General features: G+C 33.9%; 48 protein-coding genes, 9 pseudogenes and 1 riboswitch (2 of these 58 only partly in view). Of the genes and pseudogenes, 13 read left to right on the top strand and 44 right to left on the bottom strand.

Features of this window, described 5'->3' with window-relative positions:
• The 7 genes and pseudogenes from IGI63_RS15195 to IGI63_RS15225 all read right to left on the bottom strand — a co-directional run.
• A protein-coding gene (locus tag IGI63_RS15195) for an HTH domain-containing protein (protein WP_429976170.1) crosses the window boundary here: on the bottom strand, nt 1-61 show its 5' end (the start). 134 nt of this gene lie to the left of the window's left edge; only the first 61 of its 195 coding nucleotides appear in the window; its start codon is at nt 59-61; its stop codon lies off the left edge, out of view.
• Nucleotides 62-145: 84 nt separating this feature from the next.
• A complete protein-coding gene (locus IGI63_RS15200; RefSeq protein ID WP_429976171.1) occupies nt 146-1,450 on the bottom strand; it encodes a PTS sugar transporter subunit IIC in 1,305 nt (434 codons plus the stop codon).
• Nucleotides 1,451-1,456: 6 nt separating this feature from the next.
• Complete coding sequence (locus IGI63_RS15205) at nt 1,457-1,747, bottom strand: PTS sugar transporter subunit IIB (protein WP_429976172.1); 291 nt, start codon at nt 1,745-1,747, stop codon at nt 1,457-1,459.
• A gap of 44 nt (nt 1,748-1,791) precedes the next feature.
• Nucleotides 1,792-3,186: a glycoside hydrolase family 1 protein gene (locus IGI63_RS15210; protein ID WP_429976173.1), complete on the bottom strand. Its 1,395-nt coding sequence runs from the start codon at nt 3,184-3,186 to the stop codon at nt 1,792-1,794.
• Nucleotides 3,186-3,488: a PTS lactose/cellobiose transporter subunit IIA gene (locus IGI63_RS15215; protein ID WP_429976308.1), complete on the bottom strand. Its 303-nt coding sequence runs from the start codon at nt 3,486-3,488 to the stop codon at nt 3,186-3,188. Before IGI63_RS15215 ends, IGI63_RS15210 begins: the two co-directional genes overlap by 1 nt.
• Before the next feature lie 878 nt (nt 3,489-4,366).
• Nucleotides 4,367-4,523, bottom strand: a pseudogene (locus IGI63_RS15220) (IS6 family transposase); the annotation flags it as partial.
• Nucleotides 4,524-4,554: 31 nt separating this feature from the next.
• Nucleotides 4,555-6,459 carry a heavy metal translocating P-type ATPase gene (locus IGI63_RS15225; RefSeq protein ID WP_429976174.1) on the bottom strand — a complete coding sequence of 635 codons (1,905 nt, stop codon included), beginning with the start codon at nt 6,457-6,459 and terminating at the stop codon, nt 4,555-4,557.
• 185 nt (nt 6,460-6,644) lie between these two features.
• On the opposite strand from IGI63_RS15225, the gene IGI63_RS15230 reads away from it, so the two are divergent.
• Both IGI63_RS15230 and IGI63_RS15235 read left to right on the top strand, forming a co-directional pair.
• Nucleotides 6,645-7,208, top strand: coding sequence for a TetR/AcrR family transcriptional regulator (locus IGI63_RS15230; RefSeq protein ID WP_429976175.1), 564 nt, complete (start codon nt 6,645-6,647; stop codon nt 7,206-7,208).
• Between the two features lie 384 nt (nt 7,209-7,592).
• Nucleotides 7,593-7,853, top strand: a complete 261-nt coding sequence (locus IGI63_RS15235; protein ID WP_429976176.1) for a hypothetical protein — start codon at nt 7,593-7,595, stop codon at nt 7,851-7,853.
• Between the two features lie 100 nt (nt 7,854-7,953).
• On the opposite strand, the gene IGI63_RS15240 is transcribed toward IGI63_RS15235, so the two are convergent.
• Entirely contained in the window at nt 7,954-8,241 is a 288-nt protein-coding gene (locus tag IGI63_RS15240) for a DUF1648 domain-containing protein (RefSeq protein ID WP_429976177.1), read from the bottom strand.
• An 883-nt stretch (nt 8,242-9,124) separates the two neighbouring features.
• Here IGI63_RS15240 and IGI63_RS15245 point away from each other — a divergent pair.
• Entirely contained in the window at nt 9,125-9,406 is a 282-nt protein-coding gene (locus IGI63_RS15245; RefSeq protein WP_429976178.1) for a helix-turn-helix domain-containing protein, read from the top strand.
• A gap of 1,017 nt (nt 9,407-10,423) precedes the next feature.
• On the opposite strand, the pseudogene IGI63_RS15250 reads toward IGI63_RS15245, so the two are convergent.
• The 7 genes and pseudogenes from IGI63_RS15250 to IGI63_RS15280 form a co-directional block, all read right to left on the bottom strand.
• A pseudogene (locus IGI63_RS15250) lies at nt 10,424-11,052 on the bottom strand (DDE-type integrase/transposase/recombinase).
• Nucleotides 11,004-11,429 (bottom strand): hypothetical protein, encoded by a 426-nt coding sequence (locus tag IGI63_RS15255; protein WP_429976179.1) that lies wholly within the window; start codon nt 11,427-11,429, stop codon nt 11,004-11,006. Before IGI63_RS15255 ends, IGI63_RS15250 begins: the two are co-directional and overlap by 49 nt.
• A gap of 205 nt (nt 11,430-11,634) precedes the next feature.
• Entirely contained in the window at nt 11,635-11,931 is a 297-nt protein-coding gene (locus IGI63_RS15260; protein WP_429976180.1) for a metallophosphoesterase family protein, read from the bottom strand.
• A gap of 20 nt (nt 11,932-11,951) precedes the next feature.
• Nucleotides 11,952-12,554, bottom strand: coding sequence for a YitT family protein (locus IGI63_RS15265; RefSeq protein ID WP_429976181.1), 603 nt, complete (start codon nt 12,552-12,554; stop codon nt 11,952-11,954).
• Between the two features lie 38 nt (nt 12,555-12,592).
• Nucleotides 12,593-13,408, bottom strand: a complete 816-nt coding sequence (locus IGI63_RS15270; RefSeq protein WP_429976182.1) for a PTS system mannose/fructose/sorbose family transporter subunit IID — start codon at nt 13,406-13,408, stop codon at nt 12,593-12,595.
• Entirely contained in the window at nt 13,392-14,183 is a 792-nt protein-coding gene (locus IGI63_RS15275) for a PTS mannose/fructose/sorbose/N-acetylgalactosamine transporter subunit IIC (protein ID WP_429976183.1), read from the bottom strand. The genes IGI63_RS15270 and IGI63_RS15275 overlap by 17 nt, the downstream gene beginning before the upstream one ends.
• Before the next feature lie 32 nt (nt 14,184-14,215).
• Complete coding sequence (locus IGI63_RS15280; RefSeq protein ID WP_429976309.1) at nt 14,216-15,085, bottom strand: PTS mannose/fructose/sorbose transporter subunit IIAB; 870 nt, start codon at nt 15,083-15,085, stop codon at nt 14,216-14,218.
• A gap of 249 nt (nt 15,086-15,334) precedes the next feature.
• Here IGI63_RS15280 and IGI63_RS15285 point away from each other — a divergent pair, with 249 nt between their 5' ends.
• Nucleotides 15,335-16,042 (top strand): GntR family transcriptional regulator, encoded by a 708-nt coding sequence (locus IGI63_RS15285; RefSeq protein WP_429976184.1) that lies wholly within the window; start codon nt 15,335-15,337, stop codon nt 16,040-16,042.
• Nucleotides 16,043-16,382: 340 nt separating this feature from the next.
• On the opposite strand, the gene IGI63_RS15290 is transcribed toward IGI63_RS15285, so the two are convergent.
• The 5 genes and pseudogenes from IGI63_RS15290 to IGI63_RS15310 form a co-directional block, all read right to left on the bottom strand.
• Complete coding sequence (locus IGI63_RS15290) at nt 16,383-17,501, bottom strand: SPASM domain-containing protein (RefSeq protein ID WP_429976185.1); 1,119 nt, start codon at nt 17,499-17,501, stop codon at nt 16,383-16,385.
• A gap of 251 nt (nt 17,502-17,752) precedes the next feature.
• Nucleotides 17,753-19,237, bottom strand: a complete 1,485-nt coding sequence (locus IGI63_RS15295; protein ID WP_429976186.1) for a sulfatase-like hydrolase/transferase — start codon at nt 19,235-19,237, stop codon at nt 17,753-17,755.
• A gap of 602 nt (nt 19,238-19,839) precedes the next feature.
• A complete protein-coding gene (locus IGI63_RS15300; protein ID WP_429976187.1) occupies nt 19,840-20,247 on the bottom strand; it encodes a DUF5110 domain-containing protein in 408 nt (135 codons plus the stop codon).
• Between the two features lie 74 nt (nt 20,248-20,321).
• Nucleotides 20,322-21,449: a TIM-barrel domain-containing protein gene (locus IGI63_RS15305; protein ID WP_429976310.1), complete on the bottom strand. Its 1,128-nt coding sequence runs from the start codon at nt 21,447-21,449 to the stop codon at nt 20,322-20,324.
• 251 nt (nt 21,450-21,700) lie between these two features.
• A pseudogene (locus IGI63_RS15310) lies at nt 21,701-22,216 on the bottom strand (IS6 family transposase); the annotation flags it as partial.
• 125 nt (nt 22,217-22,341) lie between these two features.
• Here IGI63_RS15310 and IGI63_RS15315 point away from each other — a divergent pair.
• A complete protein-coding gene (locus IGI63_RS15315) occupies nt 22,342-23,022 on the top strand; it encodes an IS6 family transposase (RefSeq protein ID WP_429976188.1) in 681 nt (226 codons plus the stop codon).
• A gap of 57 nt (nt 23,023-23,079) precedes the next feature.
• Here IGI63_RS15315 and IGI63_RS15320 read toward each other — a convergent pair whose 3' ends face one another.
• The 11 genes from IGI63_RS15320 to ftcD form a co-directional block, all read right to left on the bottom strand.
• Nucleotides 23,080-23,628 carry a folate family ECF transporter S component gene (locus tag IGI63_RS15320; protein WP_429976189.1) on the bottom strand — a complete coding sequence of 183 codons (549 nt, stop codon included), beginning with the start codon at nt 23,626-23,628 and terminating at the stop codon, nt 23,080-23,082.
• Nucleotides 23,629-23,657: 29 nt separating this feature from the next.
• Nucleotides 23,658-23,756: riboswitch (THF riboswitch) on the bottom strand.
• A gap of 8 nt (nt 23,757-23,764) precedes the next feature.
• Complete coding sequence (locus IGI63_RS15325; protein WP_429976190.1) at nt 23,765-24,514, bottom strand: formate/nitrite transporter family protein; 750 nt, start codon at nt 24,512-24,514, stop codon at nt 23,765-23,767.
• 52 nt (nt 24,515-24,566) lie between these two features.
• Nucleotides 24,567-25,445 carry a YitT family protein gene (locus IGI63_RS15330; protein WP_429976191.1) on the bottom strand — a complete coding sequence of 293 codons (879 nt, stop codon included), beginning with the start codon at nt 25,443-25,445 and terminating at the stop codon, nt 24,567-24,569.
• A gap of 55 nt (nt 25,446-25,500) precedes the next feature.
• The gene (gene hisS, locus IGI63_RS15335) at nt 25,501-26,457 is read right to left on the bottom strand and encodes a histidine--tRNA ligase (RefSeq protein ID WP_429976192.1); all 957 of its coding nucleotides are present in this window, start codon (nt 26,455-26,457) and stop codon (nt 25,501-25,503) included.
• Nucleotides 26,423-26,725: an ATP phosphoribosyltransferase regulatory subunit gene (locus IGI63_RS15340; RefSeq protein ID WP_429976193.1), complete on the bottom strand. Its 303-nt coding sequence runs from the start codon at nt 26,723-26,725 to the stop codon at nt 26,423-26,425. Before IGI63_RS15340 ends, hisS begins: the two co-directional genes overlap by 35 nt.
• A 115-nt stretch (nt 26,726-26,840) precedes the next feature.
• Nucleotides 26,841-28,394, bottom strand: a complete 1,554-nt coding sequence (gene hutH, locus IGI63_RS15345) for a histidine ammonia-lyase (protein ID WP_429976194.1) — start codon at nt 28,392-28,394, stop codon at nt 26,841-26,843.
• A 43-nt stretch (nt 28,395-28,437) separates the two neighbouring features.
• On the bottom strand, nt 28,438-29,808 hold the full coding sequence (locus IGI63_RS15350; RefSeq protein WP_429976195.1) for an APC family permease: 1,371 nt from the start codon (nt 29,806-29,808) through the stop codon (nt 28,438-28,440).
• Between the two features lie 44 nt (nt 29,809-29,852).
• The gene (locus IGI63_RS15355) at nt 29,853-30,413 is read right to left on the bottom strand and encodes a HutD/Ves family protein (protein WP_429976196.1); all 561 of its coding nucleotides are present in this window, start codon (nt 30,411-30,413) and stop codon (nt 29,853-29,855) included.
• 1 nt (nt 30,414) lies between these two features.
• A complete protein-coding gene (locus IGI63_RS15360; RefSeq protein WP_429976197.1) occupies nt 30,415-32,091 on the bottom strand; it encodes a formate--tetrahydrofolate ligase in 1,677 nt (558 codons plus the stop codon).
• Between the two features lie 14 nt (nt 32,092-32,105).
• Nucleotides 32,106-32,732 (bottom strand): cyclodeaminase/cyclohydrolase family protein, encoded by a 627-nt coding sequence (locus IGI63_RS15365; protein WP_429976198.1) that lies wholly within the window; start codon nt 32,730-32,732, stop codon nt 32,106-32,108.
• A gap of 11 nt (nt 32,733-32,743) precedes the next feature.
• Nucleotides 32,744-33,643, bottom strand: a complete 900-nt coding sequence (gene ftcD / locus IGI63_RS15370) for a glutamate formimidoyltransferase (RefSeq protein WP_429976199.1) — start codon at nt 33,641-33,643, stop codon at nt 32,744-32,746.
• Nucleotides 33,644-34,341: 698 nt separating this feature from the next.
• Between ftcD and glmL the strand changes: the two genes are divergently transcribed.
• The gene (gene glmL, locus IGI63_RS15375) at nt 34,342-35,721 is read left to right on the top strand and encodes a methylaspartate mutase accessory protein GlmL (protein WP_429976200.1); all 1,380 of its coding nucleotides are present in this window, start codon (nt 34,342-34,344) and stop codon (nt 35,719-35,721) included.
• A 404-nt stretch (nt 35,722-36,125) separates the two neighbouring features.
• Here the strand turns inward: glmL and IGI63_RS15380 are convergent, their stop codons facing one another.
• The gene (locus tag IGI63_RS15380; RefSeq protein WP_429976201.1) at nt 36,126-39,176 is read right to left on the bottom strand and encodes an AAA family ATPase; all 3,051 of its coding nucleotides are present in this window, start codon (nt 39,174-39,176) and stop codon (nt 36,126-36,128) included.
• Between the two features lie 197 nt (nt 39,177-39,373).
• Nucleotides 39,374-40,639 (bottom strand): imidazolonepropionase, encoded by a 1,266-nt coding sequence (gene hutI / locus IGI63_RS15385; RefSeq protein WP_429976202.1) that lies wholly within the window; start codon nt 40,637-40,639, stop codon nt 39,374-39,376.
• Nucleotides 40,640-40,852: 213 nt separating this feature from the next.
• Between hutI and IGI63_RS15390 the strand changes: the two genes are divergently transcribed.
• Nucleotides 40,853-42,877, top strand: a complete 2,025-nt coding sequence (locus IGI63_RS15390; protein WP_429976203.1) for a urocanate hydratase — start codon at nt 40,853-40,855, stop codon at nt 42,875-42,877.
• 169 nt (nt 42,878-43,046) lie between these two features.
• Here IGI63_RS15390 and IGI63_RS15395 read toward each other — a convergent pair.
• Nucleotides 43,047-43,390: pseudogene (locus tag IGI63_RS15395) on the bottom strand (transposase); the annotation flags it as partial.
• A 351-nt stretch (nt 43,391-43,741) separates the two neighbouring features.
• Between IGI63_RS15395 and IGI63_RS15400 the strand changes: the two are divergent.
• The 3 genes and pseudogenes from IGI63_RS15400 to IGI63_RS15410 all read left to right on the top strand — a co-directional run bounded on the left by IGI63_RS15400 (nt 43,742) and on the right by IGI63_RS15410 (nt 45,554).
• Nucleotides 43,742-43,873, top strand: a complete 132-nt coding sequence (locus tag IGI63_RS15400; protein ID WP_429976204.1) for a hypothetical protein — start codon at nt 43,742-43,744, stop codon at nt 43,871-43,873.
• A gap of 58 nt (nt 43,874-43,931) precedes the next feature.
• A pseudogene (locus IGI63_RS15405) lies at nt 43,932-44,180 on the top strand (type II toxin-antitoxin system prevent-host-death family antitoxin).
• A 274-nt stretch (nt 44,181-44,454) separates the two neighbouring features.
• A pseudogene (locus tag IGI63_RS15410) lies at nt 44,455-45,554 on the top strand (IS3 family transposase).
• Between the two features lie 66 nt (nt 45,555-45,620).
• Here IGI63_RS15410 and IGI63_RS15415 read toward each other — a convergent pair.
• Together IGI63_RS15415 and IGI63_RS15420 are read right to left on the bottom strand one after the other, a co-directional pair.
• Nucleotides 45,621-46,169, bottom strand: a complete 549-nt coding sequence (locus tag IGI63_RS15415; protein WP_429976205.1) for a folate family ECF transporter S component — start codon at nt 46,167-46,169, stop codon at nt 45,621-45,623.
• Nucleotides 46,170-46,532: 363 nt separating this feature from the next.
• Nucleotides 46,533-47,745: pseudogene (locus tag IGI63_RS15420) on the bottom strand (IS3 family transposase); the annotation flags it as partial.
• A gap of 907 nt (nt 47,746-48,652) precedes the next feature.
• On the opposite strand from IGI63_RS15420, the pseudogene IGI63_RS15425 reads away from it, so the two are divergent.
• Nucleotides 48,653-49,281: pseudogene (locus tag IGI63_RS15425) on the top strand (transposase); the annotation flags it as partial.
• Nucleotides 49,282-49,476: 195 nt separating this feature from the next.
• Here the strand turns inward: IGI63_RS15425 and IGI63_RS15430 are convergent.
• The 8 genes and pseudogenes from IGI63_RS15430 to IGI63_RS15465 form a co-directional block, all read right to left on the bottom strand.
• A complete protein-coding gene (locus tag IGI63_RS15430; RefSeq protein ID WP_429976206.1) occupies nt 49,477-49,902 on the bottom strand; it encodes a sensor histidine kinase in 426 nt (141 codons plus the stop codon).
• Between the two features lie 11 nt (nt 49,903-49,913).
• Nucleotides 49,914-50,261, bottom strand: a complete 348-nt coding sequence (locus IGI63_RS15435) for a sensor histidine kinase (protein ID WP_429976207.1) — start codon at nt 50,259-50,261, stop codon at nt 49,914-49,916.
• Nucleotides 50,262-50,546: 285 nt separating this feature from the next.
• A complete protein-coding gene (locus IGI63_RS15440) occupies nt 50,547-51,239 on the bottom strand; it encodes a response regulator transcription factor (protein WP_429976208.1) in 693 nt (230 codons plus the stop codon).
• Between the two features lie 527 nt (nt 51,240-51,766).
• Nucleotides 51,767-52,489 (bottom strand): hypothetical protein, encoded by a 723-nt coding sequence (locus IGI63_RS15445; RefSeq protein ID WP_429976209.1) that lies wholly within the window; start codon nt 52,487-52,489, stop codon nt 51,767-51,769.
• 229 nt (nt 52,490-52,718) lie between these two features.
• Complete coding sequence (locus IGI63_RS15450) at nt 52,719-52,934, bottom strand: hypothetical protein (protein ID WP_429976210.1); 216 nt, start codon at nt 52,932-52,934, stop codon at nt 52,719-52,721.
• A 4-nt stretch (nt 52,935-52,938) separates the two neighbouring features.
• Entirely contained in the window at nt 52,939-53,706 is a 768-nt protein-coding gene (locus IGI63_RS15455; protein ID WP_429976211.1) for an ATP-binding cassette domain-containing protein, read from the bottom strand.
• A 254-nt stretch (nt 53,707-53,960) separates the two neighbouring features.
• Nucleotides 53,961-54,734 (bottom strand): annotated as a pseudogene (locus IGI63_RS15460) (lysozyme family protein).
• 88 nt (nt 54,735-54,822) lie between these two features.
• Nucleotides 54,823-55,281 (bottom strand): toprim domain-containing protein, encoded by a 459-nt coding sequence (locus tag IGI63_RS15465; RefSeq protein WP_429976212.1) that lies wholly within the window; start codon nt 55,279-55,281, stop codon nt 54,823-54,825.
• A 535-nt stretch (nt 55,282-55,816) separates the two neighbouring features.
• On the opposite strand from IGI63_RS15465, the gene IGI63_RS15470 reads away from it, so the two are divergent.
• Both IGI63_RS15470 and IGI63_RS15475 read left to right on the top strand, forming a co-directional pair.
• Nucleotides 55,817-56,206: a hypothetical protein gene (locus tag IGI63_RS15470; RefSeq protein ID WP_429976213.1), complete on the top strand. Its 390-nt coding sequence runs from the start codon at nt 55,817-55,819 to the stop codon at nt 56,204-56,206.
• Between the two features lie 196 nt (nt 56,207-56,402).
• On the top strand, nt 56,403-57,671 hold the 5' portion of the coding sequence (locus IGI63_RS15475; protein WP_429976214.1) for an IS4 family transposase. 51 nt of this gene lie beyond the right edge of the window; only the first 1,269 of its 1,320 coding nucleotides appear in the window; its start codon is at nt 56,403-56,405; the stop codon falls past the right edge of the window.

Raw genomic sequence — 57,671 nt, forward strand, 5'->3', positions numbered from 1 at the left:
AAGTCTGTTGATTTAGATACAATTTCTCTAGAATTTTTTCTTGTCTTTGAGAAATATTCACTATGATTCCTCCTATGACAAATAACTAATTTTTATTTCCAAAAAAGCATAGAAACTATTAAACTTCTACTATTTATTATAACAATTATTCTGATATTGTATTGCTCTCATTTTCCAACTGAACAAGATTTTTCTCATAAACTTTTAAGAATGGATAATACATCAGTCCATCGAGAATGATCAGAATTAACACTAGGATAACTGCACGCCAATCCATTGTGGATAGAAAAGCACCTATTAGTGACGGCATCTGCCAAGAAAAGACAGCAAAGGTTTTTCCTACAACTCCCCACGACATACAGAGATAAGTAACAACTGCGTTAAAAACTGAAGTAAAGATGAAAGGAAAGAAGAAAATCGGATTTAGCATTAATGGCGTTCCAAAAATCATTGGTTCAGAAATACCAAAGAAAGAAGGAATCAAACCAATTTTCCCAACTGTACTTAACTGTTTGGATTTTGAACGCATCATTAAGAAGGCTAAGGCTAACACTGAACCAGATCCGCCGATAATGACGAAATAAGTCCAAAATGGTGTCGTAAAAATATTGCTTAAATCGTTTCCTGCCACCTTTTCTGCAGCATTAATAGATAGATTTCCATCACGAATTGGTCCAAGAATTCCTGCTAGAGCAGCATCGTGAATTCCAAAGAACCAGAACAAATGGATCAAGAAGACACTGATAATTGTAAAGGGTAGGCTGTCAGCTGCTTTAAAACTTGGCGCCATAGTATTGTATAGAAATTGAACAGCTGTTGTATCAAACGCATGGAAAAGAATAAAAATTATTGAAAAGAACGTCATCAAAATCAAGCCTGGCACTAAAGCAGCAAAGGTCTCTGAAAGAGAAGCCGGAACGCTGTCGGGCATCTTAATTCGACCAATATTATTTTTACGCATACAATGGTATCCTTCCACTGTAACGATTGCGACAAAAAGTGACAGTAAGATTCCCCGTCCATCTAAAAAGCTGATTTCGACTTCTTTTCCATCCCAACCCATTTTTAGCGGTGTTAAGACAAGCATTAGGAAACCGACAAGTGCAAACATCATTGGACGCAAAACATCTTCTTTATAGTGACGGCACAAGAAGTAAGTTATCCCTACACAAATGAATAAGGCCATCGCATTCAGGGTTACGCCGCTGATCCAATTTAAAACCAGACTGTTCTTTTCCGCAAAGCTTGCCCAGGCTAACAAAAAAATATTTTTTGTATCTTTCGTCACAGGTGGTGCATTCAAAATAATTGGAATCGAACCAAACAAAGTTATCGGTAGCATAGACATAAAGGCATCCCGCGTAGCTTTTAAATGACGCTGCTGACTCAGTTTATTTGCCAAAGGTGAGATGTATTTGTCCATCGTATCACTGAATTTACTAAATCCCATGACTTTTTATCCTCCAATCAATGTTTTTATATCCTCATAAACACCCTCACCATCCATAATGCCATATTTCATTGGTGAAATTGTTTCTACTGGCACGTCAACGGCCGCTTCGATTTGAGGTTTTAAGAACCGAATTTGCGGGCCAATCAAGACTAAATCCACTCCTTGTAAATAATCTTGATATTCTGATTCGCTATAAGCTTTTACTTCTAGTGTGTAATCAGAAGCTGCTTCGATTTTCTTTGCTAACATCCCTGTTGACATTCCAGCATTGCATACTAGCATGATTTTTTTCATTTTTATTCTCTCCTCTTCTTATTAGAAAAAATAATAGTTACTTTTTAATCAAAGGATCTTCTTTGAATTTTTTTCCCTTGACTTTCTATGATTTCTTTAAACCAATAATAAGATGCTTTTGGTTTTCTGATTTGGTCCTTTTCAAAATCAACAGCTACTAAACCATAACGCTTTTCCACGCCGTTTTTCCATGAATATAAATCAAATGATGCCCAAGCATAGTAGCCACGAATATCCACTCCATGATCCATCGCATTCATAATGGCATTGATATGATCATTCATAAAGTAAATGCGATAGTCATCATTCACCTGAGCTACCGTCACATCTTCCCTCACACCCACACCATTTTCCGTTACATAAATTGGAAGATGATAGCGATCCCAAGCTTCAATCAATCCATCTCGTAATCCTTTCGGATAGATTTCGGTATCCCATGCGGTAAATTCGCTGTTTGGATCTTTTACTTGTTCAAACCAGTCTTTGATCACTACTTTACTTTGATCTTTTTTCCCTGAGTGGTTGAAGACTAGCTGTGTTTTGCCCCCAGTATATGGTTTCACCAAGGTTCGAGCATAATAATTTAATCCAATAAAATCAACGGTATTTTCTTTTATGATTTTCAACTCTTCTGTTTTCATAAAGCTGATATCATAGTCCTGAGCTAATTTTGCTACTAAATCAATTGGAAATTCACCTAAAGCTGCAGTATCTAAAATCCAATTATTACAATAATTATCGGCATAGCGCATAGCTATCCGAGTTTCAATTGTATCATCTACACCATTAACTGGGGTATAGCTGTGAACAATGCCTATCTGTCCCTGATAACTTCCAGCTCTGAAAGCTCGTACAGCTAGAGCACTTGCTAACATTACATTGTAAGCACCAATTATCGTCTTCTGAACATCCTGTAAACACGGTGGATAATTGCCAATGAAGTAGCCATTGACAATAAACCATTTAGGTTCATTAAACGTTGTCCAGTTTCGAACTTTCTCACCAAAATGCTCAAAGCAAACCTTTGCTAAATGTTCAAAAGCATAGATAACTTGAGGGTTCAGCCATCCGCCTTCTTCTTCCCAATATTGCGGCAGGTCCCAATGATAAATCGTTACAAAAGGCTCAATATCATATTTATGACAAGTATCTAGCAAGCTTTGATAAAATTTAATCCCTTTTTCATTAATATCGCCTTCTTTATTTTTAATGATCCGCGGCCAAGAAAGAGAAAAACGATAAGAATTTTGTCCGCCTTCCTTCATCATTTGAATATCTTCTTCGAAACGATGATAATGGTCACTAGCGACATCACCATTTTCCAGATTGTTCTCATGTAAATAGCGATCCCACATTGATTCTACTTTATCGTCGATATTCCAAGCACCTTCGCATTGATACGAAGCTGTTGCACCACCCCATAAAAAGTTATTTTCCATTAAATTGTCTCCTTCCATTTATATAGCTCACCAAACTCACCAATCATATCAACCGCGATTGCGGTCGATGTTAAATGTCCTTCGGCATGAACAAGCAGTAAGTCAATTTCATTCATAAGCCCTTCCGCAGAGAGCTTGCGCAGCATTTCTGCATGAGCTTTATGTGCCAATTTAATTTCACCCTTTGCTGATTGATATTTTTCTTCAAAAATCCTAAAGTCGCCTTTTTTTACTGCTTGTAGCGCTTCATATGAATCACTTTTTGCATTACCAGCGTGTAAAATTATCGTCATTGATTCCATTTCAGTTCCAATTTTTACTTTCCCCAAATAAACTTCCTCCTTTTTTTCTATACCTCAACTATAAAGCGTTTTCTATTTAAATTAAATTTTTTATTTTCCACATTAAAGTGGAAATTTTATTTCCGTGATTTTGCTATTCGAACGCACACTCTTAGAAATGAGATTTCGAAGACAAAATAAATTAATTGCTGAAAGCTTTTTATTACTGTTTAAGCAGGCTTTAAGCTTTTGATATAATAGATTCGGTTTTTCCACAAAAGTTAGTTTACAACCTGAAAATTATTTATATAATTGTAATAAGAGCTACCACCTCCACTTAAGGTATCCTTACCAGTACATGCGTTAAAAAGTAATTTTCAGGTGTGAAAGCTACTGGGATAATGTGGTAAAATAGTGGTTACAAATGGCAATATTGATAGAGAAAGTATACCGATCTAACACTAGTAGACCGATGCTGCATCGTGGGGTGAAAAGTATGTATTATACCCTAGCCAAAATGACATTAGCCATAGGTTACACGGGAGTCTCTACCTGCTAGAGTTTTGTTGTAAAATTTAAAAATAAATCAAAGGCCTACTTGTGTTAGTATAAATTAATCTGGAGGTCCCAGTAATATCTTGATTTCAGCACAGGCAGAAAGCCGAAAAGAGTACCTTCTTTTCGGCTTTTCTTGTAGATTTCACAGGTTGAGATAACACACAAACTTTGATAAAATTCATTCCACCGTTTCACAAGACAATTGTCTTGTTCACTCAAATCATTCATGTATAACGGTTCAATGTATAAGTCAATTTTTCATAGCTTTTTAAACACACTTTTAATAAAAGCACTGTAAAGTTTTCTTTTTCTAAATTTGATAGAGAATAGTACCGCAGTATCTTGTATCCAGTGATAAATAATGGTGTGCCAAATATGAATACTACGGTCATAAAGGGTTTCTTATACTTCTCGGTAGCTGAGGCTATGATAAAGATATTAGCCAACAGTTACGATAATCACATCTTTTTGAAATTGCTCTCCTTTAAAGTGATTCATATTCATTCCTCCAAGCGATTCTTTTTCTATTTCATCCTAAAACGGACTTGTTAAAAAACTTTGTAACAGAACCTTGATTTGTAATTAATAGAGCGGAACTAATTACTACAAACACAGACCCCACGTTATGAACTAGTGCTGCTGTAACTGGATTTAAAATACCCATTGTTGATAATCCAACAGCAAATATATTCCAAATCATAGCTATCATAATATTAAAGTTTATACGTTTCATAACTTTCTTTGACATTGCTACTAAATACGGAATTCGTTCAATATTATCACTTACTAATACTGCATCTGCTGCTTCAACCGCAATATCACTACCTATGCCACCCATAGCAATTCCTGCATATGATGTTTTTAGCGCTAATGCATCATTAACACCGTCTCCGATCATACCAATTTTTTTATCATTTTGAATAAGTTCTTGAATCAAGGACATTTTTTCTTCTGGCATAAGATTTGCTTTTACTTCATCAATTCCTATTTTTGAAGCGATAAATTTTGCTGTATCTATATTATCACCAGTTAATAATATTGGATGAATATTCATTTGCTTCAATTGATTGACTGTTAATTTTGCTGTGGGTCGTAAAACATCTGCTAAAGCAATAAATCCTGCAAACGATCCATCCAAGCATACGTAAATAACCGTGGCTCCTTTTTTTAAATAAGTATGTGCCTTACGTTCAGCAGCAGCAGAAATGATAGCATTAGTACGCTTAATGTACTCAGCTTTACCAGCAAGAACTATTCGTCCACCTATTTTTGCACTAACTCCCATTCCGCTTTCTAGTTTAAAATCTTTGATCTTTTCAATTGTTCCACCATTATTCAAATAATGAGTTACAATCGCTTTACCTAACGGATGCTCAGAACGTTGTTCTGCTAAAGCTGCTAATCGTAAAAGTTCACTTACATGAAGACCATAATAATAATTTTCAACACCAATAACTTCCATCTTCCCTTGAGTAAGCGTTCCTGTTTTATCAAAAGCTATAGAATCAATTTGAGCGATGCGTTGTAGCGCATCACCAGAACGAATTAAAATACCAAATCTCGTAGCATTACCAATACCCGCCATGACAGCCGTGGGCGTAGCTAAAATAAACGCACATGGACAAAAAACAACTAAAATTGTAACCGCTCTAATAACTTCACCAGTAAGTACCCACGTTAAAAGTGCAATGCCAAGCGCAATTACTACTAACCATGTTGCCCAACGATCTGCTAATTTTACCACAGGTGCTTTATTAGCATCTGCTTTTTCTGCTAATTGAATCATACGTTGCAATGAGCTATTCTTTTCTACCTTGGTCGCACGCATTTCAAAAGTAGAAAATTGATTCAACGTACCACTGGTGACATTATCCCCAACTGTTTTGTCAACAGGAATTGATTCACCAGTCATTATTGATTGATCGATTGCAGTAGTCCCAGCTATAATAATGCCATCAACCGCTATTGTTTCTCCAGCTAGAACTACCAAAATATCTCCAGTTTGAACATCAGATATGGGAATTACTTCTTCCGCCTCTTCTCTTTTAATCCTAGCAGTTTTAGGTGTAAGATCTATTAATTTTTCAATACCTTGTCGAGCTTTTCGAGCAGTCATGTCTTCTAACAAAGTTCCAATTGCCATTATCCATGCTACTTCCCCAGCTGCAAAATATTCACCAATAGAAATAGAAGCCACCAAAGCAATTGATACTAACATATCAGCTTTAATATCGCGTTCTTTAATTAATGACGTTACTGATTCAACCAAAATGGGAATTCCACAGAGAATTATAGCAATCCACGCAATATCAAAAGGAAATTTATTTTTCATAACTCCTGTAAGGCTGAAAATTAAAGCAGCGGCTGAAATAACAACAAACAATATATTGCGACTTTCTTCATTTAGAATTATTTTTTTTATTTTTAATAGCATTTAATAAGTCCTCCTTTAAGTTCTACTTGATTTTATCTTAATCAAGATGTACGATTTATTCATTAATGTACATCCTGTTCATTAATATTGTACGAACTGTTTTTATTTATAGCAAGGAACAATTATTTTAATTTGGATTATACTGAACGTTTTGGCTAAATTGTTTATATGGAGGAATCGCATTGATGGATAGACGACAAAAAAAAACAAGAGAAGCAATTTTTATTGCCTTCAATCATTTATTAACGATTAAAGATTATAATAAAATTACAATTCAAGAAATTATTGATTTAGCAAATATTGGTCGGAGCACTTTCTATTCGCATTTTGAAACTAAAGACGCATTACTTAATGAATTATGCTTGGATCTTTTTACTCATATTTTCTCCGATAATTTAGTAAAAGAAAAAAGCCATGACTTTTCCTTTTCCGATGATAATTCTGAAATATTAATAACTCATATTTTATATCATTTAAAGGACAACAAAAAAAATATCAGCGGTTTACTACTATCTGAAAGTAGTGAACTATTCCTACACTTTTTCAAACAGTACCTTAATGACTTATTTTTTGATCAACTTTTTTCAAACGTCGACAGAAAAAACAAAGCAGTACCAGATGCTTTTCTCTTAAATCACATAACTGGCAGTTTTATTGAAATGATTCGGTGGTGGTTAAAAAACAATTTAAAACAAAGTCCAGAAGAATTGACTTCTTATTTTATATCAGTTATTTTTCCAATCATTTAAGGCATGTTGCAAAGTTTTCAAAAACAATAGGCTGATCCAATTCGTTAAGCAACCATGAATAGACTTTCAATTTAATTCCAGAGGATCTATCTTTTCGATGTATAGATATGAGTATTTTTGAAGAATAGGTCTGGGGATTTTACTAACTGTTTGTGCATAAAATATATAGAATTCTCAAGTTGTATTTTAAACGATATAGAAGTATCATTTAAATTCATAATAAAACTAAAATGTTCGTGTTTTAAATCCTACCGCTATTTTTTGTACGAATGTTCCAGAAGAATATTTTTGATGAGGAAAAGGAAAAAACAAGAAACGTTGATTTAACAACATTCCTTGTTTTTTTCATGACTCACTATCGCTATTTTCTATATGGATGTTCCAGTGACCCCGATTTATACAGAAACAAATTATCGATTAGGTGCTGCTAAAATACAAATTTTTTTACAACGTGAAAATGGTGTTTCAATTAGTATCGGCCGAGTGTACCGTCTAATAAAATCCATGAGCTTACCAAAAATGGTGACCGCAAACTCAAAATTCCGCTATCGAGAGGTCCAAAAATTCTGTATGATCACGGCATTAACAAGTGCCATACATCCATTGCATAGCCTCCTATTTCGATTTATTTACAATTCAAAATAAAGTTGTTAAATTGGTATTTTATATTAACAAGTATGGCTCATTAATGAGCCAAAGAAAAATAATAAAAATAAGCAGAAAGAATAGACATCCATAAAATCAACTAAAAAATTGCTGCTAAGTTTTTATTTAAGACAGAGTTAACAACAGAAAAAAATTTAAAAAGTGATTTTTCGCTAAATAAAATACTTAAAGCAATAAAAATCAATGGCAGAACCCAAATAATAAAACGCCCACCAGGATTATCGGGAGTTCCATCCCATTGAAAATGGTTTGGAATAATTGTGGGTAATTTTGGAAATAGATATAAATTGAAAAGGAAGGCAAGAACCGCCCACATAAAATTAAGCTGAACAATTTTATGATATTTCTTAGAAATGTAGTTAAACATAAATTATATGCCCCCATTTTTGCTTATTTTTATTATTTTGCACATAGTAACAAACTATGAATTAAATTTAAAGGATTTAGTATAAATTCATTGAAAATTAATTTAATGGGTGTAAAGTATGAAAATGTAATTCATGTGAAAAAACAAATTTTCCGATATATTCTTAATAGTGAAAGGAGAATTCAAATAGAAATAATTCCTCCAAAGCTCTATTACAATAATGATAGCATTTAAATATACAGAGATTCATGAAGAATGTGGCCATCAATGCTTGCCAAACTTAAATTTACGCATCAGAGATATTGAAGAAAATCGCTCAATTAGATATTTCATTATTTTGTTAATCGATTATATTAAAATGAAGAAACATATATTAAATTACAAAAAATAGAAATTGATGAGCCAAAAGTAAAATCATCAGTAGTAGTAAACATTATTCTAGCTGATAATGTGCTTGTAGTAGTTGAATACGCAGCACTATTTGCGGTAGCTTATGCGTTAGGATCACCCGAAAAAATCTTCAATGTTAAGTCACTATGCTATAACACATAATACTTTAAAGTGATACAACTTGCACAAATTTTATATGGTGAAGCTTTTACAATAGAAATAGATAGTTTTATCTATCAGAAACATTTAGAATTTCCAAAAAGTACTATGCAAGCTCTATTTAACACTAAAAAGAAATTTGACGAATTATCTATGGAATGATTTTAGAGCTTTAATGCCAACGGATGATAGTTAATATTCTAGTGAGAAAACTACGGGCAATTGGCAAGATAAAATATCAAAAAGCAAGAGTTTCTTGCGCGTTGTCAAATCAAGCTTTCTTGAACAAAAAATTTTTTTGTACTACTCTACTATTGGAAGGAGATAAGAAAAAATGTTTGCACAAATTTTAAAAGATAGGAGAGCTGAACTAGGAATTACACAACAAGATATGGCAGAGAAATTATTCGTTACAAGACAGACCATTTCCAATTGGGAAAATGGAAAAAATTTTCCAGACATCCCCACGCTGATATCTATTAGTGAAAACTATTCCTTATCCCTTGACTATATGTTAAAAGGAGATTCCGCCTACATGAAAAAAGTTGAAAAAGATTATAAAATAATAAAAAAGAAAGAATTGCTAGTTATATTACTGCCATTTCTCTCTTGTTAATTGTGTTACTTAGTTTATCTAATATTTTTTTTAAAAAACAATTATATGAAAATATTCTAGCTACAATTGTTATCCTTATTAGTATACCCCTTGTTGCGTCGAGTTATATTTTATATAAATCATTTTATAAAAATGAAAGTAATGTGCCTCAGCCTCTTTTCATCCCTAAAGCCTATGGATTAGGTTTAACAATTAATCCTAATCACCCAATCGGAAAAATAGTTTGGTTATTAATTGGAATAGGAATACTAGGATTACTTTTTTATTCGATACTAAATATTTGATTTCAAACATAAAACCGCGACTATATTTAGTGACGGTTTTTTCTATCTAGAATTGCTTGTCAAATTGTCGGATCACTCATAAATCTTATGTGGTGTTTTATCACAATAAAGTTTGATTAACGTTGATCATTGCATTAACTGAACGATTTCTACCAATTCCTTTCCAACAAGTTTTGTTGAGAAGTATTTGTTTATAGATTCTCTTTAAACATTTCTTTATAGACAGTTTTTTCCCGCATATCCATAATCTAATTATCTAGTTGCTTTATAGTAGCTCGTAATTTCTGAATTGAGAAAAATAACTGCTGCTTCTCTCAGCTACTTCTAGATCACAATTGTTTGTTAATTAGTTTAATGTCAGTTTTTGAATATCTTCTTACAACAGCTTAGAATAAATTTTTCCATAACAATCATCAATGAAGCCTTCCACCGGATAATCAAATCATGTTTTCTACTCACTCCTTTGTAAAATTAATTTCATTAAAATTATTTGTAAAGATTTCATGCTCGTGTGGTCGTTCAATAAAATTAGGAGAAGAATAAAATAGTTTTATGTTTTTAGAAAAACAAAATTAATGATATAAAAATATTAATTATGGTTTCGAATAGATATATTATTTAACATTTTTCCTGATAATTCTCTTGTTGTTCAATAAATTCATTTTTATCCCCGGCGGCGGGTTCTGTTACAAAAACTAAAAGTCAATCGTACTTGTATATTCCTGATGAGCGATTAAGCTGTAATTCCCAATAATGAATTTATTTCCATACAAACTGAAAAGCCAAAAAGAGTGCACTCTTCTTAGCTTTTTTTGTAGATTTCTCGAAAGGCTTCCATGTCCTTAATCATGGCTGAAGCAATTCGAAAACTTTGATAAAATTTATTCTAACGTTTCCATCAGAAATAATCTTGCTCAATTAAATTATTGTGATACTTCACTTTTCTATGCTCTGTATTTGTGTATAAACCAGATTGTTGTATCTCCTTGAATATACTATGAATAGGAGATGCTTTGTCAGTAACAAGAACTTTTGATTCACCAAACAACTGATTGCGTATCACGCTTTTTCACAGTCAGATATCTAGAGTCAGTTCTCCAGCATCAATCACACGATATAAATAACATCATTTCCCATAAGTAGAAAGAATGTCTCTTTTTCTTTTTCCAAATTTGATAGAGGACATTCTCACATTCTTTTACTCAATGATAAATTAATGTATGACAAATATGAATATCATTATCATAAAGGACTTCTTGAACTTCTCGATAACTGCGATTATAATGAAGATAGTAGCCAATGGCTACTTATCTTCACATCTTTTTGAAATTGTTTTCTTTTAAAGTGATATTTGCTGTATATTTTTCTAGCTTTTTGTAAGTTTCGTTTACAACATTTCCAAAAAAATAAGTTTCTATTTTGATATTATTTTCTTCTAGAGTAATATAGTACCCTACTCCTTTCTCCATTAAGCCACTCTCTGGATAACAGAAAGACGGTGTATCTACTAAAAATCCAAAATTTTTCTTAATAATTTGATTTTTCCCTATTCCATTGTGTATATGACCACTAAAAAAAACAATGTTTTTACCTTTGTTTAATATTGCTTCTACTTGATCATTCTGTGGACCAAAACCATGAAAATCATTACTTCCAATATGAGTATTATTTAGTGCCTGATGTGACAGAATAAACACTATTTTCTTTTCTTTTTTTGATTTTTCAATTGTTTTTTCCAATGAGTCCAATTGATTTTTTGTTAAATAACAGCTATCCTTTATAGGCCTTTCCGTACACAAAGAAAAAATTAAACAATTATCATATTCATATTCTCCAAAAGTTTTTTTATTACATGAAAAAAAATACTTTTTACTTGATTAAATGAATTGAACCGTGGATCATTTAAAGTATCTTTTTTCGAATCCCAAAATACTTTCCAAAAATCTATCCAACCATCATTATCAACTTTCTCAGCAAGACCATTTTTCTTCCTCTGACATCATGGTTTCCTAAAGTAATTATTGCTTCAGGGAAAAAATATGAAATTTCAGTTAAACAGTTTGCCATATAAATTGAGTCCCCATAATTTGTTAAGTCCCCTAAATGAAAAAGATTTGTCTCTTTATTTATTTTTTTCATGTTTCTCAAAGCAATAACAAAATCTTCCATTCCCACTGCAGAATTGCCTACATGACTATCAGAGATTAAAAAGAAACTTTCTAAATTACCTAAACCTAGCATTACTATCGCCTCTTTCTTTTTTATTCAAACTTTTTTTCTTTCTTCTCTAATAAATAATGTAATAATAGTGATTGAACATAGCTAAAAATAACACCTATTGCAACAGAAGTTAAACCATAAGTAAGTAAACCAAAGGCCAATACAGTATAATTTAAAAGTCGAATAGCTTTAGCTACAGCTATTTTAGGATTTTTTTTATGGATAACTAGCGCAAGTACATCCACTCCAACGGTTGATGAATTTTCTGAAAGACAGCAATAGTATCCTACTGCAACAAAAATAGTTGCAAGTACAAAATCAACTGGTAAATTCACTTCTAGTCTAATTGGTAACGTATAAAAAATACTAAAAAAAAGATTATAGCATGCACTACTTACAATGGAGCGCAATAGGTTTTGCTTTCCTAAAAAGAAAAATGAAGCAAAAAGTAGAAGTATCGTTATTCCAGACGTTAAATATAAAATATTAATATCTGTTGCCTTATTTACAATCATCGCCAAGCTTGTCACTCCACCATTAATTATTCCTCTCGGTTTCATCCATTTTGAATAAGCGATTCCTAACAAGACATTTCCACCTATAATTTTTAATAAAGACTTGCTATGCTCCATAAAATTTTCCATTCCTACACTGCCTTCGCTTCATTTAATTAAGTTTATGATTATCCTAATATTTTCAAATTATATAGAACAATTGATAGGATTAAAAAGAATACAATCACACGCGTAGAATTCATTTTTTTTCGTCCTAATAACCAATAAGCAAGCCCTACTAACACAACTGGAACTAAGTTAGGCAAAATCGTATCTAAAGTATCTTGAATAACCAGTTTTACACCATTATGTTTATAAACAAATGGAACAGTTGTCCGGACTATCGTGGGAGCTAATGCACCAATAACAGTTATCCCCAAAATTAGTGCTGCATCTGTGAAAGCATTTAGCTTATCTTTCATAACAGTAACTAATTTTACTCCTTGCTTATAACCTAATTGAAGTAAACGCGATTGGAAGAACACTAATACTAAATTAGCAATCGCCCAAATAAATATACCTATTGGACTACCATCCATTGCTAATGTTGCAGCTAACGATCCAAACACCGTTCCCCAAATAACATGAAATAGGGAATCCCCAATTCCTGCGAATGACCCCATTAAAGCCGTTTTTAACGCAACTATTGTTTCTTTTGCTTTGTAGCCATCAGCTTCTTCAATAGCAAGATCAATCCCCATAATTAAGTTTCCAAAGATAGCATTTGTATTAAAAAATTGGTTATGAGTGTGTAACATATCTTTATATTCTTCTGGATTGCCTTTGTATAGCTTCTTTAGTCCTGGTAGTATCCCAAACAGGTAACCCGAACTCATCATTCGTTCATAATTCCAATTTAACTGACTTCCTAAGATAAATCGCCAGCTCATTTTATTTAAATCTTTTTCTGTTAATATTTTTTTACTTTCACTCATCACCATCATATCCCCCTTCTAAAAGTACATGTTCTTTTGTAGTGGTTTCTTCTTTTTTTGTAGAATTCATTTTATAAAATAGCATGGCAATGACTAATCCTAATAAAAAAACTCCTAATATTGGTAATTTTAAATAAGAAGATAAAACGAAGCCTAAAATTAAAAATGGAACAAACTTTTTCACAGGTAAATATCGTAATAACACACCTATACCAACTACAGGAAGTACTCCTCCTGCTGTTTTTAATCCACCCATAAGCCAGTCTGGCATGCTAGTAGTGATAGATTGGATTGTTGCGGATCCGGCAAGTAGCATAATTAAAACGGGAATTGCTCTACTTACCCCCCATAGCATAGAACCAGATAAAACAAGAGGACTTATTTTTTGATCTTCTAAATTATCAATTGCTTTATCGATTCTATGCAATAGAAATACATTGCAAAAACGAGCTACAACATCCAGCTGTAACATTAATAATGATACTGGAACAGCTAATCCTACTCCAAATTTTGCTCCTTGACCTGATAATACTGCAAAAACAGTTCCTAGCAACGCACCAGAAAAGTAATCCGGAATGCTTGCTCCACCGAAAGCTGCAATCCCTAAGCGCATTAGCTGTAATGTAGCGCCGACTGTTAGACCCACTTTCATATCTCCCATAATCAAACCGGCTACAAAACCTGATACTACTGGCTGAGTTAAAGTATTAGTGATAAGTGAATCATTGATTGCAATAAATGAATATATCGTAAGTAATATTATTTGATAAATAGTTAATTCCATTATCTTTCCTCCAAGCTTATAAATAAAATTGATTAATTTTTTAGTTTTTTAATAAAATCAATTACTGGGTCATTAGGAACTAATTGAGCGCTTATATTAATGCCTTTCGATGCTATTGTTTCAAAAATAGTTTCCTCTTCAGGTAAAACTTGAATACTCTTAGTTATCTCTCTAGCACCTTTTTTATAACTCATATTTCCAACATTAACTACTTTAAGTAGAACATCTTTTGGATTTTTGAATAATAAGAATATTCGTTGCTTTCCATATTTTCCAGAACTAATATTTCTTGCCGCATTTTCAACTGGTAAAACTGATAATCGCATTGAAGAAGGAGCAGCCATTCGTAAAGAAGACTTTTGTAAAGGATTAGCAGCAGCTTCATCATTAGCAACAACGATTCTCTGAGTATTTAAACTAGTCGTCCAAATGCCTGCAACTTGTCCATGAATTAAACGTTCGTCAATTCTTGTATTTACAATGTTTTCTTTCCCTGCGTACTGACTATAATTACTTGGCTCTTCCTCTTCACCTGATTCGTTAATTTCCTGTTCTACTTTGTTTATTGTTGCTTTTACATCAATTATATTTTTCTCTGCAAGATCAATTAATTCTTTTACAGAAGCATGTTGATTTACTATTGCTTCAATCACTATAGATAATGTCATCCCAGCAATAATTTCAATCCCATCTACATTTAAATAGTTCTTTGTTGCTACATTACACGGAGTTCCACCTAAAAGATCAGCGATGATGAGGGTCGATCCGTTAAGGGCTTTCATTTTCTCAGCTAGTTCTTTTTCAAATTGAAGATTATCTCCATCTGGTCGTAATGAAACCACATGTAGATTCTCTTGTTTACCAACAATCATTTCTACACTACTTTTGACTCCTTTTGCCATTCCACCATGACTAATTAATACAATGCTTTTCACTAATTTCCCTCCTTGTGCTTTTATTCACTTGGTATACTATCCGTATTACAAAAAAACTATATCACATGTTAAGTGATTAGTAAACCTAACATTTTAACATTTTAACATGTTAAGTTACAAAGAAACATAGTATTACATTTCACATTCTTATTTGCTAGGGAATGATTAACATGATATTCTGATAATATTCGATTACAAGAGTGGAGTGAACCTTTTATGATTCCTAAATATAAACAAATTATGCAAGCACTTCTACAAGAACTTAAAAATCATATCTTTATTCCTGGTGATAAATTTTACTCCGAAGCAGATATCAAACAGAGATATTCCGTGAGCTCTATTACTGCTATTAAAGTCCTAAATGAATTGACTAGTTTAGGTTATCTTTATCGTATTCGAGGAAAAGGTACGTTTGTTTCTAAATCAAAAGTTTCTCAAAATATAAAATTTTCGGACATTAAATTGCGTACACTAGCTTCAGAAAAAGTGATCGTTCTTTCTGTTGAAGAAGACAATGACCCTAAAATTCTAAAAGAACTAGGTCTTCCTGCTAATATCTCTTACTATAAAGTTAAGCGCGTTCACTATTCTGAAGGCACACCATTCCTAGTACATGTCACACATCTTCCTAAAAAACTTATAAAAGAGCCTATTTCCAAAAATCTAAATATATATTCTAGTATTTATGATCGGGTACATAAAGATTTTTCAATTGATTTATTTTCATTATCTTCTGTTGAAACAAACGAAGTTGTATTTCCTGATGATCCTAAACTATTAAATCTATTACACTTAAGTTTTCGTGAACCGGCTATAAAACAAGTAAAACATTCTTATTTAACCGATGGCAGTGTAGCAGAGTATATTATCAGCTATAAACATTGGAAATATTTTAAAATAAAAATAGAAGTAGATCCCGAGTAATCTTCGGTTTCTACTTCTATTTTTGTTTTTTATACTTTTTGATACTGGTGCTTTTACCATATTCTTGTCAGCCAGTCTATAAAGATAAAAAACATCAAAAAATAATTCATTGCATGTTGAATTATTCACGTTAAAAGCATCACAAACTAAATAGTAAAACCCTCTGGATCTGACGATATTCTATATTTCCTCTTTATCAACATTGTGTAACAAAGAATTCAAACTATGCGTGCCACATTATAATCTGTTTCTTCATGTATTACTACGTAAGGTAATTTGTCCCCTCTATTTTTTATTTTATATCTATTGTGACAGATTCAATCCAGAAAAAAAGTTTTTCTTACGTCTTAGGTAGATTCTGAACCAATTGCTGAATTTCTTGTAAACGAGGTAAATAATTCTTCAAAAAACTTTGATATCCACAAAAATCATGGTTTTTATTGACATACATGGCTTCTTTCATTCGCTTACACCCACCATGACAACTTGTCAAAAACGGACAGCTTTGGCAAAAGGCTTCCGTTTGATGTGGTTCGCAGAGAAACTGAACACTGCTTGCTTTTTCAAATAAGCACTTCAATGTTTTTTCTTGAATATAACCTAAACGATAGTCATCTAAAACGTAAAAATCACAAGGATAAACACTACCATCTGCTTCAATCACATACTGTATTTGACATCTTCCTGTAAGTCCACACGCATTCAGTTGATTGGTCCTAAATAAATGAAATACATCGTCAAATAGTTTAATACTTCGATATGTCCCCTCATTTAATTCTTTTAACCAAAGTTTCAATATTTGCTGGTAAAAAGAGGCAAAACGTTCAGGTGTTAGTGCATAAGAACTACGTTTTTCTGCATATAATTCATCTAAACATGGAATAAACTGAATATATTGAATATTTTCCTTTTGAAGAAATTGATAAACTTTTTTCGCTTCTTTTGCTAATGGATTCGTTAACACGCACAACACATTATAGTCAATCTGATACTGATCAAATAGCTTCTTTGTCAACATCACACGATGAAAAGTCCCTTTGCCTTTCGTATCTAAACGATACAAATCATGATACAACGGATGACCATCAATTGACAGCCCTACTAAAAAATGATGCTCTTTTAAAAACTGACACCATTTTTCGGTTATCAACAGCCCGTTTGTTTGTAACGCATAATCGACTTGCACTTTTTTTGACTGGTTTTGAACAGTTTCTACCATTTTTTGAAAATAGTTTAACCCAGTTAAAGTTGGTTCTCCTCCTTGAAAGGCTAAAGTTAAATGATCGCCATTTTCTAAATCGATAAAAATGTTTTCAATCATTTTTGTCATTATTTCTAGGGACATTTTGCCATAAGAATCAACTTCCCTCAAGGAACTTACATCGGCGTAAAAGCAATACTGACATCGAATGTTACATAATCCTGATGCAGGTTTAATTAACACTGAAATATATTTCATGAAGTAGATCCTTTCTTAGGTTACACCTAGTGACTGTCTACTGTTTATTTTCCATATCGAATATTGTTGTTGCCAATCTAAAATTAATGGTTATTAATTTATTCAATCTATCATGAATAAATAAGACAACATATTATGCATAACCGACAAAAATATTTGATAATTCATAACTAGGCAATTTTGTTACATCTACTCCAAAAAAATTGCTTACTTTGAATTGTTTTTAACAGCAAATTTATTATAACTCTTTCTCACTTCAAAAATTGTTGAAATTCAAATTTTAAATTATCATTATTTTTTTCCATCCAATTAGCTAATGCTTGCTGCATTTCCCGTATTTTTGCTAAAAATAACGGATTTTCTATTTGATTAATTTGTTCATACGGATCTGTTTTTAAATTGTATAATTCATCTGTATCACCGGCATTAAATACATATTTCCAATTCTCTTTTCGAATCATCCGCTGAGAAAACAACAAACTGCCAATCCCTGAACATTCTGTGACAACCACTTCTGGCCAACAGCTCGTTTGCCCTTCTATTAGTGGCTTAAACGATTGACCATCTCGTTTCTGCAGTTGAGGATCAACACCTGCATAATCAAGAATTGTTGAATAAATATCGCAACTGTTTACAAATTCGGTAACCGCTGCTACAGATTGCCCAAGGGCTGGTTTTACGAGTAACGGAATACTACACGTTTCTTCATACATAAAAATAGCTTTATCGCATAAGCCATCATGTATCCCCAGTGATTCCCCATGATCTGAACTAAAGATAATCATTGTCTCATCATACAAATCTTCCTGTTTTAAATACTCTAACAAACGCCCAATTTGATAATCAATATGTGATACCCCTGCAAAATAATGCTTTACGATTGGCTCTATTTCTGACCAAGTAGTAAAGTTCCCTCTTTTCATATCATGAATACGTGGTTTTAAAAGACCCCTATCAATGAAATTTGCCCAAGGAGCAAGCTTCCTCTCTTCATACATCTGATAAAATTCTTCTGGCACAAAATAAGGCTCATGGGGTCCCCAAAAATTCAATTGGAAATACCACGGTTCTTCTTTATGCTTAAATGTCTCAATCCAGGTCTTACTCCGTTCAATCAAAAAATGTTCAATGGTGCTTTCAATCCCTGTTGTTACCACACCAGCTTGGTGATTGCCATAAAAACCTGTTAGGATATTCTCAACTTGAAAAGTCAAATTATTTTTTTGTAAATACTTTTTAAATTGTGGATAATGATAACCACCGAACCCATGCCCAGGAAAGTCATCGCCTAGATATCCTACTGCTGTTGGTAGACTATCTTTACCTAACCTTAATTCAGCAAAGCCAATATCTTTCATGTATTGTTGAATATACGTATCGTTTTTTACATTTTCCACGCCTGATCCTAAGTGCCATTTCCCTGTATAACCAACTTGATAATTTGCCGCCGCTAAGCGCCGACTCAATAAGTTAGGTGAATCAGGTAATTCTTGAACCATATTTCCATAATTATATGAATTTGTCAGCATACCATGATGCATTGGATATACTCCCGTTTGAAGAGAAGCCCGGGCAGGAGTACAAATAGGACAAACTGTATATGCATTTTCAAATGTGGTACTTTCTTGTGTCAATGCATCTAAAACAGGCGTGTCACATTGTAAATCACCATAAATAGATAAGGTATCTTTTCGCTGTTGATCTGTAACTATGAATAAAATATTTGGTCGTTTCATTTAAGGAACTTCCTTTCTTTTTGAAAACAAATTTTTTATCCTATACTCTTTTTCTGTATACATCGATTTCCACCCCTTTTTTTAGTAGATTGGCGTAATTTGGGGGTGGCCCATAAATTTGATTCAAATAGTCATGAGTGGCCTATATTTATGTTTTAGACGTTTACGACGGAGCTCGTTTTTAAAGACAACGTGCTTTCTTCTTGTATAAAAGCTTGAACTAGTTAAGCTCAAAAGTTCACAAGAGGGTAGAATATTTAAATCTTTTTGTTTAATCAAAACAATCATCTCCGAATCTCTTATCATTTTTTGTTGCGAAGATGTAAATACCTTTTTAAGGTTTCAGCCTCCTTTTTTAGACGAATATTTTAATTTTCAAAGCTAGAATATCAGTCTTTGAAAATCACTGTATCCCTTTTGAGAATATTCATCAATAAGGTAGTTGAAGCTATACCGAATTTTTTTGAAGTTCAGTGACGATTTGTTATTTCAAAATATATCCATTATTCCTCCAGGATTATTTCTAAAACTAAACTATTTTAGAACTCACACAGTCTGTAGTAAACTTAGGAATTTATTTTATAGAACATCAACAAAACCATTTATTTTACAATTTCTATTGTGATGTTAGTAAAGATACTTGTCCTTGGTAATGTTATTTTCACAAATTTACCACAATTAATAATTTGTTTTGAAAAAGAAGATCCACTGTTTTCTGCCGCAAAAGTAAACAAATATTTATCTATAAATTCCCAATTAGATATTTCTTTTTCATTAAATCTGACTCTTTTCGGGGTGACAGATAAAAAGACTTCTATGATTGTTTCTCGATTTTCTACTAAGTTAGCGTAGCCTTTTCCTTTAGATGGATTAAGGTTTACTACAACTTTGTCATCAGTTTCTTGTTGTGTAATCTCTGTTATCAAATTGTTACCATTCTCAAATTCATTACTAAAACCATCATCTTCATACTCGATAAATGTATTCGCTTCTTGACTTGGATAAATCACGTAATGACGTTTAGTATAATCAATGTCTTGTACTTGGTTGGTTGGATTGAAAAACGGTAAAATACTGCCAGCTTTTACAAATAATGGTAATTTCCATAATGGAGCATCAAAAATGGAGCATCAAAATCAGCTAAACTTGTACCGCCTTTGTAAGGAGTCCCAGTGAAGAAATCGTACCAAGTGGTATTGTGATCTGGCAAATATACGCTGGCTCGTTTTGAATCGCCATTTTGTTTCATTTGATAAGGTTCAATAATTGGAGCAACTAATAAATACTTTCCAACTAAAAATTGTGTTTCTAAACTGGATCCATAGGTAAATTCATTATATTCATTAAAAAAAGTTGGTCGTACAATTGGAGCTCCTGTTTGGTTAGATTCATAAGCTAAAGAATAGAAATAAGGTAATAACGTTGTTTTTAATTTTAAATAGAAACGATTAATATCTAAAAATTCTGAGCCAAATTGAATTCCTAAATCTTTCGGTTTACTCCCCCAACCATCCATGGAAAGTTGTAAAGGAGTAAACGATTTCCACTGCAAGTCACGTGTTTGAATAATAGGATTGTTTCCACCAAAAATCCCGTCAATATCGCCTCCAACGTTAGGATTACCAGAAATACCTGTGGAAAGATAAGTTGGAATATTGAATTTTATATTTTGCCAATCGGAACCTTCTTGGTCACCAGACCAAATACTTGCATAACGTTGCGTTCCTGCCCATCCATCAAGGATGACAATAAAAGGATGCTTTTGATTTAAGCTGCTCATTTTTTTATAAGTTTCAGATATCCCATTTAAACCAAAAGTGTAACCTTCGCCTACCCAAGCCACATCAGTTTTTAATGATGCTACCCCAGCAATTTTTATTTCTTTTTCTAAATCCCGATCTTCTTTTTCTGGAAATTTTGGATTTTTAGGTGAAATATTTTCTTGAGTCCAAAGTCCCAATTCCACTCCATTTATCCGAGCATAATTACCAAATTCTTTTAGATTTTCAATATCACCTGCTAAACTATCACTTTGACCGTAACCCGCTCCATAACCATCATTAGGCACAAACCACCCTAACGGTAAGTCATATTTTTTATAGCGATCAATGATGGATCTAGCTGAAAATTGATAATTATTTTTTTCTCCATTTAAGGATTCTTGAATAGCTTTTTTTGGATACTCATTTTTATTGGGATCAATAAATCTCACTTTATGCGTTATTGAGACGTTAGGAACCAGTTTTTGATCATCAATTTCTATGGTATCGAAGTGATAATCGGTATTAAAAGCTTTTTCTTTGATTGGTTGGTACTCTTTATAATATTTTCCATTAGGAAACTTAATAGCTCCATCGCTTTCCTCAGTAACTTCCACCCAATAGTCCCTGTTATAAGCATTTAAATGTGCAGGATAATAGGCGTAAAGCGGTAGCAAACGCGGTCTACCTGTTAAAATATGATATCCTTTTCTAGGATATCATTGAGATATTTAGACTTCCAGTGATTCACCTGTGGATCCAGAATTCCCTTTTCTTTCAGCTCTTTAATAACTTTTAATGAAGGGGTATACTTATCTATTACAATCGAACGTGGCTGCCCATATTCCTGGATTAATCGCTTAATAAAGGCTTTTGTGGAGACCGTATCTCGATGTTTACGCAACCATTAAGGTGTCTCCGTTTGAATCAATAGCACGATAAAGACAGCCGATCTTTTTCTTTGACCTTGACGTATGCTTCGTCAATTCTCCAGAATTGAGACAAGACTCTCCGTTTGTTTCATTTTTCTCATAAGTGGTAAAAGACCTTTCCCGTACTGTTTATCCCAACGATAAATGGTTGTATAATCCATGCCAATACTAAATTCCCTCATAATTTTGGCACACGCACAATAACTTTGTCCAAAGTGATAATATAAGCTAATGGCTTCAATAATGATTCGATAGTCATACTGCTTTCCTTTGAATTGGTTTTTCACAATTGCACTTCCATTTTTTTGTAAATTTATTTTGAATTGTAGAGTAAAAAGGTTCTGTTGCAAACTTTTCTAATAAGTCCATTTTAGGGTAAAATAATAAAAAATGATAGTTTGGAGGAATGAAGATGGATTACTTTAAGGGCAAACAATTTCAAAAAGATGTGATTATTGTAGCCGTAGGCTATTATCTTCGATACAACCTCAGCTATCGCGAAGTGCAAGAAGTCTTGTATGATCACGGAATTCATGTATGCCATACGACAATTTATCGCTGGGTTCAAGAATATGGAAAGATCCTCTATCAAATTTGGAAAAAGAAAAATAAACAGTCCTTTTACTCGTGGAAAATGGACGAAACCTATATAAAAATCAAAGGAAAGTGGCATTATCTGTATCGAGCAATTGATGCGGATGGATTAACATTGGATATTTGGTTACGTAAAAAACGAGATATGCAGGCAGCCTATGGGTTCTTTAAACGATTACGGAAACAGTTTGGTGAACCAAAGGTTCTTGTCACGGATAAAGCACCCTCAATTAAAGCAGCCTTCAAGAAGCTTCAAAAGAACGGTCTCTATAGCAATACAGAGCATCGAACCGTGAAATATTTGAACAATTTGATTGAACAAGATCATCGTCCAATTAAACGCCGGAATAAATTTTATCGAAGTCTCCGTACTGCCTCAACCACGATTAAGGGGATGGAAGCCATTCGAGGAATCTATAAGAAAAGCCGAAATGAAGGAACTCTTTTCGGCTTTTCAGTGACGCTTGAAATCAAGCAATTATTGGGTATTCCAGTTTAAAATGAAGAAACAATACAGGAACTGATTTTATTTTTGAAACTTTGCAACAGAACCTTCTTATTTCACTTGATATTTTTTTGAAACAAACCGTTTGCCAATAACCCTTATCGGAATGGCATTGCCAAAGAAAAAGATAAGAATCGTTTGAATTGGCAACATCACAGCAGCCTTCGTTAAACGAATCGCCCAAAGCTTTTCATCTGTGAAAAGAATGCCATACATGATGGACAACCACAATAGAGTTAAAAATAGACTAATCACTAATGTATTTACTAATACACAGAAAAAAGCATTTTTGAGTGTAACACTTTTCTTATAAAAGAAGAAGCCATAGACCCATCCGCCAATAAATGCATTGAGTGTAAATCCAATAAAGAACGGTGCTTTCCCCAACAAAGTATTTCCTATTATATCTGCAATAGATGCGCCTACACCTGTCCAAAAAGGCCCAAACAAAGACGCCATAACTACTTCTGGAATAAAATCAAAGGTTATTTTTATTAACTGTGTTTCAAAACCAAATACTTGAGATAGTATGACCATTAAAGCAATAAGTAAGCTAATGGTCGTCATAGCGTGTACGTTTAATTTCTTCATTACGAGCATCTCCTCTTGAGCTGCTACACAAAGATTCATGCAGCGAATGCGAGGACAAAACCGCGAATTACTATTCTTCGTTCATAGAGCAACATCCCATCTCTTGTGACACTTAACGCTTTGTCCTCTACTCTGTTATTTTTTATTAATGATGATTGTAGCTTAGATAATAGAACCCGGAAACAAATACTGCTCCGCCAACAATATTGCCTAAATAAACAGGGATAAAGTTTTGGATAAAGTCCATCCATGTACTGCCGCCTTCAAAGATTGCTGCTGGAATGACAAATGCATTTGCCACACTATGCTGAAATTCGATGGCTACAAAAACCATCACTGGAAACCAGATGCCTAAGATTTTTCCAGCACTATCCTTTGCTCCATAGCACAACCACAAAGCAAGTCCGACAAACCAGTTACAGCCAATGCCTGAGACAAATGCTTGAAGAAATGAGCTCTCCACTTTATGCTGTGCCACACTAATCACTTGCGCTTGAAAAGCACCTGTATGAGTTAAACCAAAAAAGTAGGCAACAAAAATAGCACCAACAATATTCGCAAGCGTGATGACTAGCCAATTCTTTATTAATTCCATCAGTGTCACTTTTTTTGCAAAAAACGCACTGCTAACGGCCATCATATTCCCTGTGATTAATTCGCCACCTGCTAATAAAATGACAATCAGACCGATTGGAAAAACACTTGCTCCTACCAGACTTGCAATACTTGGCAACTCAACTGAAATAGAGGCAGATACACGAATATACGCTAAATATCCTAATGAAATCATCGCGCCCCCAATAAATCCTAGAATTAGCTTCGCTAAAAGAGGCTTTTCAATTTTTTGGCTCCCCATCTTGATACTTTGCTGTAAAATTTCACCTGGATTTAACATATACCCATCTCCTCATTCTTCAAAAACTGATTTTCCCATTTTGACAATTCGTTTATACTATATCTAATTCTTCAAAATGACTTAAAATTTTAATGTCTTGCGAGACACTAACAAACGCTTTTGGATCAACTTCTTTCATGACCTTTGCTAAAAGCTCCATCTCATAAAAAGTGATGACTGTAATCAAAATTGTTTGTGCATGATAATCATACGCACCATATCCTTGGGGAATGACCGTGATTCCTCGCTTCAAAACCTTTTGTAGTTCCGGGATGACGTGGTTTTGCTGCTGAGTAATCACCATGACTTGAACTTTCTGATGCTTGACATAGACTAAATCAGTTACTTTTCCACTGACAAAAATAGCAAGCAAACTATAAAATGCATAAGGCCAGCCAAAAAGATAGCCCGCGGTTAAAATAATTAGACCATTAATTCCCATTGAGATTGCACCAATACTCCGTCCAGTATGCTGTCTGAGTGTAATAATAAGTGCATCCATTCCTCCTGTAGAAATCCCATATTTCAATGCTAATCCTAAGGAAAACCCATTGATCACACCGCCAAAAATAGCGCAAATAATCGGATCATTCGTAAGCGGCACCGTTGGAACCATTGAAATAGCAATAGAAGCAAAGGTGACCGAAATCACTGTAAAAAAGACAAATTTTTTGTTTATCTTGAACCATGCTAAGATAAACATCGGAACATTTAACAAATAATAAATAACAGAGATAGACAGCGTAAATCCACCACTTCGATCAAATAAGGTCGAGAGAATTTGCGCAATCCCAGTCAATCCACCTGCATAAATATGCCCCGGTTGCCAAAAAAAGTTAAGCGCTATCGAATACAAAAATGCATAGATTAACGCAATAGTTACTTTTGTCACAAAATCTTGCCAAAACTTTTCTTGTTTTGCCTTAAACATTCTACTACACTTCCTTCATTTCCTCAAAGAAATTTTGTAACTCTTCAAAAGGAACTCATTTTTCTTCACCAGTCTTCATGATTTTAACCGTTATTTTATTACTTTGTATCTCCTCCTCTCCAATAAATACAACGAACTTTGCACCTAAACGGTTGGCCGTTCGTAGCTGCGCTTTTAGTTTCCTATACTGAATCTCCTGCTCAGCAATCAACCCAGAATGTCGGGCGATTTGAGCGATACGTAAGGCTAAGCTGCTTTCTTCATGACTAAAACAAGAAACATAGACATCAATTGACTGTGAGGTGGTCAGTTCTTCTCCCTCTGCTTCAATGGCAATTAATAAGCGCTCAATTCCTAAGGCAAAACCAAAACCTGTGTCTCTCTCATCAGAACCGCCAAACTCACCAATTAACCCGTCGTACCTTCCTCCTGCACAAATCGTCGTTAGAACATGATTGAACCCTGGCGCATCACTCATAATCTCAAATACAGTATGATTATAATAATCCAATCCGCGAACCATGCGATGATCGATTTCATATGGAATGCTTAAGTTATTTAACAATTTTTTCACTTCATCAAAAAAAGTTTTACTTTCCTCATCCAAATAAGCCAAAATAGAAGGTGCTTTCTCTACAATTGTTTGATCCTCAGGTGCTTTACTGTCAAGTACACGCAGTGGATTTTGATGAAGACGACGCAGCGAATTGGGACTTAATTGATCCTCTACTTTTGTCAAATAGGCAATCAGCGCTTCTCTATATCGGCTTCGACTTTCTACATTTCCAAGAGAATTGATAACAAGTTTCGTGTGAGTAATCCCTAATTGTTGGAAAAAATCTAATGCCATTGCGATTGTTTCCACATCGGTTGCAGGGCTCTTTGTTCCTATTGCCTCTACACCAATTTGATGAAACTGACGCAAACGTCCCGCCTGAGGTCGCTCATACCGAAACATAGGCCCTATATAATAGGCTTTAAAGGGTTGCGGGTGTTCTGGTCCTTTCCACATAACTGCGAACCAGAGCCGCAGTTTCTTCCGGTCGAAGCGTCACATGTCGATTTCCTTTATCATAAAAATCATACATCTCTTTTGATACGATATCTGTGCTTTCTCCAACACCCCGTACAATCACTTCAAAATATTCAAAAATCGGTGTCCGTAGTTCTTTAAAATGATATAGATTGAATACCTCACGTGCTTTGTTTTCAATAAATTGCCATTTTTCAGATTCACCCGGTAAAATATCTACCGTCCCTTTTGGTTTTTGGTAATTCATCCTTCATCCTCCTCATTTAAAAGTGATTTGCTGTAGGAAGTCAAAAAAGTGTGAACAAGTAAAAAGGACCGAATTGACCGTTGCTTTCTACTTGTTCCACTCATCTATTTAGCGACTAGCTAAATTGAATATCCAAATCCACTTCTTTTTCTACTGCCGATAAAAGGTCTCCATGAATCATGGCATCTGTCGCTTTATTTAATTCATCATACATTTCAATATCTTTATCATGCTCAATGAATGCGACAAATTGACGGAATGCTTTATAAGCAGGCTGTGTTCCTTTTCCTAGTTTGTCCTGATAACCACGAATATCCAATGCCTGACACGCAGCCATTATTTCCGTTGCCACCACCCGTCTAGAATTCAATAAGATTTCTGCAGCAGTTCTTGCGGCAGTGGTTCCCATACTAACAAAGTCTTCTTGGTTTTCACATGATGGAATAGAATCAACACTTGCTGGGTGTGCCAAGATTTTATTTTCAGAAACTAAAGAAGCACATGCATATTGTGTAATCATAAATCCAGAGTTTAGACCAGGATGTTTTACTAAGAATGAAGGGAGCTTACTTAATTGTGTATTCACTAATCGTTCTACCCGACGTTCAGAAACATTTCCAATTTCAGCCACGGCGATTCCCAAGAAATCAAATGGTTGAGCCATTGGTTCTCCATGGAAATTCCCGCCAGAAATCACTTTTCCGCCACGTGTAATAATTGGATTGTCTGTTACTGAGTTTATTTCAATCTCAACTTTCTCTTTCACATATGCAATAGAATCCTTACTCGCACCATGAATTTGTGGCATACAGCGTAATGTATACGGATCTTGCACATGATCAGGTGTTGCTTCGGTGATATATCCGCTTCCTTCGATGAGTCGACGAATATTTCTAGCAGTTGCTAGTTGTCCGCTTTGTGGGCGAATGGTATGAAGTTCTTCTTCAAATGGACTGGAAATGCCCCCATGTACTTCTAAAGAAAGTGCACCTGCAATATCTGAAAGTTTTAGTAATTCAATCGCGTCATACGTAGCTAGTGCACCGACTGCTGTCAAAACAGTTGTTCCATTAATGAATGCCAGCCCTTCTTTTGCACTCAATTGAATCACTTCTAGTCCAGCCTTCTGCATTGCTTCTTTTCCTGACAGCAATTCTCCTTTATAGTAGGCTTTCCCAAGACCTAATAAAGGCATCACCATGTGTGCCAATGGTGCCAAATCTCCAGATGCACCTAATGAACCTTTTTCCGGAATAAATGGGTGAACCCCTTTATTTAACATAGCCATCAGTGCTTTAACTGTACTTAATAGAATACCAGAATAGCCTTTCACAAGTGAATTTACGCGAATCAACATGATTGCACGAACCACATCCTCTGCAAACGGATCACCGAATCCAGAAGCGTGCGTACGAATAAGATTTTCTTGTAGCTGCACTGTATCATCTTGGGAGATGCTTACATTACACAATGAACCAAACCCTGTATTTACTCCATATACCACTCTTTTTTCTGCTACAATATCATCAACAATCTTACGAGAGCGGTTAACTGCTTCCTCTGCACTTTCCGCAATACTTACTTGAACATTTTTTCTTGCAACGGCAACAACATCTTCCAATGTTAAGCTTTCACCATCTAAAATAATTACTTTGTTATCCTCTTTCATGTCTAATATCCTCCAATTTTCATTTGCTTATATACAAATGTTTCTAGTCTTGTGTCGCGCCTGGTCTTTTCTCTTTATTAATGACAAAATATAGAATACTTGCAACAATCACTCCGATTAATCCTGCAATCAGATTGACTGGATTTGCTGCTGCAACCATCCAAATACTCACCACAATGGAAATAACAGGAATGACTGGTCCTAGAGGTAGTTTAAAGGCTGGTACAGTATCCACCTTTTTCCGTCTAAGCCAAATCAGCGCCAAAGCTGTTGGAATATATTGGAAGAAACGGAAAACAACACTCAGTTCAGCCAATTGTTCAAATGAACCACTTAATAAAAATCCGATTGTAATTAACCCAGAGACGATAATAGCGACAATCGGTGCTCCTTTAGCATTTTTCTTTGCAATTATTTTTGGTAATAATCCTTCATCTGAAATTGATGCACCATAACGTGGAATCATCAAAGAATCACCCATATTCAACCCGGCAATAGAAATTAATGCGCCAATTGAAATAATCCATTTTCCTGCAGGTCCGACCATCTCAACAAAGGCATCCTGTACAGGGGCATTACTTTGCAAAATCCCCATACCAAGCATTGCGATTGTTCCAGCAATAATCATAAAGTATAAGATAGATACGATACTAATTGAGCCAATTATTGCTTTTGGTACGTTTTTCTTCGCATTACGCATTTCTCCTGCTACTACCGGCAACGCTTCAAACCCAATGAAGGCATAAAATACAGTCAGTGAGGTAGAAGCCATCGCCTGAGATAAGGTCATGTCAGGATTTAACTGTAGAAAAGGAGTAAAGTTTCCAGCGTCAATTCCATTTTTAATAAAGAAAATACTCATCAGCGTAAAAGCAATAATAGGAATTAATTTCGCAATAGTAATCGTGATTGTAAAAATCTTTGATGTCTTAATTCCCATACTATTAATTGTTGATAAAAAGATGATTAATAGCACACTTATAAGTGTATTTTGTCCTTCTAATGACGGAAATGTTTGAATTAATAATTTCGCAAATCCTGCAGCCATTGCAGCCCAGGCAATAATCGTCACAAACCAGCCCAAAATTCCTACGTTAAATCCAACAAAATCACCAAATGCTGCTTTTGCATATTGGAATGCTCCACCATTTTTGTTAAAGTATCCGGCAACTTCCGCAAAGCAGACAGCAAGCATTAATACAAGTAATACGTCAACTAACATAGCGACGAGTGATGCTGGTCCTAAATCCTGATAAATAGTTCTAGGAAGTAAGAAAATCCCTGAACCAATTACCGCATTAATTCCGTATAACGTAGCTCCGTTCAGACTAAACTTTGCTTTATCCTCACTGCTCGATAGCTCCTCTGGGTCTTTAATATCCGAAACCTCCGGAATCTGTTCCTCATTTTGCATGGTTATTCTCCTCTCGTTTAAAACGTTTTCATTCTCGTTTAAACCTAAGTGCAACTGACATAAATTAGTTTTACTGCATCGTCCTTGTTTAACAGTTCTAAAACAGTTTGTTCAGTTATTTCAGTAAGTGCGAGACTATCGTATCGTTTCAAGAAATAAGTAGCGTCATTTATTTTTACTGCACACTCATCTATGCAATATAAATAGCTGTCTTTTTCTATCGAGTATAGAGAATTATGTGCTTGAACCAGCTTCATCTCCCCTTGCATAGATTTTTTATAGATCAAATTAAAATCAATACATTTCCCTTCACTTGTTGTAGGAAGTGCTCCATCAAACTCTCCTACCTCGTATGTATCTAGTCGTATCGTTTTTTCTCCATGTGTCAGGATAACGCTTCCTTCAAGTGGTATCAAAAGTCTATGGTATCCAGGTAATAAAGTGAATTCTGAATACTGCTGTTCAATCGTGGCACTAGAAATTCGATAATCAAATGTTCTTTTTTGATAATCTCCCTCTGGAGGGAAGAGGAAAAGCTCAGTTGTCTTTCCTCCACTCCAAGTTGACCGCTTATACTGGTTATGCGTAAAATGTTCTATTTTCATCTTAGAATAATCCAGAAATATTTCCTTCAGCATCTACATCAATTCGTTCTGCTGCTGGTGATTTAGGAAGTCCCGGCATCGTCATTACTGCACCCGTTAAAGCAACAATAAATCCTGCGCCAGCAGAAACCTTCAAATTACGGATAGTTACAGTAAAGTCTTTAGGTGCACCAAGCAACGTGGCATCATCAGAGAAAGAATATTGTGTTTTTGCCATACAAATTGGGTACTCAGTAAAACCAAGCTTCTCTAATTCTGCAAGCTCTTTTCGTGCACTTGGTGCAAGCTCGATTCCTTTTCCACCATAGACACGTTGAACAATTTTTGTTAATTTTTCTTCTATTGAATCAGATAGATCATATACATGGCTGAAACTATTTGGCTTGTCTGCTAATTCGACTACTTTATTTGCAAGATCAATCCCGCCTTCGCCACCTTTTGCCCAAACATCTGATAAGGTCACTTCAACACCACGTTCTTTACATGCGTTCTCAATAGCTGCTAATTCAGCGTCCGTATCGGTTGGGAACTTGTTGATTGCTACTACAACAGGCATGCCATATACTTCCTGAATATTACTCAAATGTTTTTCTAGATTAGGAAGTCCCTTAAGAACCGCTTCTACATTTTCTGTTCCTAAATCTGCTTTTTTCATTCCACCATGCATCTTTAAAGCACGAATAGTAGCAACTAAGACAACCGCATCTGGTTTTAATTCTGCCAAACGACATTTGATATCAATAAATTTTTCTGCGCCTAAATCTGCACCAAATCCTGCTTCTGTTACTGCGTAATCTGCATACTTCAATGCAAGCTTTGTAGCAAGAACACTATTACAACCGTGTGCAATATTTGCAAATGGACCGCCATGAATAAATGCAGGTGAGTGTTCAAGTGTTTGTACAATATTGGGTTGAATCGCTTCTTTTAAAAGTGCTGTCATTGCGCCTTCTGCCTTTAGGTCTCCTGCTGTGACAGGTTTTCCTTCAAAGCTATAGGCAACGATGATTTTCTTTAACTTTTCTTTTAAATCAGTAATATTATTTGCCAAACACAGAACCGCCATAATTTCAGAAGCAACGGTAATATCATATCCATCCTCACGTGGAACGCCGTTAACTCTGCCTTGAAGACCATTTACGATATGACGTAGTTGTCGATCATTCATATCTACCACGCGCTTCCAGGTAATTCTTCGGCTATCGATTCCTAGTGCATTTCCTTGATGAATATGGTTATCTAACAAGGCCGCCAATAAATTATTCGCCGCACCGATTGCATGAAAATCCCCAGTAAAATGTAAGTTGATATCTTCCATTGGAACTACTTGTGCATACCCGCCTCCTGTAGCTCCACCCTTGACACCAAATACTGGGCCTAAAGATGGCTCACGTAGTGCAATGGCAGCCTTTTTGCCAATTTTTGACAAGGCATCCACTAGCCCAACGGACGTCGTGGTTTTTCCTTCTCCAGCTGGAGTTGGCGTAATAGCCGTAACAAGAATTAATTTGCCGCGCTTAGCTTTATCCAAATCACCTAATTTACTAACATTTATTTTTGCTTTATAATCTCCATACAATGATAGACTGTCTCTAGGAATTCCAAGTTTTTCGGCAACATTCGTAATTGGATTCATCTCAACCTGATTTGCAATTTCGATATCTGATAAATTTGTCATTTTTTTCTTCCTTCCTAAACAATTTTTTCGATGGCAGTATAAATTTCATCTGCCAGACTCGTTCCTTCACTTAACAGTACATTTCCCTTTTCTTTGTAGCGAGTGACAAATTCTTCATCCTTTACCCCAGAAAGATTAATCAAAACATTTAGCCAAGCACCCTGCAGAGCAGATTTCAAATTCAACGCAGCTACACCTAAATCACTTGCTGCATTTGTATTTGATTTTCCAATCAATTCTCTTGTCACCTTTAACGCTTCTACTGCGATTTCCATCATTTTGAAAGGTGTCTGTGTTGCGCCCTCCAAGGCACGCTGCATTGCTTGCTTACGGATTTCTTTTTCTTCCTCGGTATCTTTTGGCATTGTAAATACTGCAGATACTTTATTAAATGCCTCTGTATCCTCATCGATTGCACGTATAAATGCAGACTGTAATCGAGCCGCTTCTTTTTGTGCCTTACTTACTTTTTCTTCAAATTCTGCATATTTCTTTTTTCCAATGGTTAATTTTGTTACCATTTTTGTTAATGAGATCCCCATTGCACCTGCAAGTGCTGATGCGGAGCCCCCACCAGGAGCTGGTGCATCTGATCCTAAGACCGTTACAAAGTCTTTTACTTCTCTATCGATTAACTGCATGGTCAGTCCTCCTAATTTAGTAGATGATTTTCCAAAATTTGTTTTTTATAATCAAATTCTTCAATTTGAAGATAATACTCTGCGCAGTCAATAAGTGCTTTTGCAGGAGTTAACCCAATCACTTCACTGCCAATAATATTTACACCATATCTTTTGGCTTCAAATCGAATTGTTTCAAACGCTCGATATAAAGGGGTTCCTTCATAATTGACCATATTCATTGAAACTTGTGCAATGTTCCGATCTTCCAGCATCACGCCAATTCCCTTACAATATTTAAATCCGCCGCCAGATCCACGAACAATTTTCGCAATTTTATTTGCGATGTCAATATTATCCGTATCTAAGTTCACATTAAATGCAACCAATGGCATACGTGCACCCACAGCAGTGACTCCCGCAGTTGGATGGGGTTTTCTTTCACCAAAGTCAGGTGCCCACTCTTCTTCCAACAATTTTTCTGCCATTCCTTCAAATTGTCCTTTTCTTACTTTCGCTAAGTTTGTACGAGCAGGTGTACTTGCAGATTCCTCATATAAGAAGATTGGAATGTTTAGTTCATCATTAATTCTCTTCGCTACTTTTTTTGAAATTTCAACACATTCTGCTGTAGTCACGTCTTTAATTGGGACAAATGGAACAACATCCGTTGCGCCCATACGAGGATGCTCCCCGTGATGCTTTGTCATGTCAATGTGTTGGCTTGCATACTTAACTAGTTGAAAAGCAACTTCTTGAATACCGTCTTCATCTCCAACTAGAGTAAATACACTACGATTATGACTTGCATCAGATGAATAATCTAAAAGAGTCACACCATTCACACTTTTTGCAGTATTCACTAATCCTTCAATTACTTTTTCATCGCGACCTTCACTAAAATTTGGGATACATTCAATTAATTTTGCCATTTAAACCATCCTTTCTTTTTTACGCTCTCGTCTTCAAAATTTCTTTTAAGTAACAAAGTAAATACTTCAGCTTGTACGGGTCATCACTCCTGTACAAAATAAAAATACGCGCAGTTCATCTTCACAATTTTTATTCCAAAAAAGTCAAGATTTATACGTTAACAACCTCTCAAAATCTTGTTAGCGCTTTCATTTACGGCTTTACCTTACCATGCTTATATGGGTTGGTCAACACGTCAAAATTGCGTGTTACCAGCCTTTTCTCATCATTCAAAGACAATTTCTATCAAGAGAATTCTGTTTGAAACGTTCACCTTATTTTTTATGAGCAAATAATTTGACACTTTTTTGACTGCTTTTTTTACACTTGGAGTAGAACTCATAAGGAAGAAATAACTGAGTTGTTACTTAAAAATAATCTATTCCTTAAACACTTTTGATAACACACGCAATCTAGGTGTTTTCATAAATAAAATAAAAGGATTATAAAACGAACGGAAAAACAGCGTAAGAAATAAAGAGAAAAAATAAACATAAAACAATTATTTATTTTTTTACAACTATGAAAAATGAATCAATCAATAGATTTTGTAATTAGTTTTGGTTCTTTTGACGTTTAATTGATTCTAAAATGAGAAAAAGAAGAGCAAAAATTAATTTTTTCTCATTAACTATTTTTTAAACAGGAGATCGGATAGATGGACAAACTTATTTTACTCGTCGACTTTGGTAGTACCTATTCGAAGTTTGCCGCAATCAATGTAACAACCATACAGGTAGCTGCTCATATCAGCCTACCTACCTCCCATGAACAGGGAATTATGGCATGCTATCAAAAAGGAGAACACACACTTTTACAGCAGCTAGGAAAATCTGCTTTTGATGAGGTCTTTATCTGCTCCTCTGCATGGGGCGGATTTCGTATGGTCTCTATTGGTCTAACTGAAAGTCTTACTGCAGAAGCGGCAAAACGAGCGGCACTAGGTGCTGGAACAAGAGTCATCAATACCTATCACTATAGACTAACAAAAGAACAAGTGATAGAAATGAACCAATTAAATCCAGATATTATTCTATTATCTGGAGGAACAAATGGTGGAAACCAACAAATTATCTGTCATAATGCACAAATGATAAATCGTTATTTATCCTCAGGAACTATCTTAGTTGCTGGAAATGAAGCAGCAATTCCGGAAATTCGTTCTCTTTTAACTAGCCCTCATCTAACCGTCTATTACACAAAAAATGTCATGCCTAAAGTAAATGTTTTACAAGCAGAACCAGTAAGAGAAATAGCCAGAGACATCTTTTTAAAAAAGATTATTCAAACAAATGGCATTGAGGAAGTTGCAAAAAAGAGTCAGTTGCCAATTATTCCGACTCCTACATCTGTTTTATTGGCGATTCAGCTATTAGCAGATGGACTGCCAAATATTCAGGGAATCGGCCCAACATTAGTAGTCGATGTTGGCGGTGCAACTACAGATGTATTTAGTGTTGGAAATCCGCCAATCACAGATAATCAGACATTTTTTGAAGGCCTAGAAGAACCTCACGCTAAGAGAACAGTAGAAGGTGATTTGGGCATGCGATATTCTTCGGAAAGTTTGATTGAAGCTGTTGGGTTTGATGACTTTCAGAAACTATTTCAGGGTGATAAACAAGCATTACAACGAAGCGTTCAAAAACGAATCACACAACCGACCTATCTTCCCGACACAAAAAAAGAGCAGCAGTTAGATACACTACTTGCCTCAAAAGCGGTAGAACTTTCAGTTAATCGGCACACGGGGAAGCTACGTGCGAGTCAAACACCTAATCGAACCGTTTATTATCAAAAAGGAAAAGACTTGCGTACATTTCCAAATGTCATAGGGACTGGGGGCGTTCTTGTCTATCATCAGCAACCTAAACAAATTCTAAAGTACGCGTGTTTTTCTGATACTACTCATTTAAAACCCTTAGCCCCCACTTTTTTTATTGATACACATTATTTATTTTCAGCACTCGGGCTTCTTTCCCAAAACTATCCGCAAACAGCCCTTCTTCTGTTGAAAAAAATGATTTTACCTTGTTAAAAAAGCTCAGAAAAAGAACGGTCGAAATAAAAGAGTTCAGTTCCAAGAACCAAGTAGGTACTATGGATATGGATTAGCGGAAGTGAAGCTACGTGATTTGCAGTACTAAATAGGTACGTTTATGCAACTATTTGTAAAGCCTTCAAGGCTAGCATACTCCATGCGCAGAAGTTGTTGATAGACAAACGTGGTGGCGTCCTTCTACGTATTCTTGAACTATCTTCAATTTGACTTCTATTTCATAATAATTCATAACAAATACCCCCAAAAATTGCATTTTTCAAGTACAACTTTTGGGGGCACATCATTTCTCTCCTCGCTTAAACTTTTAATCCTAGCTAGAGACTACAGAAAACTTCTATTTACCTAATTTTGTATACGTGTCATGGCAAATTTACTCCTGTCTAATCAGCTTGTGAGGATGCCCCTTCAAAAACAACCTCGCGCAGATAGTGCAGCTCATATTGATCTCGATAAGGGCTAAGATTTTCGACTGCTTTCTCGTAATAATAGGACTCTTCTCTATCAAGCAATTTGCTTAGGTTTGGCTCTTGCATCACATGTGTATTCAACAAATGCTTAACAATCGCTTTATAGAAATATAAAATTCCTAAATCTCGCGGATTGGTCATTTGTGTTTGAATTTCGTTAAATCGCAAGAGCGCTTCAAATACTGCCTGATAGTCCCCTTCCAACAAATCAATTAGTGCAAGATAGACACTTAACTGCGTTCTCTTCCAGGGAGAAGTAAGATTGACATACATTTCATTTGATCGTTGTAAATAGAGTCGAGCTTCTTTATAATCCTGTGCAGCAAAAGCTGAAATCCCCATATCTACATAAAAAATAACTAAGCTAGTAATCAAACTCGTTTCCTCACATAAAACAATCGCTTTTTTCTGATAAGAGATTGCCTGCTCATAATTTTGTCTCAATCGTTCAATTTCTGCAAGATAATCATAAGAAGCCGCTATGTTACTTGCATATTTTTCTCTTACTTCATCAGAAATAGTAAAGATGGTAATAGATTCATGAAACAATCGTTCAGCAACTTCTAGTTCACCAACCATTAAGTTATATAAACCTTTTAGACGTAACAAAATCCCGATTGATTCGTGATCATTTGTCCTTATTGAGATGGACATCGCTAATTCTATATAGTGTGCCATGTCGCTTGCATTATCTGTCTGAATAAAGTAATAAATCATTTGTCGATAAGCCTTAACTAGATAACGATCATTGTGGTATTCTCTTGCTTTTACAATCACTCGTTGAATATTCTCAATTCCCCGACCGTAATTTCCTCGATTGATAAAGTAGCGTCCTTCAAGATATAGATATTTCATTAATAACAGCTGATAATCCTCTTGTTCTCCATAAAGCTCTTCGTTTCTTTTTAACTGCTCACCAATTTGTTCAAATTTTTCAAATTCCTTTTGCCATTCTACTGTCTGAAGCTCAATCGCTATTTCGCTTCGCTCATTGTAAATGGGAAAAAGTTCGTGTTGAAACTTCAAAGACGGCTCCAGCTTTGATAATTCATAATCAAGAGATTTCAATTCCTGATTTGCATACTTATAGTGATAGGCCACCAAAGATAACAGCTCTTTATCGTTTGTCAGCTTCCATTGCTGTTCAAATAAGAAAGCAATCTGTTCATGAATGACACGAAGCTTTGTTGCAGATTGTTTCGAGTAAATATATTTCCGTAATTTTTTTTGTTTAAAGCAGACACTAATTTTTCTGGAAAACACTTGTTCAATTAATAAATTTCTCTGTTGTAAATTTGCAATTGCATGCGCAAGCTGCTCATGATCTGTTCGTAAAATCGCCTCAAGCATGGACAATTCAGCCAGCTCTCGAAAATATGAAACAATTTCTAATACTTCTTCCTCAAAAGTTGAAAGCCGTGTAAGAGAAAACTCCAGCTCTTCTTGAATTTTTGGTGTAATATAGTCAATCTTTGTTCCTACTCTAAGCTGTCTAACGTATTCTATTAAAAAAAGAGGATTCCCTTCTGATTCTTCATAGAGCTTATCATAAAAATCATAGCTGAATTTTTGATCAGGTATCTGTTTTTCAATAAAGGTTTTTATTGCCTCTCTTGGAAAAGGCTCTAATAAAAGCTTTGTAAGCTTATCATAATGACTAACAGCATTAATAAAATCGGTGATTCGTCTGTGGTGATCTGTGCGCAGGGTTAGAAGAAACATACAGTCTTCATTGTGTAACAACACACTTGTCAATAATTGAAGACTTCGCTCATCTATCCACTGCAGGTTTTCGATTAAAAAGACTACTGAATGAATTTTTGCTATCTTATTAAGGATGACAAGTAAAAATTGAGAAAGATAATTCATATCTGAGTTATCCACTGACTCTTCAAAACAGGCACTTTGTTTATCCAAAAAACTAGGGAAAAACCGATAGCACATGGCACGCCATGTTTCTTCCTCCACTATTTTTTCATCAACAACAATTTGGTCAATCTGATTGATAATCTCCCGCCACATTCTCAAGGTAAAGCCTTGTTCTGCTTGGTAACAGGTTACCTTAATTAAAAGTTTCGGTGCCGTATTACTTAAGACAAGCTGACATAAAGCAGTTTTTCCAACACCATCATCTCCTTGAACAATGACCGATTGAAATGCCTGCTTATGAAAGAAACAGTCAAGGTTTGCTTCTAATACTTCTATTTCAGCTGTTCTACCAAAAAAACGGTAATTCTTCACCTTTTTTTGTTCCTTATTTCTTTTAACAATTGCTAACGTTTTTGCATAAATTGCACGTGTTTCTTCACTTGGTTTGATTCCTAATTCTTCATCTAAAATACTAGACAAATCATAATACGTTTCAATGACTTTCCCATTTCTGTGACTGTCTTGATAAAATTTCATCAGCATTTGATAGTTTCGCTCGTCATATTCATCTATAGCAATCAGTCGTCGAATATTTTTTTCTACATCAATTAACTGATTATTTTCAATATCTGCAGCAACTTTTTGATAGCAGCTTTGAATAAATTTTTGCTCAAAATAATTGCGCATCTTTGTCACCCATAAATCAAAATCATCGGAATCCTTTAAGAAAAATCCTTTTAAAAACTCATCTTGGTATTCATCTAAATGATTTACTGGATCTTGTAAAAAACAGCCTACATCACTCGGCTGCACTAAAGTTTCATTTAGTTGAAGAATTGATTTATTTGGAGAAACAATGAACTCCTCTCCTAATTCTTTGTTTGCTTGATAAATCGTGTTTCGAAGATTTTTTTTTGCACTTTGCTCTGATTTATTAGACCATAAAACCCCCGCAATCTCATCCCTACTGACAGAACCATTAATGGCTAAATAGTAGATAAGAGCGTTGATTTTTGAAAATGCAAAAAAAACGGGTTCTTCATTCAAATAAATTTTCGGATTACCAAATAATTCACATCGCAGCATCTTCTTCATTTATTCACCTTCTCTCTTCCATTCTACGATACTTTTCTTCTAAAACATACAAAAATTAGAATGCGCTTCCATTTTTTGAATAATATTTTTATTTCATCAGTGAATTATTGAGATGAGATAAAACACGAAAGGAATTTCACCTAAATAGACGGGTGTCTCCTTTCGTGTATGAATAAACTATTTAAACTAGTTACCAGTTAGATTCTTTGACGTTCGTTCACCACTAGCTCCCCATTTTTATATACCTGACTTACCAGATTTGTTGCAAAAAAATACATAGGAAAATCAATGTTTGGTGCATCAAATACTGCAATATCCGCTTGCTTACCGGTATCAAAACTACCGATTTTTTCATTTCTGCAAACAGAATATGCCGCATTAATTGTAACTGCATTAAAAACTTGAATCGGCGTTAATTTTAATTGGAAGCATCCTAGCTGCATAATAAATTGTAAGTTTGCGGTTGGACAACTCCCAGGATTACTATCCGTTGTTAATGTAATCGCCATACCTCGTTCAATCATCTTTTTAGCAGGCGCATAGGTATCCTCCATTAGACTAAAGGTTGTTCCTGGTAAAAGATTTCCAATGACCTTGGCTTCACTCAAACGATCGATATCCTCGTCTGTAATAACCATTAAATGCTCCGCACTGACTGTATACAAGTCTGCAGCTACCTTAGAACCTCCAATTGAAGCAATCTCATCGGCATGTATTCGCAGTTTGAAGCCCATTTCTTTAGCTGCACTAAGTAATCGATACGATTGTTCCGCTGTAAACACATTTTTTTCGCAAAAAATATCACAAAATTCAGCCAAGGATTCTTCTTTCACTTTTGGCAGCATTTCTTTGATTAGCAGATCTATAAATTCGTCCGCCCGTCCTTTAAATTCAGTTGGAATAGCATGTGCACCCATAAAGGTTGAAACTAAGTCAATATCATGGTCTTTTGTTAATTCTTTTACTACGTTTAATTGACGTTTTTCAGTTTCCCAATCTAGTCCATATCCACTCTTTGCTTCTACTGTAGTGACTCCATGAATAATCATTTCATCTAACAAATGAGCGGATTTTTGATACAATTCATCAAACGAAGCTTCTCGAGTTGCATTGACTGTACTAAGAATGCCTCCTCCTTCTGCTAAGATATCAAGGTAAGGGACACCGTTTAGTTTTTTTGAAAATTCATTTTCTCTACTTCCACCATAAACGAGGTGCGTGTGGCAATCAATTAGTCCTGGCGTAGCTAACTTACCGCTGTAATCGATAACCTCCGTCCCTTCTCCCTTCAATTCTTCTCTGGGACTCCCTGAGTTTACTTCAAGGATCTTGCCGTCTTTAATTGCTATATACCCATCTTCAATGATTGTTGCCTCACTCATTTCTTCTCCTCGTAAAGGGTGCCCTTTATCTACTGGACAAAAAATTTGGCTAAAATTAATTAGAAGTTTGTCTGCTTTCATCTCTATTCACTCCTTTTATTCTTGCACCTTCTATTTTATAAAATGCTGTCAAATTTCTGTCAAATTATTGAAAGCGCTTAATTATATTATATAATAGAAATTAGTTAAGAAGATAGACTGTTTATTGACTTTCTTATTTATACTTATAGGTGCAGTCATCAAATCACAGTTTTTCTAAAATTCAAGTATCTGGCTAATAGGGAGGAAAAACAAATGGTAGAGTTAACAGAAGTAGAGGCATCAATGACCATCAAGTTAGATGATGTCTTACCAGAAAAAACAATCTTTCAAGAAGGAATCCGTCGTGCACCAGATCGTGGATTTCGCTTAAGTAAGGATCAGACGATTCTTGCCTTAAAAAATGCATTACGCTATGTTCATCCTAAATATCACTATATTGTAATTCCTGAATTTTTAGAAGAATTACGAACTCGTGGAAGAATTTATGGTTATCGTTGGTATCCAAAAGAAAGAGTTTATGGAAAACCAATTGAAGAATATAAAGGAAATTGCACTGCGGCAAAAGCCATGCAGGTAATGATTGATAATAATCTTGATTTTGAAGTTGCACTTTATCCTTATGAATTAGTTACTTATGGTGAAACAGGCCAAGTATGTTCAAACTGGATGCAGTATCAGCTAATCAAAAAATACTTAGAAGTTCTTACTGATGAACAAACACTTGTTTTAGAATCAGGTCACCCTCTCGGTTTATTTAAATCAAAAAAAGATGCCCCTCGTGTAATCATTACAAACGGACTTCTAGTTGGAGAATATGATAATATCGATGATTGGGAAATTGCTGAAGAAATGGGTGTGACAAACTATGGACAAATGACCGCTGGTGGCTGGATGTATATTGGCTCTCAAGGAATTGTTCATGGAACATTTAATACACTTTTAAATGCTGGCCGATTAAAATTAGGGATTTCTGATGATGGAGATTTAGCTGGAAAATTATTTATCTCCTCTGGTTTAGGCGGGATGAGTGGTGCACAAGGAAAAGCCGGAGAAATTGCTAATGCTGTCGCAATTATTGCTGAAGTAGATAAATCTCGTATCGATACACGTCTGGAACAAGGCTGGATTAGTAGCTTAGCTGAAACACCAGAACAAGCAATGCGTATTGCAAAAGAATATATGGATAAAAAAGAAAAGGCCTCCATTGCTTATCATGGAAATATTGTTAACTTACTAGAATATATTGATAAAGAAAATATCCACGTCCATTTATTATCAGATCAAACTTCTTGTCATAATGTTTATGAAGGAGGATATTGCCCTGCCGGAATTTCATTTGAAGAACGAACAGAATTATTAGGTTCAGATAAAGCGCAATTCCATAAGCTTGTCGATGAAACCCTTGCCCGTCACTATAAAGTCATTAAGTCTTTAGTGGCAAAAGGAACTTATTTCTTTGACTACGGGAACTCTTTCATGAAAGCAATTTACGATTCTGGAATTAAAGAAATCTCTAAAAATGGAATCGATGATAAAGATGGATTTATTTGGCCATCTTACGTGGAAGATATCATGGGTCCTATGCTCTTTGACTATGGCTACGGTCCTTTCCGCTGGGTATGTTTAAGCGGAAATCATGAAGATTTAGTTGCTACAGACCATGCAGCAATGGAAGTTATTGATCCGAATCGTCGTTACCAAGATCGTGATAACTACAACTGGATTCGTGATGCCGAAGAAAATCAACTAGTTGTAGGTACAGAAGCTCGGATTCTATATCAAGATTGTATGGGACGAGTAAATATTGCACTAAAATTTAATGAAATGGTTCGAGAAGGAAAAATTGGACCAGTAATGCTTGGACGTGATCACCATGATGTCTCAGGAACGGATTCCCCATTCAGAGAAACGTCAAATATTAAGGATGGTAGTAATGTTTGTGCAGATATGGCCACTCAATGCTTTGCTGGAAATGCAGCACGAGGAATGACATTGATTGCCTTGCATAATGGTGGTGGTGTAGGGATTGGAAAATCAATTAATGGCGGATTTGGCTTAGTTTTAGACGGTACAAAAGAAACAGATGAAATCATCAAATCTGCAATTGCCTGGGATACAATGGGCGGTGTTGCCCGTCGCAGCTGGGCAAGAAATGAGCATGCAATAGAAACATCCATCGAATATAACAAGATGAATGAAGGCTCAGACCACATCACTATTCCTTATATTTCGGAAGAATCAAAAGTAGAAAATGCGGTAGCGGAATTTTTTCGTTAACATAAATACCTTACTTTGAAACAATAACCGTCAAAAAGAGACATCGAGGATTTTGCTGGACTCTATAATATTTGGTGTTGTTACTCTGGCTCTTTGTCAATAAGGACTGATGAGTTGTTCAAAATCAAATCTGAGCCAGAATGAACCACATTCTGGCTCAGATTTTTTGTTATCTTACTTTGATTAATTGATTAATCAAAAAGATTCTAATTCTCATGTTCTCAAATGATTTAAATCCGTAGGTACTTGTTTCATTGTCTATATATGGGTATTCTCCGCTTCTATTTTTCCATTGGAGTAGGGAGAGATCATCGCATTGGTGATGCCTTCTTCATAGGTCAGAAGGTTTTGAAGCTTCTCCCGAAAGCCGTCATCTAACGTTTCGGGAAGTTCTGCCAATAAGGAGAAAAATAAGTCAGGGTCTTTGTCTAGAAAAGCTTCAACTAATTCATGAAAAAAAGGATGCGCCTCCTTAAGGGGCGTAGAAAAGCCAAGCAATCGATCAATCAGCATTGGGGAACTTACACAAAATATTGTACACCCTCCAGCTTGGGTCTATAAAGAATTTTGTGTAAGTTCTTTTTCCTTTAAATGTAATCAGTGACGGTTCTGTTGCAACGTTAAGAAATGAAGTGTGAGTGACTTATCTAAAGCTCCGATTAAGTTGGAATACTCAATAAAACTTTTATTTCTGTACAGACGAAAAATCCGAATAGCGTTCCTGCTTTTCAATGTTGGGATTTACTACAATCTTTTTCGTTATTAAATATTTTAGATTTTTTAATGGTGGTACCTTACGTAGTCACTACCAAATATTTAAACCGAAACAATGATAGATAGAACAAGGAAAGTGAGTTGGGAATCATGACCAAAGAAGAAAAAATAATATTGATTGTACGAAACAGTGACTTCACTTATGAAGAACTAGAAAAACTATCAATGGCTAGTATTGATAGCCTGTATGTGGCACATATTCTTGAAAAGAACGGTGGATAGATACTTGACTTCTTTTTATGTACTTTATAACGTACATAAAAAGAAAGAGGTGTTCTCTTTGAAAACTATTACCCCAACAAATTTAAGAAAAGATATGTTTAAAGTATTGAAAGAAGTAGCTAATTAAAATTCTGAAATAGAAATTACTATGAATTCAAAAAACGGCTTGAATGATGGAATTATCATAATTTCTAAAAGAAAGTGGAAGACTCTACAAGAAGAACTCTACTTGCAAAGAACTGGTACATTGGACTCTGTATTTAATCTAATGGAAAACGAAAAAGATGATGATTTTGAGGTAGTTTAATATGGCTACTGATTGGTAAGTAAAAGTGCATAAAGATGTGTTGAAGAAGCAACTACCTTTACTAAAGGCAACGGGTTTAATATCTGATTACGAGGATATTATCGGTATTCTTAAAAAAATTCATATGAAAATATTAGAAGTAAAGAAAAATTAAGTCCAAACAAATTTTTTCTATGAGAATTAATAGCAAACACAGGAATTGAATAGGCTACACTGAACTGGACAGAAAAAATAAGGTGTATATACTATAAAAAAATACATCGGAGGAAATATCATGTCTAAATCAGCACACAAAACCTATCCAGAAGCATTTAAAAAGCAAGTAGTGGCATTACACCAAGGCGGAAAGTTTAGTAAAGATATTATTAAAGAATATGAACTGACCCTATCTACATTTGATAAATGGCGTCGTCAGTTTAAAACCACAGGCTCTTTTAAAGAAAAAGATAACTTGACGCCCGAGAAACGGGAATTAAAAGAACTACGCAAAAAGAATAAACACTTAGCTATGGAAAATGATATTTTAAAGCAAGCAGCGCTGATTTTCGCACAAAAGTCCAAGTAATTAGTGCGAACAAGCATAAATACTCGGTTACAACTATGTGTAAAATTTTGAAAGTCGCTCGTAGTAGTTATTATTACGAAGCGCATCCAATTAAAATGGCCAGTGAAGCAAAGTTGGATTGTTTGATTATTGATGAATTTTACAAGAGTAGAAAAAATTATGGAACGAGAAAGTTAAAGAAAGTTTTGGAAACCTTAGGTTTCTGTGTATCTAGAAGATATATCGTTCGTATTATGAAAAAATACAATCTCGTCTCTAACTATACGAAACTGCAGTTCAAAAAAACGAAACAGAAGGTTAATGAAGCGCCAGATAAAAATATTCTCAACCGTTTATTTACTAGAGAAATCCCATTAGAAGTAATTATCACGGGTTTAACCTATGTTCGTGCGAAGCAATCCTGGCATTATACTTGTCTTATTGTTGATTTGTATACTCGCGAGATTATTGACTACAGTTCAGGCACAAAAAAATGCTCACCTGGTTAAGCGAGCATTTTTAACGATTGGTTGGCCATTAACCAAAGTAAAATTATTCCATACCGATAGAGGAAGCGAATTTGACAATCAATTTTAGCAGCCTTCGATATTCAGCGCTCTTTAAGCAAAAAAGGATGCCCACATGATAATACCGTAGCGGAAATTACGTACAAATCGGTCAAAGTCGAGTTCGTGTATCAACACCATTTTGAATCCCAAAATTAATTAGATATTGAACTTTTCCACTATGTTTATTGGTGGAACCACTACCGAATTCACGGCTCATTTCTTTTAGGTCCAACGTACGCATGGCCCCTAAAATCCATATAAAGAATAGTCACTTATTTACCACCAACTTAATTCAATATACTAAGAGTGAAGATAACGTTCATTTTTTTAATTAGAGTTAATTTTTTTAAAAATATTTCGTTTTTCTAAGGCCTTTATGAAATAATAAATGCCTACTATTTGAATAGGCGTTTGTAACGCATTTCTAGCTATCCTTCCTATAAAAATCACCTTAAAATCTGTTCCAAAAAGAAATGAGATCAACCATGAATCAATAAATAAACTAACAGGAATCATTATTAGCAATTGCGTAATTATGACTGCTAGGAAGTTAACTTTCTTATTGTATAAAAATAACCCATCGATAAATCCACCTAAAAATGCTGTCAATAAAAATGCAATTTGAAATGTTCCTGATCCAAAAATAGTAAAATTAAGTATATTAGACATCATTTCTAACATACCCGCCCAGATAGGTCCATATAGGTAACCCATAAGGGCCATTGATAAAAAACCGAAAGTGATTTGAAAATATGCAGGTCCAATTGCTATTTTGTAAAGAATAACGTCCATAGCTAATAAGAGTGCCGACGTTGAAATTAGTCGAGTATTCATGGTTGGAATTCTAAAAACATGTTTTGCAATCAAATTGTTCACTTTTAAACTTCCCTTCATTAATTAATGAATTAAACATACCACAAACATCTCTATGTGTCATGACATATAGAGATATTATCTATCCATTTTAACCTTAATCAAAGAAGAATATCTGCAGAATTTAATAGTTTTGTGAATAAATCGTGAGTTTGACAGAACCAACAAAAAGAGTTGATCAAAAGTTATGTGTAGCTAGACTTTTATGTAAATTATAGTTTCACTTAAAATAGAATTTTGAAAATCGCTATGTTACGCTATTTTAGCCTGTAAATTATACATATCTATTATATGTGTTTTAAAAAGAGAAATGACGAGAATTAGTCATATGTAGTGACCCCAAAAAGTTAGACTTTTTATAGAGTTGATTTTTCCATAGTACACTTCTTGTTTTAGGATACTGAAGAAATTCTCCATAGGAGAATTATCTAAACAGGTACCTTTTCGAGACATACTTTGAAAGATATTGTTGTCCTTTAATATTTGTATATAGGCATTCATTTGATAAGCCCAGCCTTGATCAGAGTGGAAGGTGCGACGATAAGGGCAATCGTTTGTTTGAAAAATAGCTTCTTTCAGACCTGCCATAACTGTTTTACCATTTAGTTGAGTAGAAAGACTGTAGTTTATAACTTCGCTTTTATACATATCCATAAATGGATCTAAATATAGTTTTTTCTGTCGAAGAATGCCTGCGCCATCTGTTTCATAGTATTTAAATTCAGTTGTATCCGTCATAATTTTTTGATGAGTGACCGAAGTGTTGAACCTTCTATTAATCAAGTTTTTCGCTACTTTCCCAACGGTTTCTTTATATGAATTATATTTTCTAGATTTCTTAGTAAATGCTTTAACTTGTAACTGTAGCTTTTGCATTAATCGCTGCACTTTCTTTTTATTTACTTGATATCCACGTCGTTTCAATTCTTGAGTCATCCTTCTATAACCATAATGTGGATGTTTTTTACGAATCGCTTGAATTTCTTCTTCAATTATTTGTGTTGAAGCTGTTCTGTCGAGGCGTTTTTGCCAGTACATGTAAGTGAATTTTGGAAACCTTTTAATCGAAAGTGTCCTCGGAGACTGTGAATGATTCGTGCGATTCGTTCATTTTTTGTTCGTCCTCTAAACGCAGTCTTCTCAATTTTTAACATTCTATTTTCTTTTTCTAGTTTCTCTACTTGAGATAGTTCACTTAGTAATGGTTGGGGTTCATTTCGTTTCTTCCTAGACATGGTAGGTGGACGTCCTTTCTGTTTAGAGAGTCACCCTCTATACCAAACTTCCGATACATTCTAAGCCAATTCGCAATCAATGATGGATTGTTCATTTTTAGAAGATTAGCTACTTTTTGACAGGACAACTCTATCGCATCTAGCGTAATTTGAACAGAGTAATTCTTACTTTTTCGACTGCGAAGTAGTCCTTCTTCACCAAGTTCTTTATATGCATTAATCCATTTGTTTATTTGAGAACTATTTTTAAACCCATACTTCTTTGCGAGAAACCTTAGACCTCCTTGACCAGATAAGTAGTCATGAACAAGCTTAAGTTTAAATTCAAAACTGTATTTTGCCATACAAAAAAACTCCAAAAGTTAGATTTCAAGGTCTAACTTTTGGGGGTCGGCTCAATATTTGGTTTATCTTCGCTCCTTTACTAGATTATAGCGAACAATCTGTCCGTATTTCTAGTATAGGAGACTTCATAACTTATATGATTTTAGTCAACCAACATTCGGTTGGCTTTTTATATCTTCATAACTAATCTAGAATAGTAATTTTTCATGAAATTAGTTATACTTGTCCCATGCAAGAGAAACATAGTTTGTACTTTCTATTGACACTTTTTCTATGATGGTCGACTGGCGGAAAACAGTCGGCTTTTTTTGTTGCCTAAAATTTCATAGTAATGTATTATTAATTGTCTCTATCTGAGATGAAAATGTATCTATAGCTAGCTAGCGGAAACTATTTAGCTTATTACTATGGTGGATTTTCCGCCTTCAATCGTATAGCTAACCTTTTTGGTTGGCTATTTTTATTTATCTCCTACTTTCACAGCAAAAGTCCAATAACATTGATTAATTGCTTTGATTTCTTTTTGTGTGAATTGTACTAAATCCTCATAACCTTTTTGCACGATACACTCCCATTATTCAATCCAAACAACATCTTTGCTGCTATCAAAAACTGCATTTACTTTAATGAGAAATCTATCAAAATCGAAATCAACATAATAAAGCGTTTCTTTCTTAATTGATTGTTCATCGCTTCTAATGTCACTGATTGATATAAAATTTGAATTACAACCACAATCAAAAACTTCAATTTCACAATATTTGTCGATTTTATTAGCAATATCCAATGATTCTTGTTTATCATTAAAAAGAATTACTTTGTTATCAAACCTAAAATAAGCAGTAAGTCATTGAACTGCCCATAACGGCTCCTTCTCGAATTCGTAGCCGTTTAAGATAGCATTTTATTGTCATTGATATGTACGCACCTTATGTTTCTCTAGTGAAGAAACACTTCCCTAATGCTAAGCTCATCATTGATCGCTTCCATATCGTTCAACACATCGGTCGGGCTTTTCGAAACCATCGAATCACTTGGACAAACCGCCTATTAAAAAGTTCAAGTTTAGCTGAAAAAAGACAAGGAAAACAGTCCAAAAAATACTAGAAGTCATTACAAAAAAATCAAGAAAAGTTGGATAGTTTAAACCGCCGTTGGCGCCCTTAGTTTAAAACTTATCTAACCGAAACAGAGCTTGTGGACAGACTGCTTTCCTATAGCGTTGAGTTAGCATAAGGCTACACATTGTACCAAGACTTTTTGTTTGCCATTCATAAACGAAACGTATTTTGATGCCTTGCTTACGCAAAGTATTTCTCACTTGCCAGCTACTTATCAAACCACCTTACGAACCTTTAAAAAAACACCAAAAACAGAGGCATCATGCGTTGAATTATTCCTGTTCGAATGGACAATTGGAGTATCTAAATAATCATATCAAAGTTTTAAAGCAGAATGCTTATGGTTTTCGTAACTTTTATAATTTCAAATTGCGGATTTTCGTCCAACAAGGACAAGCAATACAAACCAAATAAAAAAAACAGAGGATTTTCTCCTCTGGACTTTATGCGACTCTGCAATTTCTCTTTATCAACATTATTTGACAAAGAACCAAAACACAGTTTAAAATTTTAATGATATCTTTGATTTATTTGGATATTAAAATTAAAGGTATTTTGCGTCTATTATTAAAGCGAAAAACTATAACCTCTGAAACGGCAATGAAAAACTTAAATTAATGGAAATATAATATCTATAGTTGCTTTATGATGTTGATAATTAAATGTTATTTTTCCTCCTATTTTTTCTACAAAATTTTTAGTTATATAAAGTCCTAATCCTGTTCCTCCATTATAAGTACCTCGTGCTTTATCTATTCTATAAAAAGGTTCAAAAACACTTTTAACTTGTTCAGTAGTTAAGGGGTTACAGCTATTAATTATTTTTAAATTAATCTTTGATTTGTTATTTTTTAAGCGAAACTGAATTTCAGAATTTAATAATCCATAGTTAATAGAATTTTTAATAACATTATCAAGGATCCTTTCTATAATAGTCAAGTCGGTATTAATCATAACGTCATTTTCTATATCTGCTATAAAAAACTGCCCTTTCCTTAATAAGGGTTTAAATTCAGATAATAACTGTTCAGACATGACACTTAAGTTTATTTTTGTATATTAAGAGTTTTGGTATAGTCATGAAAACTAGACATTTCAAAAAGTTCATTTATCATACTGTTTAACTTATTAGACTTATCAAGTGAAATATCAATATATTTTTTCTGTATATCGTGCTCTAAATTTGATTTGGTTTTAATTATAGTTAAGTATCCAATAATGCTAGTTAATGGTGTTTTTAAATCATGAGCTAGATGTGTAATAATTTCCCTTTTGTTATCTTCAGAATTTTTCAACATTATTTTTTGATTTTCTAAATTCTTTCTAACAATATTAAATTGTTTTTCCAAAGGTTTTATTCCAGAAGGTAGTTCAATATCTTCATTTACGTCCATAGACATGATTTCCATAACATGATTAATCTCTTTTATATAGAAAATGCTCCGCAAAAAAATGAAAATGTTGTAACTGACCAAATTAAAAGTAATGTTACAATATTAATAATCAACATATTATCTTGAAAAAAGGTAATCCAATGTATTTCATTTACTGAACCTCTCCAACTAATACCTTGATAAATTGTTAATATATCTACTATTATTACAAAGAACACAATCAGTATTATCATAATAGAAAAATATTGAAGACATAACTTTCCTAGTATTATGTGATATGCTTTTTTATTTTCCAATAGTGTATCCTACTCCCCAAACAGTCTTAATATAACTCGGATCTCTTGGTTTTTCGTGAAACTTTTCTCTTATTCTTGCTATATGAGCCATTATTGTATTATTACTGTCCATATATGATTCTTTCCAGACTGCTTTAAATAGTTCTTCTGACGTCACTACAACTCCGATATTAAGTAATAGGTAATAAATTATTTCAAACTCAATCGGAGTTACTTTAATTTCTTCATCCAGTAGAATTACTTTGCGTGTATTTTTATTTATTATTAAACCATTGTATTCTATTTCATATTGATTATTTTGTTCTTGACTATCATAAAGATTAACACGCCTTAAATTTGTTTTTATTCGTGCCACTACTTCTAAAGGATTAAAAGGTTTTGTAATATAATCATCCGCACCAAGTGACAACCCCATAATCTTATCTAAATCAGTATTTTTAGCAGTCAATAATAGAACTGGGAAAAATTTATTTTGCCTTATTTTTTTTAAAATTTCAAGTCCTTCAACATCAGGAAGCATAAGGTCTAAGATTAATAGTGAAACTTCATTTTTTTCAATATACTTTATAAAATCTATTCCATTATAAAAAGAAACAACTTTAAATCCTTCACACTGTAATAGGGTTGATATCAAATCACAAATTTCTTTTTCATCATCAAGAATTACAATATTATTAGTCATTCAATCCTCCTCAAAATTAATTAATCTTCCAATAGCAGCAGTTCTTTCAGAGAATCAAGCTAGTCACTGGATTTTTTAATATTTTAAACTTAAACCATTTTGAATTTATTGACTAAAAATGAAAAGTCATGCTAAATACCACATTAAAAGACTGTCTTCACGGACTTTACTTTAACTGATAAATCATTAATATATTAGTAATATTGTGATAAAAAATCTTTCAACTATTCGCTAAGATAGCAATAGCAGATCTATTAAATTTGAACATGCACTTTGAAAATTGACGTTAAAATCGATGCTTTTATTTATTAAGTAAATCATGAAGACGGCGTCTATAATTTTATTTATTATACCATTTTTAACACCCAAAAAATGGAACATTTAATAAATTTGTTTCTAATCTTATCTTACAAACATTTTATCTGTGATTAAGCTGCGGAAAAAGTAAATTTATTGATTAAGTTCATACTGGGTATATTTTTTTATAATAAAAGGTATGCCTAAGATTATTACCAAACTATATATAATTAAATTAAATGTGTATACGTTAAATACTGCCCCCATATATCGTAACTAATCCAGTCAACATAAGCCATATTAAGTTGAGTTATAGGAAGTAGCCTTACTAAAAGGCTATAGGATAAAAATTCGCTAGATTTTGGGATGATAGTTGGAAGTAGTATTATACATACCGTCAAAAGAATAATCGGTAAAAATTTTTTAATAAATAAGGATATTAATAGAATAAAGGTAATTAATCCTATCAATATGATCAAACCCAATCCAAAATGAATAAATACTGTTTGTGATAAAGTCCATGGATAAGGAATACTCGGATCTTGAACCTGTATTGGCAAATCCCATCCTTTAAAACTGTATAAGTAAAACAAAGGCACTGTTACTAGTAGGATAAAGACCAAATAATATACAATTCCAATTAAATATGCAGAAATAAGTTTTGCGATTGCAAGATATTTTCTTCCTTTAATTGTAGGAAAAATAACTTTTATTGTTTTTAGTTGGAAATCATTGATAAAAGATTGCGAAACCAAGATACAAATAAATAAAATTGGTATGAATAAGAATGGTAAGCGATCTATGATAATTCTCCATGCTCCTTGATATCCTATTTTAAAGGGAGTTTTTATTTTTTTTGTTAAGCCTACCCAATATTCTTTTTCAGAAATAGTGTAGTTATGAGAACTATTTAATTTCTTTCCATTTTCAATGTTAAGATAATTAATATTCAATTTATTATATAAATTAAAGCCATCAGAGGAAACACGGATATTACGTATTTCTGGATGCCCTACATAAATCTGCGGTCCAGAATAAACATTAGCAATAAAATTTAATTCCTCATAGTTTGGTAAAATAAAAGAATTATTTATAGTATCTTTAAATTCAATGTTAGACGAATCATTTACGGGGTAATTGTTACTGTCTTTTGCTATTGATTGATATTTTAATATAGTATTATTAATTTCTTCTGAATCTAATAATACATCTGCTTTTTTTCATGATTGTTACTGCCTCCATACCATGGTAAGTTTTACCTTTAGGAAGAGTTACGTTTTCTTGAAAGATTGGTAAAATAAATAACCAAACAACAAATATAATAATTAGTGGTAAAGTAAATACTATTGATTTTTTTGTAATAATTTTTTTTATCTCATATTTAATTAAAGTATTCATTGTTTTATTCTCCACTTCCTTGATTAAAAATTGAAAGGTAAACATCTTCTAAAGTCGGAAAAACTTGCTTGGCGGATGAGCATGGTTTGCTATCAGATATTATCCTGTACTGTATATACTTATTAGGTAAGTGTTGTGTTTTGGAAATGACATATCTTTCTTCAAATTGTTTTGCTTCATTTTGATCAACAATAGCAATCCAAACTTTATCCTCAATAGTTTTTAGAACACTTGTGTGAGTCCCTGTTAAGACAACATTGCCTTTTTTTAAAAAAATAATATTATCTGCCATATCCTCAACATCAGATACAATATGCGTAGATATAATAACTATCTTGTCTGTTCCTAAATCTGAAATTAACCTTTTAAAAGAAACACGTTCTTTAGGATCAAGTCCCGTTGTAGGTTCATCTAAAATTAATATTTGTGGATTATTAATGATTGCTTGTGCAATTCCTAATCTTCGTTGCATACCTCCCGAAAGACTATTTATTTTTGAGTATTGTTTACTATCAAGATTAACTTTTTTCAATGCTAGTATTATTTTTTTATCTATATCTCTGTCATGTATTCCTTTTAACGTTGACATATAATATAAAAAATCAAATACCGTAAAATCAGGATAAAAATTACATGTCTGCGGCAAGTAACCAAGTTGTTTAAATAGTCTGTTTTTATCCTTTAAATCATAAGTAACCTCTCCAGATGTTGGGGAAACTAATCCACAAATTATATTCATAAGTGTTGATTTTCCAGATCCATTTGGTCCCAACAAAGCATATACACCATTTGAAAAATCAATACTTAATTTGTTTAATACTTTTTTTGTCGTATATTTTAGTTAGATTTGTTAAAGTTAGACGCATTTAATGTATCCTCCTATTGTATGCTCAAATATTATTAGATTAATTATCGTAGTTCTTATTAAAAATTATTCTACTTTTTTAACTACTTTGTGTTATTCGTTTTTATTTATAAAATCATGACAACTTTATTATATTTTCATACCCGAAGTGCTAGTTAAATTTAAAAGTAGTCAAATGAATATTTTAATGTACCAGGAATAACTTTTATGCTTCTTCAAGTATAAAACTGTAGGTCAACAGAATCCCTTCTACTTTGGCCACGAATCCTACTAAAGAGCGGTTTAAAAAACCACTTCCATTCAGTTTTATTAATGCAGAAAAAACCGTTTCAATACGTTTTCGTAACTTTTCCAGCAATTTATCTTCCGCAACCTTTGGCTGCTTAGAATTTTTTTCTAGGCGTCCAAAAGTGAATTCTTTTCTTTTCAAAACTATCTTCAAGTGGTTAGCTCACGTATCCTTTATCAACTAGTACTTGTGAAGTAGGAGATTGTTCAACTACCTCTTCCATAATATGAATATCGTGAATAGAAGCGGAAGTAACAGAATAACCTATCGGGAAGCTATTGTGATCGATTCTTTCTAACTGGTGCACATAATAGAATTGGTCTACTGTCTAGAACGGAAAAGGACTGTTTTCATTTAAACTTTTGTAATGAGTAACTCCTTGACGAATCGATTGTTCCGGACTGGTTATTGCATTAGGAGGCAACCCCGCACTTTCACTAGATTGAAATGGATCACCCCCACGCCCACCCGATTCAACCATTATTATCGCTAAAAGATAGGGTACTTCATCAAGAATGTTCATTTCCTTGGCCACTTTTTCCACTGTTGGTTTTAACGCTAAAACTTCCGGAGGAAGATTTATATTCTCATTTGGCAAGGCATTATTTTTCCCCTCTGACTCTGCACCTGCAATCATAAGAATCATTCTTTCCGTTTCTTGAACAACAGCTATAACGGTTAAAAAACCAAGTCCCAAAACAGAAAGTATGAGAATTATTTTACTTTTAATAACTTCATACACTCATCTCTTGAACAGCTGATTTTTGTTGCTCAAAAATCACTTTGGCTTGTTCGTTTTCTTTCTTCTTAATTTCACGACTTTCCAAACATCCGGTCTTTTTTAACTCCAAGCATTCATTAAAGTCTCCATTTTCGATTGGTAGTAAATATAAAGACAGCTTTGCTATTTGTTTTAAGTCTTCAGATTGTTTGTATTGGCTGTGAACTGTACGAACCAATTCTTTTCCTGCCTTATCATTATTTACAGCCATTACAATTGTTACTTCGTTAATATTGAGCATGTTTTGCAAATCTTTGTACGTTTTCCATATGGTTTCTTGTTTTGTTCCTGAACCAGATAATGATAAGAAAAAGGAGTTATTAGGTAAAGTTTCCTTATCTAACTCCCAAAGCGATAATGATTCTATTGGTGCTTCTGTAATGAAAAGAGTAATTGGACTTTTGTAATCCATATTGGCTCCAAAGCAAAAGCCACGGCGTCCATTGCTATTTTCTGCTATTCCTTTAAAATATTTTCGGTCTAGTTTTAATTCGGTTCTGTTGCAAAGTTTTTAAAACCACCAATATTTATTCAAAATAATAAAATTTCAAAAATAGAAATGCTGGTTTAAAGCCATTTTTATTTTTAATTATTGGATTAATCGATTGATTTTATGGGTATTTTTGAACTTTGCAACAGAACCGCCATAATTATCAGCCTCCTTATGTATTACAATGCAATACATAAGGAGGTGAAAGTCAAGCCTATAGATTCCTGTTGCACAACTTAAATGACACCTTAGTTTTTTCGCCAGTCTAAGTATTTCAAAAACGGGAACAAAGTATACCCCAATGTCATTAAGTTAAGAAAAAAGCAGGAAAACATTTCAACTGACGTTTTTATATTACATTATTGAAAGAATTCCCTTGACTTTAATCTCTTCTGTATTAAAATGATTCTGATATGATATAATTTAGTTAATTATTTAAACGTGGGAGGTACTAAAAATGGTCAAAGATAATCTTGATGTAAGTGAAAAGCAAAAACTTAAGTATTCACAGATAGGCCTTACTACTAGTTTAGTTCTAGTTTTTATTCCAGTCATAGCAATGCTTGCGTTTAAAATGAGTGATTCTTTAGCAAAATGGCTTGGGGTGGCTCTAGTAGTTATGATTTTACCTACCCTATATTTTACATGGAATATTCTCAAGCTTGCATACAAAGATCAAAAGGACAATCCAATGACACCATTATGGGTTCCTAAGGTTTACGGTTTTGGTTTATCTATAAATCCTTATCATAGATTTGGAAAATTGATAATGTGGATATTAGTTATATTTATCATAGCTCTTGCTATATATATAGCTTTAGAACCTGCTGAGTTAATTAGCCATTAATACGGGGTATTAAAGTACAAGTTAAAATGATTGAAATCACTAAACAAGGCACACCCCAACGTCATTAATTTAAGGAAAAAAGCAGGAAAACATTTAAGTTTTCCTGCTTTTTTCTATGTAAAAGGACACACTCTTGATACAATTATTTTAGCAATAATAAAACGTCATAGCGTTACGTATTCTGGAGGTGTCCTTATTGTCTAATAATATCAAAAAATCAAAAACTCTTCAAACTTCTCACGAAATAAAACAAAATTTAGAACATCATATTCATTTTATTACAGATCAACCTGAAATTTTTGCTCAATCTCCGCTTGATTTTTCACGAAATAGAAAATTATCTTTTGAGACAACTCTCAAAATTATTCTCTCTTTCGGTGGACAAAGTCTTTCTAGTGAATTACTCTCTTACTTTGATTTTTCACTTCAAACGCCAACTTCTTCCGCATTTATACAGGCTCGAAGTAAAATAAAGATTGAAGCTTTCAAACAACTCTTCTACCGAACCATTCCTTCAAGTAACCAAAACAAGCAATATAAAGGGTACCAACTATTGGCTCATGATGGCTCTGATATTAATATTCCTTATGATGAAAACGATCCTAAATCTCATTATACTATCGGAAAGTTTGACAAAATTGTAGGCTCTTTTCATCTCAATGCTTTTTATGATCCATTAAATAAATACTATGCATCGGTAAACTTTCAAAAAATTAGACAGCTAGACGAACGGAGCAGTTTGTGTCAAATGGTTGATGAGTTTACTTTTGAAAAGCCGACAATTATTATTGCAGATCGCGGTTATGAGTCATTTAACGTGTACGAACATATTAGAAAAAGTGGTCAAAAATTCATAATTCGAGTGAAAGATACCAAAAGTAATGGTCTTCTTAAAGGACTTGGATTACCTCAAAAAGGAACATTTGATAAAGAGGTTAACCTTTGGTTGACAAGAAGACAGACCAATAAAATCAAAGCTGACAAAAGTTATCAATTTTTGCGTAAAAAAGCGAACTTTGATTATCTCCCACCCTATTCCAAAGAAAGCTATCCTGTTAGTCTGAGAGTCGTTCGAATTAAGTTGAGTGAAGATAACTATGAATCTTTAGTTACGAATCTTGACTCCTTCACTTTTAAAAGCGAAGATTTAAAAGAACTTTATCACTTGCGCTGGGGAATTGAAACTTCCTTTAGAGAATTAAAGTATGCCTTAGGATTAAACCAATTCCACTCAAAGAAACTAGAGTTTATTGTTCAAGAAATTTATGCTCGCCTCATTATGTACAATTTTTCAATGAAAATTGCTCAGCTAGCGGCACTATCAGCTCCTTTAAAGCAATCCTATCAGATTAATTTCACACAAGCTATAGGCATTTGTAAAAGATTTTTTCTTGATCAAACCGTCAATGTAGAAATTTTGATAAGAAGATATCTCCTCCCCATACGAAAGAATCGGAGTGACCAA

It is taken from the genome of Enterococcus sp. DIV0086, assembly GCF_050498705.1.
Classification (GTDB): domain Bacteria; phylum Bacillota; class Bacilli; order Lactobacillales; family Enterococcaceae; genus Enterococcus; species Enterococcus faecalis.

Excerpts from the sequence above, each read along its gene's own strand:
- hisS (WP_429976192.1), bottom strand. The coding sequence starts at position 26,457 with ATGTGGAAAGGACCAGAACACCCGCAACCCTTTAAAGCCTATTATATA.
- IGI63_RS15320 (WP_429976189.1), bottom strand. The coding sequence starts at position 23,628 with ATGCTCGTAATGAAGAAATTAAACGTACACGCTATGACGACCATTAGC.
- IGI63_RS15365 (WP_429976198.1), bottom strand. The coding sequence starts at position 32,732 with ATGCAGTTAATCGATAGAGAAGTAAAAGACTTTGTAACGGTCTTAGGA.
- IGI63_RS15245 (WP_429976178.1), top strand. The coding sequence starts at position 9,125 with ATGTTTGCACAAATTTTAAAAGATAGGAGAGCTGAACTAGGAATTACA.
- IGI63_RS15315 (WP_429976188.1), top strand. The coding sequence starts at position 22,342 with ATGGATTACTTTAAGGGCAAACAATTTCAAAAAGATGTGATTATTGTA.
- IGI63_RS15215 (WP_429976308.1), bottom strand. The coding sequence starts at position 3,488 with ATGGAATCAATGACGATAATTTTACACGCTGGTAATGCAAAAAGTGAT.
- IGI63_RS15400 (WP_429976204.1), top strand. The coding sequence starts at position 43,742 with ATGACCAAAGAAGAAAAAATAATATTGATTGTACGAAACAGTGACTTC.
- IGI63_RS15240 (WP_429976177.1), bottom strand. The coding sequence starts at position 8,241 with ATGTTTAACTACATTTCTAAGAAATATCATAAAATTGTTCAGCTTAAT.
- IGI63_RS15450 (WP_429976210.1), bottom strand. The coding sequence starts at position 52,934 with ATGAATACTTTAATTAAATATGAGATAAAAAAAATTATTACAAAAAAA.
- IGI63_RS15465 (WP_429976212.1), bottom strand. The coding sequence starts at position 55,281 with ATGGATTACAAAAGTCCAATTACTCTTTTCATTACAGAAGCACCAATA.
- IGI63_RS15380 (WP_429976201.1), bottom strand. The coding sequence starts at position 39,176 with ATGAAGAAGATGCTGCGATGTGAATTATTTGGTAATCCGAAAATTTAT.
- hutH (WP_429976194.1), bottom strand. The coding sequence starts at position 28,394 with ATGAAAGAGGATAACAAAGTAATTATTTTAGATGGTGAAAGCTTAACA.
- IGI63_RS15390 (WP_429976203.1), top strand. The coding sequence starts at position 40,853 with ATGGTAGAGTTAACAGAAGTAGAGGCATCAATGACCATCAAGTTAGAT.
- IGI63_RS15285 (WP_429976184.1), top strand. The coding sequence starts at position 15,335 with ATGATTCCTAAATATAAACAAATTATGCAAGCACTTCTACAAGAACTT.
- IGI63_RS15200 (WP_429976171.1), bottom strand. The coding sequence starts at position 1,450 with ATGGGATTTAGTAAATTCAGTGATACGATGGACAAATACATCTCACCT.
- IGI63_RS15430 (WP_429976206.1), bottom strand. The coding sequence starts at position 49,902 with ATGTCTGAACAGTTATTATCTGAATTTAAACCCTTATTAAGGAAAGGG.
- IGI63_RS15435 (WP_429976207.1), bottom strand. The coding sequence starts at position 50,261 with ATGGACGTAAATGAAGATATTGAACTACCTTCTGGAATAAAACCTTTG.
- IGI63_RS15340 (WP_429976193.1), bottom strand. The coding sequence starts at position 26,725 with ATGAATTACCAAAAACCAAAAGGGACGGTAGATATTTTACCGGGTGAA.
- IGI63_RS15330 (WP_429976191.1), bottom strand. The coding sequence starts at position 25,445 with ATGTTTAAGGCAAAACAAGAAAAGTTTTGGCAAGATTTTGTGACAAAA.
- IGI63_RS15325 (WP_429976190.1), bottom strand. The coding sequence starts at position 24,514 with ATGTTAAATCCAGGTGAAATTTTACAGCAAAGTATCAAGATGGGGAGC.
- IGI63_RS15355 (WP_429976196.1), bottom strand. The coding sequence starts at position 30,413 with ATGAAAATAGAACATTTTACGCATAACCAGTATAAGCGGTCAACTTGG.
- IGI63_RS15205 (WP_429976172.1), bottom strand. The coding sequence starts at position 1,747 with ATGAAAAAAATCATGCTAGTATGCAATGCTGGAATGTCAACAGGGATG.
- IGI63_RS15350 (WP_429976195.1), bottom strand. The coding sequence starts at position 29,808 with ATGCAAAATGAGGAACAGATTCCGGAGGTTTCGGATATTAAAGACCCA.
- IGI63_RS15280 (WP_429976309.1), bottom strand. The coding sequence starts at position 15,085 with ATGGCAAAAGGAGTCAAAAGTAGTGTAGAAATGATTGTTGGTAAACAA.
- IGI63_RS15470 (WP_429976213.1), top strand. The coding sequence starts at position 55,817 with ATGGTCAAAGATAATCTTGATGTAAGTGAAAAGCAAAAACTTAAGTAT.
- glmL (WP_429976200.1), top strand. The coding sequence starts at position 34,342 with ATGGACAAACTTATTTTACTCGTCGACTTTGGTAGTACCTATTCGAAG.
- IGI63_RS15230 (WP_429976175.1), top strand. The coding sequence starts at position 6,645 with ATGGATAGACGACAAAAAAAAACAAGAGAAGCAATTTTTATTGCCTTC.
- IGI63_RS15290 (WP_429976185.1), bottom strand. The coding sequence starts at position 17,501 with ATGAAATATATTTCAGTGTTAATTAAACCTGCATCAGGATTATGTAAC.
- ftcD (WP_429976199.1), bottom strand. The coding sequence starts at position 33,643 with ATGGCAAAATTAATTGAATGTATCCCAAATTTTAGTGAAGGTCGCGAT.
- IGI63_RS15260 (WP_429976180.1), bottom strand. The coding sequence starts at position 11,931 with ATGCTAGGTTTAGGTAATTTAGAAAGTTTCTTTTTAATCTCTGATAGT.
- hutI (WP_429976202.1), bottom strand. The coding sequence starts at position 40,639 with ATGAAAGCAGACAAACTTCTAATTAATTTTAGCCAAATTTTTTGTCCA.
- IGI63_RS15270 (WP_429976182.1), bottom strand. The coding sequence starts at position 13,408 with ATGATGGTGATGAGTGAAAGTAAAAAAATATTAACAGAAAAAGATTTA.
- IGI63_RS15360 (WP_429976197.1), bottom strand. The coding sequence starts at position 32,091 with ATGACAAATTTATCAGATATCGAAATTGCAAATCAGGTTGAGATGAAT.
- IGI63_RS15210 (WP_429976173.1), bottom strand. The coding sequence starts at position 3,186 with ATGGAAAATAACTTTTTATGGGGTGGTGCAACAGCTTCGTATCAATGC.
- IGI63_RS15440 (WP_429976208.1), bottom strand. The coding sequence starts at position 51,239 with ATGACTAATAATATTGTAATTCTTGATGATGAAAAAGAAATTTGTGAT.
- IGI63_RS15275 (WP_429976183.1), bottom strand. The coding sequence starts at position 14,183 with ATGGAATTAACTATTTATCAAATAATATTACTTACGATATATTCATTT.
- IGI63_RS15265 (WP_429976181.1), bottom strand. The coding sequence starts at position 12,554 with ATGGAAAATTTTATGGAGCATAGCAAGTCTTTATTAAAAATTATAGGT.
- IGI63_RS15225 (WP_429976174.1), bottom strand. The coding sequence starts at position 6,459 with ATGCTATTAAAAATAAAAAAAATAATTCTAAATGAAGAAAGTCGCAAT.
- IGI63_RS15295 (WP_429976186.1), bottom strand. The coding sequence starts at position 19,237 with ATGAAACGACCAAATATTTTATTCATAGTTACAGATCAACAGCGAAAA.